This window comes from Allobosea sp., from assembly GCF_017308075.1.
In the GTDB taxonomy this organism is placed as follows: domain Bacteria; phylum Pseudomonadota; class Alphaproteobacteria; order Rhizobiales; family Beijerinckiaceae; genus Allobosea.
This window is the reverse complement of record NZ_JAFKFX010000051.1, coordinates 1-50095: the sequence shown is the minus strand read 5'-3', so window position 1 is coordinate 50095 and position 50095 is coordinate 1. Positions and strand designations below refer to the sequence as shown.

46 protein-coding genes and 10 pseudogenes are annotated in these 50095 nt (G+C 64.2%); 35 read left to right on the top strand and 21 right to left on the bottom strand.

All coding sequences use genetic code 11. From position 1 onward, the window contains the following. Positions 1–360 precede the first annotated feature (360 nt). From J0J10_RS24875 to mgtE, 3 genes are all read right to left on the bottom strand, one after another. Positions 361–1245 (bottom strand): universal stress protein, encoded by an 885-nt coding sequence (locus tag J0J10_RS24875; protein ID WP_291650065.1) that lies wholly within the window; start codon positions 1243–1245, stop codon positions 361–363. A gap of 55 nt (positions 1246–1300) precedes the next feature. Continuing rightward, entirely contained in the window at positions 1301–2422 is a 1122-nt protein-coding gene (locus J0J10_RS24870; RefSeq protein ID WP_291650063.1) for a baeRF11 domain-containing protein, read from the bottom strand. Positions 2423–2601: 179 nt separating this feature from the next. Continuing rightward, positions 2602–3945 (bottom strand): magnesium transporter, encoded by a 1344-nt coding sequence (gene mgtE, locus J0J10_RS24865; protein WP_291650061.1) that lies wholly within the window; start codon positions 3943–3945, stop codon positions 2602–2604. A 252-nt stretch (positions 3946–4197) separates the two neighbouring features. On the opposite strand from mgtE, the pseudogene J0J10_RS24860 reads away from it, so the two are divergent. After that, positions 4198–4730: pseudogene (locus J0J10_RS24860) on the top strand (IS5 family transposase); the annotation flags it as partial. 165 nt (positions 4731–4895) lie between these two features. On the opposite strand, the gene J0J10_RS24855 reads toward J0J10_RS24860, so the two are convergent. Next, the gene (locus J0J10_RS24855; protein ID WP_291650059.1) at positions 4896–5675 is read right to left on the bottom strand and encodes an acetoin reductase; all 780 of its coding nucleotides are present in this window, start codon (positions 5673–5675) and stop codon (positions 4896–4898) included. Positions 5676–6309: 634 nt separating this feature from the next. Beyond that, positions 6310–7302, bottom strand: coding sequence for an urea transporter (locus tag J0J10_RS24850; protein ID WP_291650057.1), 993 nt, complete (start codon positions 7300–7302; stop codon positions 6310–6312). Positions 7303–7673: 371 nt separating this feature from the next. Here J0J10_RS24850 and J0J10_RS24845 point away from each other — a divergent pair. The 10 genes and pseudogenes from J0J10_RS24845 to J0J10_RS24805 all read left to right on the top strand — a co-directional run. Beyond that, positions 7674–8127 (top strand): annotated as a pseudogene (locus J0J10_RS24845) (transposase); the annotation flags it as partial. Between the two features lie 71 nt (positions 8128–8198). Next, positions 8199–8399 (top strand): annotated as a pseudogene (locus J0J10_RS27075) (transposase); the annotation flags it as partial. Further along, the gene (locus J0J10_RS24840; RefSeq protein ID WP_366826187.1) at positions 8369–9010 is read left to right on the top strand and encodes an IS5 family transposase; all 642 of its coding nucleotides are present in this window, start codon (positions 8369–8371) and stop codon (positions 9008–9010) included. The pseudogene J0J10_RS27075 and the gene J0J10_RS24840, both read left to right, overlap by 31 nt. Continuing rightward, positions 9007–9117: pseudogene (locus J0J10_RS24835) on the top strand (IS5/IS1182 family transposase); the annotation flags it as partial. The gene J0J10_RS24840 and the pseudogene J0J10_RS24835, both read left to right, overlap by 4 nt. A 241-nt stretch (positions 9118–9358) precedes the next feature. Then, a complete protein-coding gene (locus J0J10_RS24830; RefSeq protein WP_291650053.1) occupies positions 9359–10156 on the top strand; it encodes an amino acid ABC transporter ATP-binding protein in 798 nt (265 codons plus the stop codon). A 265-nt stretch (positions 10157–10421) separates the two neighbouring features. Next, complete coding sequence (locus J0J10_RS24825; protein WP_291650050.1) at positions 10422–11093, top strand: HAD-IA family hydrolase; 672 nt, start codon at positions 10422–10424, stop codon at positions 11091–11093. 210 nt (positions 11094–11303) lie between these two features. Beyond that, positions 11304–12185, top strand: coding sequence for a DMT family transporter (locus J0J10_RS24820; RefSeq protein WP_291650048.1), 882 nt, complete (start codon positions 11304–11306; stop codon positions 12183–12185). Between the two features lie 157 nt (positions 12186–12342). Then, positions 12343–12582, top strand: coding sequence for a hypothetical protein (locus J0J10_RS24815; protein ID WP_291650047.1), 240 nt, complete (start codon positions 12343–12345; stop codon positions 12580–12582). Between the two features lie 162 nt (positions 12583–12744). Next, a complete protein-coding gene (locus J0J10_RS24810) occupies positions 12745–12954 on the top strand; it encodes a hypervirulence associated TUDOR domain-containing protein (RefSeq protein WP_291650046.1) in 210 nt (69 codons plus the stop codon). After that, a complete protein-coding gene (locus tag J0J10_RS24805) occupies positions 12954–13523 on the top strand; it encodes a DUF488 domain-containing protein (protein ID WP_291650045.1) in 570 nt (189 codons plus the stop codon). The genes J0J10_RS24810 and J0J10_RS24805 overlap by 1 nt, the downstream gene beginning before the upstream one ends. Positions 13524–13677: 154 nt before the next feature. On the opposite strand, the gene J0J10_RS24800 is transcribed toward J0J10_RS24805, so the two are convergent. Next, a complete protein-coding gene (locus J0J10_RS24800) occupies positions 13678–14571 on the bottom strand; it encodes a LysR family transcriptional regulator (RefSeq protein ID WP_291650043.1) in 894 nt (297 codons plus the stop codon). Positions 14572–14752: 181 nt separating this feature from the next. On the opposite strand from J0J10_RS24800, the gene J0J10_RS24795 reads away from it, so the two are divergent. From J0J10_RS24795 to J0J10_RS24780, 4 genes are read left to right on the top strand one after another with little or no spacing between them, the layout of a single operon-like run. Continuing rightward, on the top strand, positions 14753–15652 hold the full coding sequence (locus tag J0J10_RS24795; protein WP_291650041.1) for an XdhC family protein: 900 nt from the start codon (positions 14753–14755) through the stop codon (positions 15650–15652). Then, positions 15649–17262, top strand: a complete 1614-nt coding sequence (ctaD, locus tag J0J10_RS24790; RefSeq protein ID WP_291650039.1) for a cytochrome c oxidase subunit I — start codon at positions 15649–15651, stop codon at positions 17260–17262. Before J0J10_RS24795 ends, ctaD begins: the two co-directional genes overlap by 4 nt. 43 nt (positions 17263–17305) lie before the next feature. Then, a complete protein-coding gene (locus J0J10_RS24785) occupies positions 17306–17950 on the top strand; it encodes a Tim44/TimA family putative adaptor protein (RefSeq protein WP_291650037.1) in 645 nt (214 codons plus the stop codon). After that, on the top strand, positions 17947–18618 hold the full coding sequence (locus J0J10_RS24780) for a 5-formyltetrahydrofolate cyclo-ligase (protein ID WP_291650035.1): 672 nt from the start codon (positions 17947–17949) through the stop codon (positions 18616–18618). Before J0J10_RS24785 ends, J0J10_RS24780 begins: the two co-directional genes overlap by 4 nt. A gap of 16 nt (positions 18619–18634) precedes the next feature. Here the strand turns inward: J0J10_RS24780 and J0J10_RS24775 are convergent. Continuing rightward, positions 18635–19074, bottom strand: a pseudogene (locus J0J10_RS24775) (peroxiredoxin family protein). A gap of 35 nt (positions 19075–19109) precedes the next feature. Then, positions 19110–19577, bottom strand: a complete 468-nt coding sequence (locus J0J10_RS24770; RefSeq protein ID WP_291650034.1) for a PAS domain-containing protein — start codon at positions 19575–19577, stop codon at positions 19110–19112. Between the two features lie 618 nt (positions 19578–20195). Between J0J10_RS24770 and J0J10_RS27070 the strand changes: the two genes are divergently transcribed. Further along, positions 20196–20477, top strand: a complete 282-nt coding sequence (locus tag J0J10_RS27070) for a PepSY domain-containing protein (RefSeq protein WP_366826182.1) — start codon at positions 20196–20198, stop codon at positions 20475–20477. 59 nt (positions 20478–20536) lie between these two features. On the opposite strand, the gene J0J10_RS24765 is transcribed toward J0J10_RS27070, so the two are convergent. From J0J10_RS24765 to J0J10_RS27105, 3 genes and pseudogenes are all read right to left on the bottom strand, one after another. After that, positions 20537–22606, bottom strand: a complete 2070-nt coding sequence (locus J0J10_RS24765; RefSeq protein ID WP_291650032.1) for a HAMP domain-containing methyl-accepting chemotaxis protein — start codon at positions 22604–22606, stop codon at positions 20537–20539. Positions 22607–22743: 137 nt separating this feature from the next. Continuing rightward, positions 22744–23403: pseudogene (locus tag J0J10_RS24760) on the bottom strand (sensor histidine kinase); the annotation flags it as partial. Between the two features lie 21 nt (positions 23404–23424). Further along, the gene (locus tag J0J10_RS27105; RefSeq protein WP_465247254.1) at positions 23425–23568 is read right to left on the bottom strand and encodes a hypothetical protein; all 144 of its coding nucleotides are present in this window, start codon (positions 23566–23568) and stop codon (positions 23425–23427) included. A gap of 255 nt (positions 23569–23823) precedes the next feature. Between J0J10_RS27105 and J0J10_RS24750 the strand changes: the two genes are divergently transcribed. Beyond that, complete coding sequence (locus J0J10_RS24750; RefSeq protein ID WP_465247253.1) at positions 23824–24198, top strand: integrase core domain-containing protein; 375 nt, start codon at positions 23824–23826, stop codon at positions 24196–24198. A gap of 27 nt (positions 24199–24225) precedes the next feature. Here the strand turns inward: J0J10_RS24750 and J0J10_RS24745 are convergent, their stop codons facing one another. The 7 genes from J0J10_RS24745 to J0J10_RS24715 are packed head-to-tail and all read right to left on the bottom strand — an operon-like array spanning position 24226 to position 31206. Next, positions 24226–24984 (bottom strand): IclR family transcriptional regulator, encoded by a 759-nt coding sequence (locus J0J10_RS24745; protein ID WP_291650030.1) that lies wholly within the window; start codon positions 24982–24984, stop codon positions 24226–24228. Positions 24985–25012: 28 nt separating this feature from the next. Next, entirely contained in the window at positions 25013–25873 is an 861-nt protein-coding gene (locus J0J10_RS24740; protein ID WP_291650028.1) for an HpcH/HpaI aldolase/citrate lyase family protein, read from the bottom strand. Beyond that, on the bottom strand, positions 25873–26331 hold the full coding sequence (locus tag J0J10_RS24735) for a MaoC family dehydratase (RefSeq protein WP_291650026.1): 459 nt from the start codon (positions 26329–26331) through the stop codon (positions 25873–25875). The genes J0J10_RS24740 and J0J10_RS24735 overlap by 1 nt, the downstream gene beginning before the upstream one ends. A 19-nt stretch (positions 26332–26350) precedes the next feature. After that, positions 26351–27544, bottom strand: a complete 1194-nt coding sequence (locus J0J10_RS24730; RefSeq protein WP_291650025.1) for a CaiB/BaiF CoA transferase family protein — start codon at positions 27542–27544, stop codon at positions 26351–26353. After that, complete coding sequence (locus tag J0J10_RS24725; protein WP_291650023.1) at positions 27541–28794, bottom strand: acetyl-CoA hydrolase/transferase family protein; 1254 nt, start codon at positions 28792–28794, stop codon at positions 27541–27543. The genes J0J10_RS24730 and J0J10_RS24725 overlap by 4 nt, the downstream gene beginning before the upstream one ends. A gap of 6 nt (positions 28795–28800) precedes the next feature. Continuing rightward, complete coding sequence (locus J0J10_RS24720) at positions 28801–29967, bottom strand: acyl-CoA dehydrogenase family protein (RefSeq protein WP_291650021.1); 1167 nt, start codon at positions 29965–29967, stop codon at positions 28801–28803. After that, complete coding sequence (locus J0J10_RS24715) at positions 29968–31206, bottom strand: CaiB/BaiF CoA transferase family protein (protein ID WP_291650020.1); 1239 nt, start codon at positions 31204–31206, stop codon at positions 29968–29970. A 299-nt stretch (positions 31207–31505) separates the two neighbouring features. Here J0J10_RS24715 and J0J10_RS24710 point away from each other — a divergent pair, with 299 nt between their 5' ends. The 13 genes from J0J10_RS24710 (at position 31506) to J0J10_RS24655 (ending at position 43985) form a co-directional block, all read left to right on the top strand. Continuing rightward, positions 31506–33023 (top strand): aldehyde dehydrogenase, encoded by a 1518-nt coding sequence (locus J0J10_RS24710; protein ID WP_291650018.1) that lies wholly within the window; start codon positions 31506–31508, stop codon positions 33021–33023. Between the two features lie 20 nt (positions 33024–33043). After that, positions 33044–33814, top strand: coding sequence for an SDR family NAD(P)-dependent oxidoreductase (locus J0J10_RS24705; RefSeq protein ID WP_291650016.1), 771 nt, complete (start codon positions 33044–33046; stop codon positions 33812–33814). Positions 33815–33835: 21 nt separating this feature from the next. Continuing rightward, positions 33836–34888, top strand: a complete 1053-nt coding sequence (locus J0J10_RS24700; protein WP_291650015.1) for an alcohol dehydrogenase — start codon at positions 33836–33838, stop codon at positions 34886–34888. 69 nt (positions 34889–34957) lie between these two features. Further along, complete coding sequence (locus tag J0J10_RS24695; RefSeq protein ID WP_291650014.1) at positions 34958–36178, top strand: ABC transporter substrate-binding protein; 1221 nt, start codon at positions 34958–34960, stop codon at positions 36176–36178. Between the two features lie 60 nt (positions 36179–36238). Beyond that, on the top strand, positions 36239–37114 hold the full coding sequence (locus tag J0J10_RS24690) for a branched-chain amino acid ABC transporter permease (RefSeq protein WP_291650012.1): 876 nt from the start codon (positions 36239–36241) through the stop codon (positions 37112–37114). Next, a complete protein-coding gene (locus J0J10_RS24685) occupies positions 37114–38124 on the top strand; it encodes a branched-chain amino acid ABC transporter permease (RefSeq protein ID WP_291650011.1) in 1011 nt (336 codons plus the stop codon). The genes J0J10_RS24690 and J0J10_RS24685 overlap by 1 nt, the downstream gene beginning before the upstream one ends. Continuing rightward, positions 38121–38852, top strand: a complete 732-nt coding sequence (locus tag J0J10_RS24680; RefSeq protein ID WP_291650010.1) for an ABC transporter ATP-binding protein — start codon at positions 38121–38123, stop codon at positions 38850–38852. Before J0J10_RS24685 ends, J0J10_RS24680 begins: the two co-directional genes overlap by 4 nt. Then, positions 38849–39559, top strand: coding sequence for an ABC transporter ATP-binding protein (locus J0J10_RS24675; RefSeq protein WP_291650009.1), 711 nt, complete (start codon positions 38849–38851; stop codon positions 39557–39559). The genes J0J10_RS24680 and J0J10_RS24675 overlap by 4 nt, the downstream gene beginning before the upstream one ends. Positions 39560–39562: 3 nt before the next feature. Continuing rightward, on the top strand, positions 39563–41137 hold the full coding sequence (locus J0J10_RS24670; protein ID WP_291650008.1) for an AMP-binding protein: 1575 nt from the start codon (positions 39563–39565) through the stop codon (positions 41135–41137). Further along, on the top strand, positions 41130–41819 hold the full coding sequence (locus J0J10_RS24665) for a nitroreductase (RefSeq protein ID WP_291650007.1): 690 nt from the start codon (positions 41130–41132) through the stop codon (positions 41817–41819). The genes J0J10_RS24670 and J0J10_RS24665 overlap by 8 nt, the downstream gene beginning before the upstream one ends. 42 nt (positions 41820–41861) lie before the next feature. Next, entirely contained in the window at positions 41862–42662 is an 801-nt protein-coding gene (locus J0J10_RS24660; RefSeq protein ID WP_291650006.1) for a crotonase/enoyl-CoA hydratase family protein, read from the top strand. Positions 42663–42768: 106 nt separating this feature from the next. Beyond that, on the top strand, positions 42769–43062 hold the full coding sequence (locus tag J0J10_RS27065; protein ID WP_366826174.1) for a DUF6455 family protein: 294 nt from the start codon (positions 42769–42771) through the stop codon (positions 43060–43062). 548 nt (positions 43063–43610) lie between these two features. Beyond that, positions 43611–43985 (top strand): phasin family protein, encoded by a 375-nt coding sequence (locus J0J10_RS24655; RefSeq protein WP_291650005.1) that lies wholly within the window; start codon positions 43611–43613, stop codon positions 43983–43985. Between the two features lie 441 nt (positions 43986–44426). On the opposite strand, the pseudogene J0J10_RS24650 reads toward J0J10_RS24655, so the two are convergent. Further along, positions 44427–44853: pseudogene (locus J0J10_RS24650) on the bottom strand (transposase domain-containing protein); the annotation flags it as partial. Positions 44854–45278: 425 nt separating this feature from the next. Between J0J10_RS24650 and J0J10_RS24645 the strand changes: the two are divergent. The 3 genes and pseudogenes from J0J10_RS24645 to J0J10_RS27060 all read left to right on the top strand — a co-directional run. Next, complete coding sequence (locus tag J0J10_RS24645) at positions 45279–46478, top strand: AAA family ATPase (RefSeq protein WP_291650004.1); 1200 nt, start codon at positions 45279–45281, stop codon at positions 46476–46478. 1136 nt (positions 46479–47614) lie between these two features. Then, positions 47615–47785: pseudogene (locus J0J10_RS24640) on the top strand (ribbon-helix-helix domain-containing protein); the annotation flags it as partial. 22 nt (positions 47786–47807) lie between these two features. Then, positions 47808–48068, top strand: a pseudogene (locus J0J10_RS27060) (type II toxin-antitoxin system RelE/ParE family toxin); the annotation flags it as partial. 18 nt (positions 48069–48086) lie between these two features. Here J0J10_RS27060 and J0J10_RS24635 read toward each other — a convergent pair. Continuing rightward, positions 48087–48272, bottom strand: a pseudogene (locus tag J0J10_RS24635) (transposase); the annotation flags it as partial. Between the two features lie 903 nt (positions 48273–49175). Between J0J10_RS24635 and J0J10_RS24630 the strand changes: the two are divergent. Beyond that, positions 49176–49382, top strand: coding sequence for a hypothetical protein (locus J0J10_RS24630; RefSeq protein ID WP_291650003.1), 207 nt, complete (start codon positions 49176–49178; stop codon positions 49380–49382). Between the two features lie 10 nt (positions 49383–49392). Here J0J10_RS24630 and J0J10_RS24625 read toward each other — a convergent pair whose 3' ends face one another. Further along, positions 49393–49671 (bottom strand): hypothetical protein, encoded by a 279-nt coding sequence (locus J0J10_RS24625; protein WP_291650001.1) that lies wholly within the window; start codon positions 49669–49671, stop codon positions 49393–49395. 45 nt (positions 49672–49716) lie between these two features. Here J0J10_RS24625 and J0J10_RS24620 point away from each other — a divergent pair. Next, positions 49717–50095 (top strand): FtsX-like permease family protein (locus J0J10_RS24620; protein WP_291649999.1); only part of this gene is annotated, 379 nt, incomplete at its 3' end.

Here is a 50095-nt window from a genome sequence, read left to right as displayed (position 1 = left end):
CAGCGAGCCCGCTACATCACGCTGGAAAGCATCGCACCGATCAGCGATGATCCCATCGTCAGCCTGCCCGCCGTGGCCGCCTGACCCGCCCGGCCAACGCCGGCATCGTGGTGGCTCCGCGAAGCTACACCACCATCAGGGACACGACCAGGACAATCCGACAGGAGCGCTGCGCGGCTTCGGCTAACGTGTGGATATGTTCCCGCCAGAAGGGCCGAACAAGGCGGGTTTGGATCGGATCTTGCCCGACTATGACGCACCATGATGCACCCGGCTGTTTTCCAGGACGGATGGGCGCAGCGAAAGCTCCCGATCATCGGCATCGGCCGACCCTTCTGGCCTGCCCCTCGCGGGACATTATCAAGTCGCCGAAATTGGTTTCTTTGCCAGGAGCAAATCACAAGAGGATGCCGCAAGCACTCGGCGCGCGACGCTACCCAGTATCATCTCGGAAACTGCGGTCCTTCCCTGGACGCCAAGAGCCAAGAGGTCCGTTCTCCCAGATCGTGCGAGCCTCACCAGAGCCGTTGCGGCGTCACCGCGAACGACCCGGATTTTGCCCTGCACCGCGAGGCTCGAGTGGGCCGAAGCCAGCTCCTTCCTGGCAGCCTCCTCTTTGGCTCGCCGATATCGGTCGATCTCGATTTGGGGAGTGCCCGCCTTCAGCATGGCCTGCTCGAAGGTCATCGGGATTTCGAAGGCATGGACGAGTTCAAGTTTTGCCTCAGGGGCAACCTGGGCAGCAGCCTGCGCGGCGGCCAGTGACATCGGCGAGAAATCAATGGCCGCAACCACGTGACGGTACGACTCTGCCGCTTTTTGCTTTACGACCAAAATTGGGCACGGACTGGAGCGTAGAAGCCGATCCGCAGTCGAACCAAACAGTCTCTCGCGCAGGTTTCGTGGCTTTCCGGGACCTATGATGAGCAGGTCGGCGGCGTGGTCACGTACCAGCCGATCGATCACCTGATCGGCCTTGCCGAACTCGACCCTGATTTGTGCCTGAACGTCTGCTGGTATGGTAAGGCGCTCAAAAGCTGCAGTCGCATCGGTTGCAAGCACTCCGGCAATCGTCGCGTTCCCCGCCGGTGGCGGGAGATCGTGATCGGGTGCAGGCAGGCTTTCAATCGCATGACTCAGAATAAGCCGAGCGCGATGCTCCACCGCAAGCTGGATGGCGCGCCGAGCCACCTGCTCATCGCCGTGCTCAAGGGCGATTGCCGCAACTATTGTCTGGATCGCCATGCCGGCCTGCCTCCCGGGGCATGGGGAGTGGCAGATGCCGCCTCCCCACAAATTCTTAGATTGGATAGCGAAGGATCGCCGCCAGCTCGTTGCCGCCTGGAATATCCTCGCGCCGCACGCCCATGACCCGCGCGCCACTTGCAAGGGCCCGTGTTGCGATCTCGTCGACCACACCATAGGCCTTCGCGTCGTCCTGTTCGACGAAAGTGACGGCGCCACTCTGATCATCGACGAAGCCCGGAACGGTGCTGTCGATATCGATCAGCAGGGTATGAACACCACCGAAGGTCGCCGCCCGGGCGGCATCCGATATATCGGTCGTCGTGCGGCTTTCGCCCGTACGCCTGTCAAACAGCGCATGTATGTCCGCGATGTCGGATGCATATGCTTCGTCAAGAATCGGCCGGGCCTTGCTCGCAAGTTCGGCAGCGCTGAACTGGTCCGGACTATCGGCGATCGCATCCTTCATCAGGTGCGGATACGAGCAGGTCTGGGCAAAAAGTGATGCCAGTCTGCCGGTCGCGGCCAATATCAGCGGAATATCGCGGCCGGACAGGACCTGGCGAAGCGCCACGTCGACCTGCCGAACGTATTGTTGGAAACGCACGTTCTGCCCTTCGGACCCATGGATGCGTCCGCTGAAAGAGCGGTCGTTCAAGGTTGATTGTCCAACCGACGAGGCAGCATCCTTGGGCATGCCAGGTACCTTCACCACCTCTGGCGGCAGGTCGGCATGCATCTCGACCAGGCGCACGGCATTTTCGGAAAGAGCAAGGATGAAAGCCGAGTGCGGGAAGGTCGCGGCGCGCAGAAGCGGCTTGAGGTGGAACCGATCGGAAACCTGCACCATCGACGTCAGGTCGTTGGCCAGGCGGTGGGTGCGGATGCGGTCGGGGGTGACGAAGACGGCGAGACTGTTTGCCTGAAATCGCCAGAACTCATCGTCATCAAGCAGGTCATGGAGACCGTCGAGCAGCACCGCAAGGCGTCTCTTGTCGAAATTTGCGTCCTGAAGCTGAGCCTGCGCCTCTCGGATCAGATTCCCGAACTCGATACGCGATCCACCGACCTCCTGGGTTACAGGCGTCGTTTTCAGATAGATCGAAACGCAGGCGTCTGCGCGAATGTTGGAAAGGTTCGCAATTTCGGAGCGTGTGGGCAGGTCAACGTAAAGCATAATCTCTCCACTAATGTTAATCGTGACAGATTGGAATTCCGACAGTAGCGAATCCAATTCGGACAATGGTTGCTGTCAGAAAAATTCAAAATATTTGGCGCAACCTCCAAGTTCAACAAGCCATTTAGTTACCGCGCGCACAATGCATTGCGTTGCGGCCGACTGCCGCACATCTCTGTTCAAGGCAGTGACAGCAGGGCCTTGGCTATTGAAAAGTAGATCAAGACGCCGGTGGCATCAGCGATCGAGGTCACGAGCGGCGTGCTGGCCGTCGCCGGGTCCATCCGGAAGCGACTGAGAATGAAGGGCAGTAACATGCCGATCATGCTGCCGACGGTGACGATCACAATCATCGACAGGGCAATCACGATGGCAATGTCGCGGCCACCGCGAAAGACCCCGATAACGGCGATGGCCGCCGCCATGCTGAGACCGAGAAGAATGGCAACGACCAGCTCGCGGCCTAGGACGCGGCCCCAGTCCGAAATGCGAATATCGCCTGTCGCCAGCGCGCGCACCATCAGCGTGGCGGACTGCGAGCCCGCATTGCCACCTGAGGCGATCAAGATCGGCAGAAAGAACATCAGTGCCAGATGGGCGGCAATCGTGTCCTCGAAATGGGCGATGCCTGCGCCTGAAAAGATGTTGCCGAAGACAAGCAGCATCAGCCAGGCGATCCGGGCACGGTAAAGCATGGGAACGGTCGCGGTCGCCACGCTGGAATCCAGATTGGTGACGGTTCCGATCCGCTGGAAATCCTCGGTCGCCTCGGCTTCCATGACATCCAGCGCATCGTCATGGGTGATGATGCCGACCAGTCGCTCCTGTGCGTCGATCACCGGCAGCGCGATCACGTCATAGCGGGCGATCTTGCGAGCAGCGTCCTCAACGTCGTCATTCACCCGGATTGCATGGGTGTTGCGTTCCATGAGATCGGCGACCCTGACGCTGGCCGGCGCGGTGATAAGGTCCTGCAACCTGACAGAGCCGACAAGCTGGCGTCCGGTATCGAGGACATAGGCGCGGTAGATGGTCTCTTTGTTGGGAGCTTCGCGGCGAAGCACTTCGATCGCTTGCGTCGCATTGAGTTGTGGCGACAGGGACGCATAGTCCGAGGTCATGATGGCGCCAGCCGTGCCTTCTTCATAGGCAGCCAGTTGCCTGATGTCCTCGCGCTCGGCATGTGCGAGTGCGGGCATCAGCGCCTCACGCTGTTGATCCGACAGGTGCTTGTAGAGATCAGTTCGGTCGTCAGCATCCATCTCCACGAAGATCGCGGCCAGATCTGCGCGCGGTATGACGGCGGCAAGCCTTAACTGAAAGCCGGCGTCGAGATAGCCGAATATGTCCGCCTGCCGCAGCCGGGTTGCCTCCTTCAGGATGGACCATGCTGGTGCCGGCTTGATTTCCTGCAGTGCGGCGGCAATATCGGCTGGATGCCCGCTGGCAAGTCTTGTGGAGTTCTCCTGAAGATCATCCTGCAAAAAAAGGCTAGAAAGCTCTGATGCTTTGCTCTCGCCCATGCGATTTCCTTCCATGCAAGACAATTTTAGTAGGTCTTATAGGGCGGGTTTTATGACGACCCCAACGGGCTTTCCGCCAATTACCGCTGAGACCACCTGCCACGAATTGTCGCCGTCGAGAAAGCTGTCGGCGCTCAGCCTGGCAGTAGGCCGGAAAAAGAAGATTCTCTCTTTAGGCTCTACTTCTGGTTAGGGTCAGGACTCATTGATCGGAGAGGCGCGATCTGATCAGGCTCTGCGAGGAGACTGGATGTGAGCGATTTTTACTGGTCGCCGAACGAACAGATGGCGCGGCTCAAGCCGTATTTCTCGAAGAGCCTTGGCAAGCCGCGAGTGGACGATCAGCAGGTGCTGAGCAGGGTCATCTTCGTCAATCGCAGTGGGTGGCGGTGGCGGGATGCGCCGAAGGAGTACGGGCGCCACAAGACGTTGTACAATCGATAAAAGCAGTGGCGCGATATTGGGGTTTTCGCTCGGATGATGGAAGGGCTGACTGCCGTCGGTGCCGAGCGCAAGGCCGTGATGATCGACGCGACCTATCTTAAGACGCATCGCACGGCATCGAGCCCGCGGGTCAAAAAAGGGGATCTCGGTCGACCGACGGGGCGCATCAAGGGTAACATGAACACCAAGCTCCATGCTGTTACCGATGCGAACGTCCGCTCCCTGAGCGTCTTCATGACCGGCGCGTGATTAGCGACTATATCGGTGCAGCGCCACTGTTGGGCGAACTGCCCAAAGCGCAATGGTTGCTCGCCGACCGGGGCTGTGACGCCGACTGGTTCTGATCCGAGATCATCTGCTGGATCGCTGGAAGGTTGGGTTTCCAGCCTCGATCGCTCAATTCTGCCGCAGAGCCTTCTTCGTACAATCCCAATGTGAATAGGAATTTTCGGGTCCTGACCCTAGAAAATATCGCTCACGGCAGCCGTGAGCGATATTCCCTGCCCTTAGCGATAGACGAGCCCGCCGTCGATCAGCGGAGCCTGTCCGGTCATGTAATCCGAGTCCGGCCCCGCGAGGAACGAGACGAACGCGGCGACGTCCTCGGGCGTCTGCGCACGCCCCAAAGCGATACCTTCCACGTATTTTGCATAGGTTGCCCCCACCTTCGCACCGGTGATCTCGGCAAATCGCTTGTCGATTTCAACCCACATGTCGGTACCGACGATGCCAGGACAATAAGCATTGACGGTTACTCCGTCGCTGGCAAACTCCTTGGCCGCTGCCTGTGTGAGGGCCCGGACCGCAAACTTGGTTGCGGAGTAGACACCCAGAAGCTCGAAGCCGTCATGCCCGGCAATGGACGACGCATTGATAATCTTGCCCTTCTGCTTCCGCTCCCGGAATTTTCGGGCGGCTGCCTGTATCCCCCAGAGCACGCCCTCGACATTGACCTTGAGGATCTTCTCAACCTCCTCCGGTGTTACGTCCAAGAGAGCCTGAACCTGTGCGATGCCGGCATTGTTGACGATGATGTCGAAGCCGCCGAGTTCCTTCTCAGCGTGATCGACCGCGGCGTAGACCTGATCGCGCTTGGTGACGTCGGCTACAAATGTCGTTGCTTTCCGGCCCGCCTCCTTGACCTCGTCCGCGACGGCTTTCAGCTTGTCGTTCTTGACGTCAACCAGGGCGATGTCGGCACCATCTTTTGCCAGCCGCAGGGCTATCGCACGTCCGATTCCCTGACCTGCGCCGGTAATCAAAGCAACTTTCCCGTTAATGGCCATGATCAGCTCCTTATGCTGAAGTTCGAAGAATCCGCTTTGGCACCCTGGGTACCAAGCGATCGACGAGATGCAGCTGCGCGTAACCCGATCAGCAGCGAGCCCGGTGTCCCACCGAGACCCGTCGACGTACTTTATCTACCCGCAAGCGGGTCCCCTAGTTCGCGGCCTTTTCCAATCCCGTCCGCAAGGCTCGAAGCCGGGCCATTTTGCTCTCCCGAGCCCGCTGCTCGGAAAGTAAGATTTCACTGGAAATCCTATCGGTGCGCTCTTGGCGGCTTTCTTTGATCCCAGTACTGAATTTATTCAAAGCATATCTCCTCAGTTATCAGATAGTATTTATGTATATTGTTATATTTTTCTAGATCGTGCGGCATTATGTCATGTAAGGAATAAAGAAAATACATTTCTTAAGTTGATCTGAGCGTAAACCTATTGCGACGTGTGCGCCAGATCATCGTTGTATCTTTTCTATCAGTGGAGGCGAATAGCCTTGATCGTGCGCGCGATCGGTATCGTGCGCTCAAGGAGGAAGATCGACATGGCCAATCCAGCCTGCGAGATCCGCTCCTCGGAAGCGCTGCAGCCTGATCGGCGTATCTGGTTCGGCACTGAGAACGGTGGTTGTGCTATCGTGCTATGCGGTTGGCTTGGCTCGGAACTTCGGAAACCTCCGGCTGGCGAGCAGGAAGATCCAGGTGACCAGCACGAACGGCAGCGTCAGCGCAGGCATGCCGAGCGGTTCCAACGCGGCGGCGGCGGCCGCAGCCACGAAGGGGGTGGCGATCGCGCCGAGCAAGGCATAGGCGATTGCAGCCCAGCTTGGCGTGAGGAATGTGCCGGCAAGCGCAATGGCGACCAGTAGACTGTTGAAGCCGAACGCCCCGGCACGGATCGCAGGCTCTGCCGCACCCATGCCCCAGGCGACGAGCAGGCCTGCGAGCGAACCCGCCAATCCCGCCGCAAAGGCCATGCGTGAGGCAACTAGAAGCCCCGCCGCAAACAGCATGCCGGTGGTGGCGCTGCCCTGAAAGAAGACTTGGCTGACGCCGTTGAACAGTCCTTCAGCTATCGTGGACGCGCTCGCCACGCCTTCAACAGCCGCGGCCTTCGGCAGTCCCGCGGTTGGCAGAAAGCCAGTGGTCTCCAGTCGCCCGAAGCGCGCGGTAGCGAGGAAAAAGCACAGCGAGATGAACACGAACGGCGCCGTCAGCGCCGGCAGCTTCCAGATATCGAAGGCGGCAAGCATAGCAGCCATGACGATGGTGCAGCAGGCGGCGGCGAGGATGACACAGGCCCAGGTGAGCGGGACGGGTTGCAGGAAATACAACAGCGCGACGCCGACCAGCCCGCCATTGAATCCGAACATGCCGCTACGCACGAGGATACGATCCGCACCCAGCACAATGGCGGTGAGCGTGCTGGCCACCGTTCCGACGAGGACGGCCACCGCGAACAGCCAGGAGTTATAGGCGATGCCGATCAGGAACAGCAGCCCGGCATAGCTGTTGTTCTGAAACATTACCTGCCCGACACCGCGCAACACGCTGTCGAGGAAGCCTGCCAGACGCGAGAGCGGGTCATCGCAATGAACTTCAAGGCCGGTCGTGGAAAGTCGTAACACGGCCATTGCCCGCCTCTTGGTTGCCGCCGATTGGTCACAGATGCTCGCTGATGAGCTATCGATCAGATCACGCCCAGCATTCGCATCATGTCAACGGCGGTCGGATTCCAGGCCAGTGCGGCGGAGCAAAAGCAGGCCACTGTCGTTGAGGTGAGGCGGATATGGCAGGGGGGCCGATCGGGGCCCCTGCCATATCGCGCTGCCGATGTTGATCAGGCGATGGTCTCGCCGGTGTCGGGCTCGGCCTTCTCATCGGTGGCCTGTTTTTGCTCCGCCCGGCGGTGGCGCGCCGGCGGCTGGCGGATTGCCTGAGAGCCCAACCCAAATAGGGTTGGGTAGTTTCAGCAGGTTGGTTACGAGACGTGATGTAGGCCACAATGGCCTGGACCGAAGCCGCCCGGCATGATCATGCACGGCAAGGGCAGCGCTATTCAAGTGACCTGACCGATCGGGAATGGGTGCTGATCCGCCCATTTCTGCCCGAGCCGAAACCGATCGGTCGACCCCGCGTGACGGACTTGCGCGAGGTCATGAATGCGGTCCTCTATCTGGCGTCGAGCGATTGTCCATGGTCGCTGCTGCCTCAGGATTTTCCGCCTTTCACGACCGTCCAGCGCTATTTCTACGACTGGTGTGACCGCGCCTCCTGAAAACGATCAGCCACCACCTGGTCACGGCGGCTCGCGACCTGGAAGGCCGGGAGGTCGGCCCGACCGCTGGCGTCATCGACGGCCAGAGTGTCAAGACCACGGAAGGCGGCGGCATCTGGGGCTTCGGTGCTGCAAGAAAGTCAAAGGCCGCTAGCGCCGCATCGTCATCGATACGCTTGGCCACCTAGGCGGTGTGGACGGATTGCCGCATGTCGATCGGAGAGGATTCCTCTGACGCGCTTTGTCTGATTCATGGAGAGCCGACTGATTTGGAGGTCGGCGATGTCCACGAAGATGGCGGATGCGGATTGGTTTGTGGCGCTGGAGGTGTTCCGGGCCTCGCTGCCGCGCCGGGGCGACAAGGGTCGTGACGATCGGCTGTTCCTGGAAGCGATGCACTATTTCTCGGTTCACAACATCACGTGGCGGACTCTGCCGGAACGGTTCGGCAAGTGGAACAGCGTCTGGAAGCGCTTCTACCGGTTGAGCAAGGCTGGCGTGTTCGAGACCTTTTTCGATCACCTGGCCTCGCTATCGTCCTCAGCGCACCTCGTGCAGATGTTCGACTCGACCATCGTGCGCGCCCATGTCTCTGCGGCAGGCGCCAAAGGGGGCAGGAGGGACAGGCGCTCGGCCGTTCCCGTGGCGGTTTCTCGACCAAAATCCACCTGAAGACCGATTTCGACGGCCATCCCATCGCCTTCGACCTGACCGGGGGCGAGAAGGGCGATGCACCACATTTCCCGGTTCTGCTCGGGCTCGGCCCCGATATCGATCCGCGCGCCGCTGTCGGCGACAAGGGCTACGCCAGCAAGGCTAACCGGCAGGCAGCGCGCTCGGGCGGCATCATCCCGATCATTCCACACAAGACCAACGAGAAGGACAACTCAGCCTTCTTCGCGAAGGCCCTTTATCGAGGGCGAGCCCGCATCGAGCAGGCTGTCGGAAAGCTCAAGCGCTTCAAGCGGGTCGCCCTACGCTGCGAAAAGACAAAGCGGAACTTCGCGGCCATCGTCGCGCTCGCCGCAGCATTCGTCCTAATCAAATCCGTCCACACCGCCTAGTCGGGCTCGTAGCTCATGGTGCTGATATCCAGGACCACGGCGGGGCCGTTGCCGTGCTGAACGACATTCGTCATCGCTATCCCTGGCTGCGCCATATCGAGGCCGATCTGTGGGATCGTGGCTATCTCGACCTGGTCGCGCCCGCCGCCGCCGTCATCGGCGCTGACAAGCGTGGTGAGATCACCGAGATCGAGAAGAACGGCGAGCTCTCGGCGATCAACAAGCGCTGGTTCGGCGTCGAGCTGACCAAACTGCCGCCGATGCCGTAGTTCTGATCCAGGACGACGACGCTGCGCCCGGTCAAGCGCCGGGCGCAGCGCCACAAGACGCAAGCGACGAGAAAAAGTGATGGCGAGCGAAGCGACCGCGACCAAGCCCGCGGCAAGGTCGGACGAAGCCCCGATCATCCAGATGCGCAAGGTCGACAAGTTCTACGGCGACTTCCATGTGCTCAGGAACATCGACCTCTCGGTCACCCGCGGCGAGCGCATCGTCATCTGCGGGCCCTCGGGCTCGGGCAAGCCGACCCTGATCCGCTGCCTCAACCAGCTCGAGGAGCACCAGTCCGGCGAGATCGTCATCGACGGCATTACGGTGCATGCGGGCCTGCGCGGCATCGAGGATGTCCGCCGCGAGATCGGCATGGTGTTCCAGAGCTTCAACCTGTTCCCCCATCTGACCGCGCTGGAGAACTGCACGCTGGCGCCGATGAAGGTCCGCGGCATCCCGAGGGCGGAGGCCGAGGCTGCGGCACGCATCATGCTCGAGCGGGTGCACATCCCCGAGCAGGCGATGAAGTTTCCGATCCAGCTTTCCGGCGGCCAGCAGCAGCGCGTCGCGATCGCCCGCTCGCTCTGCATGAACCCGAAGATCATGCTGTTCGACGAGCCGACGTCGGCGCTCGATCCGGAGATGGTCAGCGAGGTGCTCGACGTCATGGTCGAACTCGCCGAGAGCGGCATGACCATGCTGGTCGTGACCCATGAGATGGGCTTTGCCCGCAAGGTCGCCGACCGGGTGATCTTCATGGATGCCGGCGAGATCGTCGAGGTCGCGCCGCCCGAGCAGTTCTTCCGGGCACCGGAGAACGAGCGCACCCGCAAATTCCTCGGCCAGATCCTGCACGCGAAGGCACAGGCCCATTGAGGGGAGTTCGCACGATGCTCGGCGTCCGTCGGCTGAGCGCCTCTTCAACTTGGAAGGGATAGAATGCCGATGGCTCTTGACGCATCGAGAAAGAAGGAGCCTGTTGCCCGAGCCCCGCGCTGCCCCAACCGCGGGGGGGCGAGCCGGAGTGCGCTAGCCAGCCCCCGGTAGGCCATTCCGGCTCGCATTCGAGGGGGCACTATAGTCTCCATGCGGCCTCCTGATCCAAAGCGTCGACTTGGAACTTCTTTGCCGAAAGAGCGCTATGGACCTCGTGATTTTTGATCTGGACGGCACGCTGGTTGACTCTGGCGCGACCCTTCTTGCGGCTCAAGCAGAAACCTTCCGGCGATGCGGGCGTCTTCATCCGGGGCGGCAAGCCGGTCTCGCAGTCGTCGGGCTTTCGCTGGGCACTGCGATGGCAAAGCTCGCCGGCCTGGCCGAGCCCGATGATCTCTTGACGCGGACCTATCGCGAAGTCATTGGCGCCATGCACGAACGCGCCCTGGCCGATCCCGCGCTTCGCGCGCCGCTTTTTCCCAAGGTGGCAGAAACGCTGTCGCTTCTGAAGCAACGCTCAGGGTTGAAACTCGGCATCGCCACCGGCAAGTCCCGCAAGGGGACCGAGTTTGTTCTCGCACAGCACGATTGGCAGGGTTTTTTCGACACCGTGCAGACGGCTGATGACGCGCCCTCCAAACCTCATCCGGGCATGGTCCTCCGCGCGATGGCGGAAGTCGGCACGATGGCCGAGCGTACCGCGATGGTTGGAGACAGCTCTTACGATATCGACATGGCAGTGGCGGCTGGGGTAACGCCGATCGCTGTTTCCTGGGGTTTTCAATCAGTTTCGCACCTGGTGTGTCTGGGCGCTCAGCATGCGCTGACAGATTTTGGCGATCTGCCGAGTGTTCTGGGCTTTGCCGATGCAGCGTGAAGCCTGAGCTTCGCCGCCACGAGAACTGGATTATTGCAGTTCTTTCTCTCACTTCTATTTCGATCATGTAGCGCAATGGCGGGGGCTAATCCGTCATGCTTCGGAATCGACCGTAGCGATTGCGGGAGATATAGCGCCGCCCTGAGTCTATCGAACTGTCTTCTACAAACGCCACGCAGTTCCTTGATCTGGTAGAGAGCGCGACTGAGAATGACTGAGCCTTCATCCAGCCGCCACGCGACTGGCATGTCTCTAGCTTTGGTCGGAGTTGTCATATTCAGCGGCACCGTGCCAGCAACTCGGCTCGCGGTCGCCGGCCTCGACGCCTACTTCGTTACGGCTGCTCGTGCCGCTGTCGCAGGGTTGATTGCGGCGCTGTTATTGATTGGCCTACGCCGGAATCGGCCGCAGAACGCTCAACTGTGCTTGATGGGGGTCTGCGCCTTCTGCTTCGTTATTGGCTTCTCCGGCTTCGTCGCATTGGGTTTGCGTACGGTGCCAGCAGCGCATGGCGGTGTGGTGCTGGGGATCATGCCGCTCACCACTGCCGCCGCTGCCGCTCTTATACTGGGCGAGCGCCCGCCGGTGCGGTTCTGGCTGTTTGCTATTCTAGGCACCGCGATCGTGGCTGGGTTTGTGTTGCGCGATGGAGGCGAGGCTTTTGGTGTCGGCGATCTCTATCTGATCGCGGGCGCCCTGACCGGGTCGATAGGACACGTATATTCCGGAAAGCTCTCGCGCCAGTTGCCCGGATGGGAGGTGATTTCATGGGTACTGGTGATTTCGCTGCCTGTGACCGTGCCGGCCACGTTTTGGCTGATGCCCGCAAATCTGAGCGTCGTGCCGACGTCTGCCTGGGCGGGGCTTGGCTATGTCACGCTGTTCAGCATGTTCATCGGCTTCTTCGCCTGGAATGCCGGCCTCGCCTTGGCGGGTGTCGCCAATGCCAGTCAGACTCAGTTGCTGCAGACATTCATGACGCTTGGCCTGGCGGCTTTGATTAATGGTGAAGGTATCGACCTGTCGACCATTGCTGCGGCGGTCGCCGTCGTCGTCGTGGTGGCGCTAGGGCAGAGAGCAAAATCCAAATGACGAAACAGAGGCCCCGAGAGACGTGTAGTCCTATCGCGGTGCCGCATGCTTGACGACTGGTGGGCCGGAGAACACGATCCTCTTGTCGTATGGATGAAGGGCGCTTCCACGTTCGGCATTCCGTGCGGCCAACAAAACCGTCTGAACGAGGCGCCTCATGATCTCGTATCTGCAAGCGGCCCACGAACTTGACCAGCGCTGGTCGTTTTCGCTGCAGTTCCTGCCTCCGGCGCCTGCTCTGCGCAGCAACAGCGAATGCGCCGAGGCGCGCGGGATCGCCAGGACGGAGGTCGATCTTTTCATGCGCTATGCCAGGGAGATTGCGGCAGACAATGAGCTACACTTCAATCTTTTGGTCGATTTCTATGATCTAATGTTGGTCCACGGCCTCAGTTAGGGCGATGGTTCCTGTGAGGCTGCGAGCGATCGTTCCCGTGTCGGTTGAATGCAGGGCACGCCTCAGATCGTTCATGCCGTTCCATGCAGGTCAGGGCCCGGTTCTCGCATGCACCCGGAACAAGTTCGTTGATTGCGTATTCTACCCCGAAGGCAGAACGTCATGGACAAGTTCAAGGTTGGCGATCACGTCCGCTGGAATTCCGAGGCCGGCATGGTGAGCGGCAGGATCATCAGGGTCCATCACGCCGATTTCGACTACAAGGGCTACCGACATCGCGCTTCGCCGGCGGAGCCGCAATATGAGATCAGGAGCGACAGGAGCGAGCATGTCGCCGCCCACAAGGACGCTGCCCTGACGAAGATCGACTGATGGTGGCCCAATTCTCCACGATCGGTCATTCCAACCGCTCCCTCCCCGAATTCGTGACGATGCTGCAGGAGGCCGGCGTCGATCTCCTGATCGATGTCCGCAGCTTTCCGCGATCGCGAGCCAATCCAGAGTTCAATATCGACCGATTGCCCGATGATCTAGAGCGCTTCCAGATTGGCTACTGCCACATCCCCGAGCTTGGCGGACGCCGCGCGAAGCAAGACGGAGTGGACGATCGGCTCAACGCGCTGTGGCGGAATCAAAGCTTTCACAACTACGCCGATTACGCGCTGAGCAACGCGTTCGGTGATGCCCTCCGACAGGTGCTGGATCTCGGCGCCAATCGCCGCGTGGCGTTGATGTGCGCGGAGGCCGTCTGGTGGCGATGCCACCGCCGCATCATCACCGACTATCTTGTCCTGAACGGCCATCCGGTCGATCACCTGATGGGGCCAGGACAGATCGAGCATGCCACGCCGACGCCGGGAGCCGTGAGGACGAGCGACGGGAAGGTGACCTATCCGACAGAGCCCGCCGAAGCGCAGCTAGGCTCGAGCGCTTATCCGTAAGCGATGCCGAAACGGCGGTTTGCCGGATGTCTTCCGGCCGCCAGGTCAGCCCGGTGACTGTTGCGTTAGCGCGTCCCTGATGTCTTAATCTGGGTAGCTACTCCGTCTTCGGCACCCCAGATATCCTGCTTGGGGAGATCGAAGGAACCCCGTTCTAACTCGACGCATCGCTGTCGGGGGCCTGGAAGCACGCCGTCTTGACCGCATCTGCCACGGCGATGTTGCGCAATCCGGCAAGGGCGAGGCTGACTAGCTCGTCATCGGCCTGGGCCGAACAGACGGCATAAATCGGGTAGAGGAAACTCGGCGCGTCCGCGACGAGATGAAGCCGGCCGGCGGCGATGTGTGGCGCGACCACCCGCTGGCGGAAATAGCCCGAGCCGCCAGCTTCGAGAATATAGCTCAGGGCGAGCGGTCCTAGGCTGACAAACAGGCCGGGGTTGTTCTCCTCAGGGAAGCTGAGTTCGTGATGCTGGGCGAAGTCCGGGCCCCAGTCGACATAAACGTAGTTGTCCGCCCCTGCGGTTTCGGTGTCGGCGGTAGTCGAGACTAGCACCAGCTTTTCTTCGAGCAGCAATTCGACGCGCGCGCCCGGCCGGTGCTGCGGTTGATACATCACGGCGATGTCGAGCGCCCCGGTCGAAACCTGATGGGTCAGGCTTTCGGGCAGGCCGACCTCGACGCGCAGCGCGATGTCGGGCGCGGCCTGGCGCATCCAGCGTAGCCAGTCCATGAGCCAGGGATGCCAGAGGCTGAGCTCGCCGCCGACGCTGAGCACGGCCCGTCGTCCCGGAGGAACGGCAACCTGATGCCGTGCTCGCTGCCAGAGCTGCATGAACATGGGCGCATAGCGCAGGAACTGTTCCCCGGCCGGCGTCAGTGACGCGCCATTCTTGTTGCGGATGAAGAGCGGCCTCCCCAGCTGCGCTTCGAGCGCTTTGACGCGTGCGCTGACGGCAGTCTGGCTGACATTGAGCTGTTCGGCGGCGCGCACGAAGCTGCGCATCCGCACGATCTCCAGGAAGGTTCGGGCCAGCTCGATATCCATGCACAGCGCCTCCGAGGCCTTTGTAGCATTATTCCTGCATTCAACGTGCCATTAAATTCGTTTGTTCGCTTTTTCTAAAGGCGCAAGATGGCGGAGCTGGGCAACGCCATCGTCCATGCGGAACAGCTGACCGGCACGATCCCCTGAACATGGCGTTCCCAGTCTTCTGGGATGGGATGCCATGGGCGTGCGCCCTGTCGATTTTACCGGGACGGATGTCCTCCAACTGGCCGCCGAACTGTCTGCCGCGGGCCGCGCTTTCGCGCTCGGTGTCGTCGTCGAAGCGCGCGGCTCCGGCGCAGGGCGCGCCGGTGCGAAGGCGCTGTTCGATACCGAAGGGGAAGTCATTGCGAGCTGGGTTGGCGGCGGCTGTGCCGAATCCACGATTGCGAATGCTGCTGTCGAGACCTCTGCCAGCGGCACACCGCAGTTCGTTGAGGTCGATCTCGACAGCGAGGTACTCGGCGCCTGCATGCCCTGCGGCGGCCGGATGCGGGCCTATGTTGAGCCAGTCCTGCCGCGATCTTCGCTCTGGGTTCTGGGGCATGGCCGCGTGGCTGAACGCCTGCGCCACTTCGGCGCCCTGCTTGGGTTCGCGGCCATCGTCGATGACGCCATGGCCGGTGCGGAAGGGTTGCTCGAAGCTTCCCGCATCATCCCCGACGATCCTGACTACGCGGTGGTGGCGCCGGCGGCCGAGGACTTTGCGGCCGTCGCGACGCAGCATCGTGGCGACCACGCATCGCTTGGCCGTCTGCTTTCGAGCGAGGGCGGCCATTTCGCGTTGATCGCCAGCCGCAAGCGTGCCGGGCTGGTGCTGGCCCATCTGCGCAAGGCCGGCTTCCGACGCCAGGTGCTCGATCGAATCCTTGCCCGGGCTGGGCTCGCTCGCGGCGCGCGCACGCCGGAGGAAATCGCGTTGTCGGCCATTGCAGAGATTTTGCTCGTCCGCCGCAGTCGCGCCGACCGGAAAGCCAAGGCGCAGACGGAGGACGCGTTGATGACCGCGTTTGGCGAGACGCGGTCACCGGTCATGCTGGCACGTGCCGAGCCACTGCGCCTCGTCGGGAGAATGAGATGACAGCTCACGTCGAAACCGCCGGCCACAGGCTCGGCTTCTGGACCCGCTGGTTCCTGTCGACCAACCACAAGGATATTGGCACGCTCTACCTGATCTTCTCGTGCTGCGCCGGGGTGCTGGGCACCGCCCTGTCGGTCGCCATGCGGATGGAGCTGCAGCAGCCCGGCATGCAGATCTTCTCCAGTGCCGCGGTGTTCAACGTGTTCGTCAGCGCTCACGGCCTGATCATGATCTTCTTCGTGATCATGCCGGCGCTGATCGGCGGCTTCGGCAACTGGTTCGTGCCGCTGATGATCGGCGCGCCGGACATGGCCTTCCCACGCATGAACAACATCTCGTTCTGGCTGCTGGCCGCGTCCTTCGTGCTCTTCCTCTGTTCGCTCTTCGTCGAGGGCGCGCCGGGCACCTCCGGTCATGGCGGCGGCTGGACGCTCTATCCGCCCTTCTCGGCCGCGACCGGTCAGCCCGGCCCGGCGGTCGATTTCGTCATCCTGTCGATCCATCTCTCCGGCGCGGCTTCGATCCTGGGCGCGATCAACTTCATCACCACGATTCTGAACATGCGCGCGCCCGGCATGACCATGCACAAGATGCCGCTCTTCGCCTGGGCCATGCTGGTGACCGCCTTCATGTTGCTCTTTGCGCTACCCGTGCTGGCGGGTGCGATCACCATGCTGCTGACCGACCGCAACTTCGCCACGACCTTCTTCGACCCCGCTGGCGGCGGCGACCCGATCCTCTACCAGCACCTGTTCTGGTTCTTCGGGCACCCCGAAGTTTACATCATGATCTTGCCGGCCTTCGGCATCGTCAGCCATGTCGTCTCGACATTCTCGAAGAAGCCGATTTTTGGCTATCTCGGCATGGCCTATGCCATCGTCGCGATCGGCCTGATCGGTTTCATCGTCTGGGCGCACCACATGTACACCGCCGGCCTGTCGCTCAACACACAGCGCTACTTCGCCTTCGCCTCGATGGTGATCGCGGTCCCAACTGGCGTCAAGATCTTCTCCTGGCTTGCGACGATGTGGGGCGGCTCAATCCGCTTCGGCGTCCCGATGCTCTGGGCGATGGGCTTTATTATTCTGTTCACCATTGGTGGCGTGACCGGCGTGGTGCTGGCCAATGTCGGCATCGACCGCGTCCTGCACAACACTTACTATGTCATCGCTCATTTCCACTACGTGCTGTCGCTCGGCGCCGTGTTCGGCATCTTTGCGGGCTTCTACTATTGGTTCCCGAAGATGAGCGGTTATCTAACCAATGAATGGCTCGGGCGGCTCCATTTCGTCATGATGTTCGTCGGCGTGAACCTGGTGTTCTTTCCGCAGCATTTCCTCGGGCTCGCCGGTATGCCGCGCCACTACGCTGACTATCCCGACGCCTACGCGGGCTGGAATCTGATCTCGTCGGTCGGCTCTTACATCTCGGCAGCAAGCCTGCTGGTCTTCTTCGCGGTAGTCGGCGAGGCGTTCTGGCGCAAGCGCCCGGCGGGCAACAATCCATGGGGCGAAGGTGCGACGACACTGGAGTGGACGTTGTCCTCTCCGCCGCCCTTCCATCAGTTCGAGACGCTGCCGCGCATCTTTGGCACCGATCATGAAGCCTGAAGCGCGTTCGGAAGCGGAGCGGAACCAGGATAGGGAGGTCGTCATGCCCCATGAAGCCGACAGCATCGGACTGGCCACCCTCTTCTGGTTACTCTGGGGCTATTGGAGTTTTGTCTGGTTCACACGGCAACTGACCTCGCTCGGACAGGCCGGGAACCCAGAGCCGACTGAGCTAGCAGTGGGCGATCAGGCGATGCAGAAACCCAACCTGCTTGCCCGGTCCGCGACCGCGTCGCGGTCAGCCGCCGCGATGCGCGAGATCTTGCAGCGCGACGGCACGATCTCGGTCGAAGCTTTTGTTGGAAAGGCGCTCGCGACTTATGAGGCGATCGTTTCGGCCTTCGACGCCGGGGATCGGGATACGTTGAGCCGCTGGCTCTCGCCCGAGGTCTACGATGCCTTCAACAAGACGATCAACGAGCGCGAGGAAGCAGGGGAAGAAGTGGTTGAGACCTTATTCTCGCGCATCGAGCCCGAGATTGTCGAAGCCCGGGTCGAAAAGGAGCTGATGGAGGTGTCGATCCGCTTCACCAGTGAATCTTTCAAGCTGCCGGGGCGCCCGGTGAGCCTGTTCTTCCGCAATGTTTCGAGCCCGTTACGCAGCGCCGGCATCTGGACGTTCGCCCGTAACGCGGCGGTGCCAGGCGACCTCTGGCGGGTTGTGGCAACGCAGATGGAGGGGAGATGACTGGCGATGACGATGAGGAGCCGCGCGGCTACGCCTCGCCGCCCTGCTTTATGCGAGAGGTCGATCCTGCGTATTTCGGCTTCGCTCCGCCGTCCCCGCCAACGCAAAGCGTCGTCGCCTGGCGCAAGGTCCAGCGGGAACGACTGATCGCGGATCGCCTTGTGCTGTCGGCCGCATTCAGGAGCGATGCAGCGGCAAAGATCGCGCGAGCCCTCGACACGCTGAGCGGCGACCTCGGTGGGCGAGTTGTCAGCGCCTATTGGCCGTTCCGCGGCGAGCCGGATCTGCGGCCATGGCTGGCGTCACTCCAGGTCCGCGGCGCACACACGGCGCTGCCCGTGGTGGTCGCGAGCCGGACGCCGCTCATCTTCCGAAGCTGGCGACAGGGAGATCGCCTGGCGCGCGGTGTCTGGAACATCCCGATTCCTGCGGGTGGCGAAGTCGTCATCCCGGATATCGTGATTGCGCCTCTCGTCGGCTTCGATCGAGACTTCTATAGGCTCGGCTATGGCGGCGGCTTCTTCGACCGGACGCTGGTGCAGCTGCCTGCAAGCACAGTCGCGATCGGCGTCGGCTATGATCAGGCGGCGATGGCGTCGATCATACCGCAACCGCATGACATCCCCATGCACCACATCGTAACCGAAACCGGCATCAGGAATCGCTAGGCGAGGCTGCGATCTACTAATCGGCCGGCTCGGCCAGGAGTGTCGCGATCTCGGTACCGATCCGCATGTCGTCCTCGGCCCCGAAGCCGTGCTTGCGGATGCGCCCCGCCCGGTCAATCAGGATCAGGCTCGGCGTTCCGCACATGCCATAAGCGGCCATGATCTGCGGAATCGGCCCGTCCTCCGTAGGGCGGTCGATGCCGATCGGAAAGGTCAGGCGGTATTCGTGGATGAAGGCCTCGAGCGAGACCGGCGTCATCGCCGCATGGTGTTCGAAGACCGTGTGGAGCCCGATGACTGCGACCTCTTCTGCGGGGAAGAGTCGGGAGTCCGCTGCGCTTGCGGCAGGCCGCCCTGCACGCAGCCAGGATAGAGCATCTGGAATGCGTGGAGAACCACGACCCGCCCGCGCAGGTCCGCGAGAGCGCGTGGCCGCGGCGTATTGAACCAACGCATCACATCGAGGGTCGGGGCCAGGTCGGCGGTGGCGATCACGGCCTCGTTCCTCTCGTTTGCCCTGTCCCGCTCCGCTCTGCCAGCTCGCGTCGCAGCCGGCGTAGTTCCTCGAAGCGGGGCGTGACATCGCGCAGGATGGCCGCCATGCCGGTGATCCCGCCATCGAGCCCGCGCAGCAAGGTGATTGTGAATTCGACCGAGACCTGCCGGCCACCCGCCGCGAGAGCCGGGACGGAGAGCAGATCTCCGGCGCCATAGCGCGTGGTGCCCGTCGCAATGACCTGTTCCCAGCCGGTCCAGTGCCGTTGCCGCAGCCGTTCGGGAATGATCAGGTTGAGCGGCGCGCCGAGAGCCTGTTCCGGTGTGAAGCCGAAAAGCCGGACCGCGCCGGGATTCCAGAACCGGATGGTCCCGTTCCGATCGGTTGCCAGAATGGCCTCCGCTTCGCTAGCGAGAAGCGCTAAACCGAGTTCCGCTGCAACCTGTCCCGAACCATCGGCCATCTCGTCAACCTCTCCGCTCAGCAATATCGCTCCAGAGCGGACCGTGCGTCGGAGGATCAGGAGAACGGCTTCGGCTTTGAGCCTGACCGAGCCGCATCGGGCTGCCGTTGATGTCGTTGTCGAACCGGGTCGCTTTTTGCGTCAAGGTCGACATCGGTCACCGTTCCGCATCCGTTGCGAGACTATCCATCCCTTCGAGCCATTCCGCCACGACGAAAACCATGCCGCTGTCGAAATCTGCGACCACGCGGCGCCAGTCCGCTCGTCCGAAGCCGATCTCTCTTGCGCTTGATCCAGTCGGCATCGGGGCTCGAAGCGGCCTAATCCGTTCTTGTAAAACAAGTTTACACTCTCAGAGGTCTCGATGCGCCTCCACCCCACGAGAGGTGCAAGATAGGCGGCATGGCTTGGGCTCTGTCGACTGTCGACCATGGCTTCATGCGCCGGGTGCATGCGCTACGCAGATTTTCATGCGCAGCCTACTGCGCGCGCCTTATGCAGAACCCAAGTATTCCGGCTTCTGACGCATTGCTGACGTCAAACGCTGGAAGGCTTCAGCAACGCGTCAGCTTCGCAGCATAGGCTTTTGCATCGACAACCTGAACCGAGGAGCAGGAGATGCAAAAGATGTTGGCTATGATCGCCCTTCTTGTGGCGACACCGACAGCAGCAGCCTTGGCTGACGATGGATGCCGGAATCCGGCAGAGCCAAGGCAATCCTTGGCGGCCGTGTCGAAACTCGCAGACGAATTCGGCTGGACCATCTCCAGGGTGAGGATTGGAGACGGATGCTATCGGCTCAAGGTGACGGATGTGAACGGGAACATCTTGCGGGTCAGAATTCACCCGGTGACGCTGGACGTCGTCGGAGGAACGGTCAAGAAGTGGGGGGCGAGTTAACCCCCCGCCTCGTTCGCAACGGCGCGAGAATACGCCGGCAGCCACCAAGCGGGAGCTTCCTAGAATTCCGCCCAGCCGGCGACATGGTGCCTGCCGGCATTGGCGACCCTTCTGGGCGCTGCGGTGAAAGCCTGCTCGGCAAGCTGCTGAAGGAGCTCCGGCCCGCCGGCTGGTCTCAGAGTGGCTGAGCGTTGATGGGGCGTGACGGCCGGCGTCGGGACCCGGCGCATGGCTGGGTCTGCGTCGCTGCCGGTCCTGAAAGCCGCGACAAGGTCGTTGAGCTGGCCGATGCGCTGGTCGAGCGCATTGGCGGAAGCGGCGCTTTGCTCGGACAAGGCCGCGTTCTGCTGGGTCATCTCGTCCATGTGGGCGACGGTTTGGCTCATTTCTTCGATGCCGTTGGCCTGCTCGGACGCGGCAGCGGAAATATCGGCGATGGTTGCTGCGACCTTCTGGGATGCGGTCATGATGCGGGTCAGGGCATCGCCGGCTTGGCGTACGAGCTCGACGCCACCGGCGACCTCGGCATTGGACGAGGTGATCAGCGTCGAGATGTCCCTGGCGGCTTCGCCCGAGCGCTGTGCCAGGGTGCGTACTTCGCTTGCCACCACGGCGAAACCCTTGCCGGCATCGCCAGCGCGAGCGGCTTCCACCGCCGCATTGAGAGCCAGTAGGTTGGTTTGGAAGGCGATGTCGTCGATCACTCGGGTGATGTCGGATATCTTCTTCGAAGCCTCCTCTATACGGACCATGGCGGCGATCGCGCGGCCTGCGATCTCGCCACCGCCCTCGGCCTCGCGCGTCGCTTCCTCCGCGGTCGTTGCCGCCTGGCGTGAGGCCTGGGCCGATGCCTTGACCGATGCGGCGAGCTCTTCCGTGGTCGCTGCACTCTCTTCGAGTGAGGACGCCTGCTCTTCGGTGCGCCTGGAGAGATCGTCGGCTCCGGTCGCGATCTCATGGGCGGAGAGGCTCACATCCGCCGCCGTCGCCTGGATCGTCCTGACAGTCGAGGCGAGGCGCTTGATGGTCTCGTTCACGGCCGTCTTCAGCTCGCCAAAGCGGCCCTGGTAGTGGGTCGGGATGTCCTGTGTCAGGTCGCCTTCGGCGACCCGTTGCAACGTCGCGACGAATTCGAGCGTGGCGCCGTCGACGACGGTGTTGATCTGGTTGATGCCGGCGACGAGCCTCTGCATCTGCTCATCGGCATCGTCAATCTGCAGGCGAGCTGAGAAATCGCCGGCGGCTGCGGCGGCGACAACCTCGCCGACATCCGAAACGATCGCCTCCATGGCTTGGCTGCGCGCCAGACGGCGGGCTTGTTCCGCGCGTTCGCTCTGCTCAAGATCGCGCATATGCTGCAGGTTGCGACGGAAGAGGTCGAGTGCCCTAGCCAACGTTCCGATTTCATCGGCGCGCTCCTGAAACGCGACATCACATTGCAAGTCGCCAGCGGCGAGATGCCCGGTCGTGGCCGTCGTTGCCAACAACGGACGGATGACCCGCCCGGTCACGAACCAGATTGCCGCTGTAGCGACCAGCCCGGCCAGGAGACCGATCAAGGCCAGCGTCAGAAGGTTCTGTCGATAGTTTGTTTCGGCCGTGATTGCGATAACGGTGGCGCGGTTGTTGGCGCGCTCGATGATGCCCGCAACCGTTTGCTCCATTTCGCTGACGAGAGGGCGCATCTCGCGCAGGGCTTGCGTCGCCGCGGGCTTGTCTCCGCTGTTGGACGGGGCCAGGATGTTCTGCAGGCGAGAGAGATACACGCTGGTCATTCGCTCGAACCGGTGCAGCGCCTCGATATTCGAGGGCAGTATCATCAACCGGTACAGATCCGCCGTGGCCGCTTCGATCCCGCGGGTCTGTTCCTCGATGCTCTTCTCGATCTGCGAGCGCGTCGCGGCGTCGAGGCTGTTGACGTGCATGTTGAGCAGGAGATGCCTGCGATCGACCCGGCCTCCCACCTCGCCGCTCAGACGGACGATCGGGACGATCTGCTGCGTCAGCGCATGCTCGTCACGCGACATCGCGGTGATCGCGAACACGGCGTAAGCGAGGCCGGCGACGAGCGCCAATGTCAGCACGCCGAGGCTGCCGACGAGCGCGGTGCGAATGGAGAAGGAACGCATGAGTCTGCTTGCCTGAGAAAACGTCCGGCCAACGCCGGCTTCGGTTCATCTGCAGAGGCAATTCATAAACATTCATTAAAAATATATGTTTTAACGACGCTGCTGGCCGAGTAAGTGGTCGCGCCCTCCCGACTGGATCAATCCAGCCGGCCGATCCGGAGGCGGACCTCGAAGCCGTCTTGGTGTCCCTCTCTCGAGGAGATCAGCTCGAGGCTGCTGCCGGTACCGGCGGCGATCGCCTTCGCGATGGCCAGCCCGAGCCCGGCGCCTTTCGCCTGCGAGCGGCCGCGCTCGAACGGGTCGAGCAAGCGGGCGAGCAGATCCTGCGGTACGGCCGGCCCGGCATTGGCGATGCGCAGGAGGCCGTCCATCGACAGCGTCACGCAGACCGGTTCGGCCTGCGAGCCGTGCTTCAGCGCATTCTCGATCAGGTTCCGCATCAGGATCGCGAAGGCATCGGGATCGATGCGGGAGAGCACTGGGGCATCGGGCAGGGCCAGCTTGATCGGCCCGGCTGCGCCGGCGTTGGCGGTCAGTTCATCCACGATCAACCGGAGTAGGGCGCCGATGTCGACCGGCGCGGCGCCATGCAAACTGCCGCCTTCCGCCCTGGCCAGCTGCATCAGTTTTTCCGAGAGAGCCGAGAGCCGGCGCAATGCGGATTCAATGTCGCGAGCCTGGTTGCGCGCGGCAGCGTCGGTCGTTTCAACGATCAGTCTCTGCGTCTGCGCGAGCGCGGCGGCCACCGGCGTGCGTAGCTCATGCGCGGAGTTGGCGGTAAAGCTGCGCTCGGCTTCGGACCAGCGCGACCGAGGAGATCAGCTGCAGCTCGAGCCTGCCGTCAGAAGCCGGTAAGCGAGCGTGCGATGGTAGTTGCCGGTCGCCTCGAAGCCCACGAGGATCGGTCGTCCGATCGCGGAAAGCGCAGCAGCCAGGCGATCGTAATCCGGCTTGGTCGCCAACACGGTCATCCGCCGGCGTCGACCGCCTTCCGGCCGTTCTATCAGCACCTCCTTGACGGTGCTTGGACATGTCGATCGCTACCAGCACGGCTCCGGTGGGAGTAGAAAAGCGCTTGGTCATGGTCGGCCTCTCTCCAAAGTGTTGTCTCGACAACCTCACTTTAGAGACCGGCTGGCCGGCCATGACCGCCGTGACGGCGCGCTGCGCTACACAAGGCTTCGCGCGCCGTCAACCAACGGTTGAGCCTCTTTCCAATGTGCTACGGCGTTCAGTTCGTCCAGCACGATAAACGAGCCGAGGCTGGCTCCGTCGTCCATATCTTCGGCGGGGTCTGCGCCGAACGTGGCGTCGAGCGCAGGCTCAGCAAGCCGTATCATCCGTGGATCAACGGCCAGGCCGAGCGGATGGTCCGCACCATCAAGGACGCAACCGTCCGCGCCGTCCACTACGGCACCATCAACGAGCTGAGACGCTACGTCCGGGACTGGCTGCTCGCCTACAACTACGCCAAACAGCTCAGGGCGCTTCGGTTCAGAACACCGCTAGGCGCTCTCAAAGCCGTCAACATCGAAAAGTCGAAGCTGTTCCTTCGACAGCCAAACCATGACACGCCGGGACTATACACCTAGCCCGAGGCGACGAAGCAGACCTGTGTGCTAGGCTCCACCGGATGGCGCAGGATTTATCTCCCCCCGGAAGCGCTCGATGGCTGCTCTGAGCGTCGCGGCAATTTCCTCCGCTCTCGGCAGGCAGCGGAACTGCGGACCGGCGACGACGATGGAAAGCCGTCTTTCCGGAAGTGGCAGAGGGCAGGCAATGCCGACCAGATCGCGGCTGTAGTCGCCATCACTGAAATGATAGCCGCGCACCGAAGAGCGCCGCAGCTCCGCTTCGACAGCGTCGATATTACTCGGCGTCGTCGGCGCGTAGCGCTCGAAGGTGATTTTGCGATAAAGCGCATCGCGCTCCGCGACCGAGTATTGCGCCAGGATCGCGCGCCCGGTCGAGCTTGCCTGGATCGGCAGGCGGTGCCCTTCCTGCGCGAAATAGCGGATCGGCGCCTCGGATTCGATGACGTAGATGAAGACTGCATGCGTGCCGGACGGGGCGCCGATCGCCGTCGTCTCTCCGGTTTCCCGCGCGACTTCGGCGACGAGCTGCAGCACAGCCTCGGGCAGCGGCTCGGCGCTCGCGACGGCCTGCGCCATGGCGAGCCAGCGCGGGCTCGGATAGTAGCCGCCCCGCGCGCGCGGCTCGTAGAGATAGCCTTTATCCGCCAGCGTACCGATCAGGTTGAAGGTGCTGGAACGCGGCCAGCCGAGCTCGTCTGAGAGCTCGGCGAGGGTCGCCGGCTTCTGCCGGCGGGCGAAGAACTCGAGCAGTTCGAGAACGTTGGCGGCCTGCTTGACCTGCATGCGCTTCCTTGTCGAATCCCTGTGCCGATCAGCCGGTGCCCAGCGAGGCGAGAATACGCTCGGCCGCCGTGAGATGCGGTTTATCGATCATCTGACCGTCGATTTTCATTACGCCGAGATTGGCGCCACTGCCAAACGCCTGCGCGATGCGCTGTGCCCAGGCGATCTCGTCCTCGCTGGGCCGGAAGGCGGCGTTGACCAGTTCGGCGTGTTTGGGATGGATGATCCCCTTCGCCAGGAAGCCGTCGCGGCGCGCGGCGCGCGCCTCCTGCGCCACGGCGTCGAGGTCGTCGATCGTGGTTGCGACCGTGTCCACCGCGACCACCCCGGCCGCCGCCGCCCCGGCGAGGCAGAGATCACGTGCCAGGCGGTAGGGTGACAACAGCGCCCCGCCCTCACGGTTTGTCGTGGCGCCCAAGGAGGCGGCCAGATCTTCCGCTCCCCACATCATGCCCCAGAGCCGCGGGCTGCAGTCGCGATAGGAGCCGAGACCGAAGAGCGAGCCGGCCGTCTCCGTGACGATGGCGAGGATCTGCGTGCTCCCGGCCGCCAGGCCATGGGCGGCTTCGAAAGCGTCGAGCATATGCCCGAGCCTCCTGACCTGGTCGGGACCGTCGCATTTCGGCAGGGCGATGCCATCCGGCGCATGCGGCATCACCGCCGCGAGGTCGGCCGCCGCGAGCCCGGTGTCGAAGGCGTTGGCGCGGACGAAGAGCTTCTGGCGCCCGCGTGGCGCCTGCAGCATCGTGCCGGTCTCGCGGCGCGCTGTTTCCTTGGCCTCGGCGGCGACGGAATCCTCGAGGTCGAGGATCAGCGCATCGGCTGCACTTTCGCAGGCGCGGGTGAATTTGCGCGCGCTGTCGCCGGGTACGAACAGGAGGCTGCGCATCAGGCGGCCTCCTTGCTGCGGTGGATCATCGCCATACGCCGGCAGATCGCCACCACCTCGCCGTGCTGGTTGAGGCATTCATGCTCGAACTCGACGAGCCCGACCGAGGGACGCGACTTGCTGATGCGCTTGCCGACGACCTTGGTGCGCGAGCGCAGGGTGTCGCCATGGAAGACCGGCTTCGGGAAGCGCACATCGCTCATGCCGAGATTGCCGACGGTGGTGCCGAGCGTGGTATCGTAGACGCTCATGCCGATCATGATCCCGAGCGTGTAGAGGCTGTTGAACAGCGGCTGGCCCCATTCGGTCTTGGCCGAGAAATCCGCGTCGACATGGAGTGGTTGCGGGTTCAGCGTCATCAGGCTGAAACCGATATTGTCCTGCTCGGTGACGGTGCGCGAGAAGGCATGCTCGAAGAGCTGACCCTCCTCGAATTCCTCATAATAGCGTCCGGCCATGGGCGTTTTTCCTTTGGATTCAGGGAACGGGTGTCGGGATATTTGCGGCGGCGCGGATCACGCCCGCGCCTTCCAGCTGGCTGATCTCGTCGGGGCTGACGCCCCAATCGGCGAGCGCGGCGCGGCCGCTCGCGCCGGGTTCCTCCGCCGGAGTGGGAATCGCCGCTGGCGTGCGGCTGAAGCGCGGTGCGGGCGCCGGCTGTACTACGCCCGCGAGCGTGACGAACATGCCGCGCGCCTGCGCATGCGGATGAAGCGGCGCCTCGGCCAATGACAGCACAGGCGCGAAACACGCGTCGCTCCCTTCCAGCCGGGCTCGCCATTCCTCCCGGCTGCGTTCGGCGAAACGTTCGGCGAGCAGTTTTCGGGCCGCCGGCCAGGCGGCAGTGTCCGCCATGTCAGGGAAGTCCTCCGGCGCGAAGCCGATCCGCTGGAGAAGCACCTGGCGGAATTTCGGCTCGATCGGGGCGATGGTGATCCATTCGCCATCGGCACAGCGATAGGTCTCGTAATGCGGGGCACCGGAATCGAGTAGGTTGGTGCCGCGCTCGGGCTGGTGCAGCCCGGCCGCTGCAAGCCCGTAAAGGCTCGCCATCAGCGTCGCCGTGCCCTCGACCATGGCAGCGTCGACAATCTGGCCGCGGCCCGAGCCGCGCGCCTCGAGCAGCGCGCAGACCAGGCCGAAGGCGAGCAGCATCGCCCCGCCTCCATAATCGCCGATCAGGTTAAGCGGGATCGTCGGCGCTTCGCCTTGGCGGCCGATCGCCGAAAGGGCGCCGGCGAGCGCGATATAGTTGAGATCGTGCCCGGCCGCCTTCGCCAGCGGGCCGTCCTGCCCCCAGCCGGTGACGCGGCCATAGACGAGCTTCGGATTGCCGGCGAGGCAGGTCTCCGGGCCGAGGCCGAGCCGTTCCATCGTGCCCGGGCGAAAACCCTCGATCAGGGCATCGGCTCGCGTGACAAGGTCGAGCGCCAGTGCCACGCCATCGGGACGCTTGAGGTCGAGCGCGAGCGAGCGCCGGCCGCGACGCGTGACGTCGAAGCGCGGCGCGCGGGCGATGCCGAGGCCACTCGGTTCCAACCGGTCGATGATCACGATCTCGGCGCCGAGATCGGCGAGCAGCATGCCCGCCATCGGTGTCGGGCCGATGCCGGCGAATTCGACGATCCTGATGCCGGCGAGCGGCCCGCGAGGACTAGCAACTGGCGTCACGACGCCCCTCCCTCGCGCAGGGCGCGCTCGAGCATTTCGCGGTGCTGCGGCGCGGCGATCGCGATCAGCGCCCGCACGCGCTCCGCTGCGCCCAGATGCGCGAGTTCGGCGACGCCGTATTCGGTCACGACCGTATCGACATCGGCCCGGCCGATCGTCACCGCCTGGACCCGCGGCACGATCCGCGAGCGTTCGCCGCTGCGATCGGTGGCGCGAAGGACGAGAATGGCGCGCCCGTTCGGCGCAAGCTGCGCACCGCGGGTGAAATCGACGAGGCCGCCGGTGCCGCCGACGGGCTGGCCGTCGGCGCGCTCGGCATTGACCTGCCCGAGCAGGTCGACCTCGATCCCCGAATTGATCGTGACGAGGCGCTCCTGACGGGCGAGCGTGCCGATGGCGTGGGTATGCGCGGCCGGCCGGAGCGCGAAGGCCGGATTGCCGTCGATCATGTTGAAGAGCCGCTGCGTGGCGATGACGAGATTGCCGACGCTGATGCCCGGCTCCAGCGTCTTGCGGGCGTTGGTGACGACGCCGCGCGCGATCAGCCCGGCCATCCGGTCGGCGAGAACGCCGGAATGGATACCGAGATCGCGATGGCCTTCGAGCGCGTCGAGCACCGCGTCGGGCAGCGCGCCGACACCGATCTGGATCGTGGCGCCGTCCGGGACGAGCCCGGCGACATAGCGGGCGATCGCCGCCTCGGTTTCGCCCGAGGGCGCCGAGGCAGCCTCTACTAGGTCGGTTTCCGTTTCCACTGCGGCATCGATGCGCAGCTCCGGATCCAGCTCGGCGCCTACACACCAGGGCGCGCGCGCATTGACCTGCGCGATCACGCAGCGGGCATGGCGCGCCGCCGCCAGCACGTAATCATTGGCGAGCGTCGCGCAGTAGCCACCCGGTCCCTGGGCCAGTTGGAGCAGCACGACGTCGGCGCGGATCGCACCGGAGGCGAAGCCCGCCTCGAGCGCGCTGTAATGCAGCGGCCAGACATCGAGTTGGCCCCGGCGCGCCAGGCGGGCCGCGCGCCCCATGGCGCCATAGCCGGCGAACGCCATCGTCTCCGGCGCATGGTCGAAGCTGGTCGAGACGACCGTGCCGACGAAGGTTTCGAACGGTCCGACAGCGGCATGGGCAGCCGGCAGCGCCGCTGCCAGCAAGGACGGTTCGGCGCAGGTCTGCGCGCACAGCACCCGATCTCCCGGCCGGATGAAGGCCGAAAGGTCGGGTGCCGCTGGATCGAGAGTCCGCATGATCACTCAGTAGGATTTGGGCAGGCCGAGCACCTTCTCCGCGATGAAGCAGAGCACGAGCTGCGGGCTGATCGGGGCGATCCGCGGAATCATCACCTCGCGCAGATAGCGCTCGACATGGAATTCCTTGGCATAGCCATAGCCGCCATGGGTCATGACCGCCTGCTGGCAGGCATTGAAGCCGGCTTCGCCCGCAAGGTACTTCGCGGCATTGGCGCTGGCGCCGCAGGGCAGGCCGCTGTCATATTCCCAGGCGGCGCGCATGATCATCAGCCAGGCCGCCTCAAGCTCCATCCAATTCTGCGCTAGCGGATGCTGGATCGCCTGGTTCTGCCCGATCGGCCGGTTGAAGACGATGCGCTCCTTGGCATAGGCGGTGGCGCGGGCGAGCGCGAGCCGGCCGAGCCCGACGGCTTCGGCCGCGATCAGCACACGCTCCGGGTTCATGCCATGCAGGATGTACTCGAAGCCGCGGCCTTCCTCGCCGATCCGGTCCTCGACCGGGATTTCCAGCCCTTCGATGAAGAGCTCGTTCGAGTCGACGATCTTGCGCCCCATCTTCTCGATCTCGTGGACCTTGATCCGCGAGCGATCGAAATCGGTGTAGAACAGGCTGAGCCCATGGGTCGGCTTGGTCACCTCCTCCAGCGGCGTCGTGCGTGCCAAGAGCAGGATCTTGTCGGCGACCTGGGCCGTCGAGATCCAGACCTTCTGGCCGTCGACGACATAGCCGTCGCCCTTCCTGACAGCGCGCGTCTTGAGCTGCGTCGTGTTGAGCCCGGTGTTCGGCTCCGTGACGGCGAAGCAGGCCTTTTCGCGCCCCTGAACCATCGGCGGCAGCATCCGCTGCTTCTGCTCCTCGGTGCCGTGGACCAGAACGGGATTGAGGCCGAAGATATTGATGTGCAGGCACGAGGCGCCGGACATTCCGGCCCCGGATTCGGCGATGGTGCGCATCATGATCGCCGCCTCGGTGATCCCAAGCCCCGAGCCGCCATAGGCTTCGGGGATGCAGATGCCGAGCCAGCCGGCATCGGCGAAGGCGGCGTAGAAATCGTTCGGGAAACCGCCCTCGCGATCGCGCTTCAGCCAGTAGTCATCCCCGAAGCGCTTGCAGATGCCGGAGATCGCATCGCGGATCGCCTCCTGCTCGTCGGTCAGTCTGAAGTCCATCTAGGCGCTCCGTCGCTTGTCTGCGGATGAGGTGGCAGGCGGCTCCGGCACCAGCATGATGCCGCGCACCCGGAGGTCGGCGACCGCTTCTTCGCTGAAACCGGCCTCCCGAAGGATTTCGACCCCGTCCTCGCCCTGGCGCGGCGGCAGCCGCTGAATCTCGGCCGGCGTCCGCGACCAGGAGACGGCCAGCGGCAAAAGGCGCAGCGTCCCCTCGGTCGGGTGCTCGACCGTCCGGAAGAAACCGGTCTGGGTCAGATGCGGGTCGTTCAGCACGCTTTCGAAGTCGTGCATCGGCATCGAGGGGATGTCGGCGCGCTCGAGCAGGGCGAGCCACTCCTCGGTCGTGCGCTCCAGGAAGATGCGCGCGAGCTCGCCATAGACATGGTCGATATTGCGGCTGCGCTCGGTGAAGGTCGCGAAGCGCGGGTCGCGCTGTGGCAGGTCCGCCTGGCCGATCGCGCCCAGAAAGCTGGTCCACTGCTTGTCGGTATAGACCAGCGCGCAGACATGGCCGTTCTTGGTCTGGTAGGGACGCCGCTGCGGTGAGAGCTGGCGCGGATAGCCGCCACGGTCGAGGGCAGGTTCGAAGCTCAGCCCGGCGAGATGATCGCCGAGCACGAAGCCGACCATCGTCTCGAACATCGGGATGTCGACCTGCTGCCCGAGGCCCGTGCGGTCGCGATTGACCAGGGTCGCGCAAATGGCGCCGACAGCCGCGAGCCCGACGACGCGATCGGCGATGGCGGAAGGAACATAGCGCGGCGTGCCGTCGCCGGCCTTCGCGATCAGATGCGACATCACCGAGCCGCCCTGAATGAGGTCGTCATAGGCGGGCTTGGCGGCATAGGGGCCGGTTTGGCCGAAGCCGAACATGCCGGCATAGACCAGACGCGGATTGAGCTCGGCCAGCGTCTCATAGCCGAGCCCGAGCCGGCGCATCGCCTGCGGACGTATATTGTAGACCAGCACGTCCGCATCCGAGGCGAGGCGGAGCAGCGCCGCATGTCCGTCGGGCTGTTTCAGGTCGAGGCAGATGCTGCGCTTGTTGCGGTTGGCGTTGAGGTAGATCGCGCCCATTCCGGCATGGCGATAGGGCGGGATCTGGCGCGTGACATCGCCATCGGGCGCCTCGACCTTGATCACGTCGGCGCCCATGTCGCCCAGCATCTGTGTTGCTGAGGGTCCCATGAGCACGGAGGTCATGTCGATGATCTTGATGCCTGCAAGCGGCCCCATCTCGGCTCCCGTCCCATTTCGCGCGCCGGGTTCATGTGGCGCGTTGAATGTTCATATACAGGAATTATTTGTCTCGGAAATAGCCAATCTTGGCCAGAGCGAGACAATTATGCGCGGCAGTGCAGCAAGAATTTTGTGCGATGCGACAGAGTTTGACTAGCCGTGATTTGATAATAAGTGCTGATATTACATAGGCTTGTCGATTTTCGATTTCTGCACCGCTGGTTGGTTTCGGGCTTGACGAAAAAATTCATGTGCGTGTACAAGTTGTCCATCCAAGAAGCAGGTTGGAGCGGATGATGGCGACAGCGTTCAGGCAGCCCACCCCGGAATCCGGGTCGGAGCTGCGCCGATACGAGCGTCTCTTCATCGGCGGCGAATGGGTCGCTCCCCTCGATGGCGGCATCGTCGACAGCATTGACCCGTCCAACGGAAAGCCCTGGGCGCGCGTCGCCTTCGGTGGGCCGCGTGACATCGACCGGGCGGTCGTCGCAGCGCGCGCCGCATTCGAAGGGCCGTGGCGGCGGATGCCGGGCTGGGAGCGCGCCGCCCTGCTGCGACGCCTGGCGGATCTCTATCGCGAGGCGGCGCCCGAGATGGCGATCCTCGAGACGCGCGATTCCGGCCGTGCGATTCGTGAATCGCGCAACGATCTCGGCGCGCATCATCACTGGTTCCAGTGGTTCGCGTCGCTGGCCGACAAGATCTCCGGGCGGACGATCCCGATCGACGACTCCGTCCACTGCTTCACGACACGCCTGCCGGTCGGTGTCGTCGGTGCGATCACGCCGTGGAACGCGCCGATGCTGACGACGGTCTGGAAAGTCGCTCCGGCACTCGCCGCGGGCTGCACTGTCGTGCTCAAGCCGGCCGAGCAGACGCCGGTGACGGCGCTCGAGCTGGCCCGCCTGATCGAGAAGGCGGGTTTTCCGCCAGGCGTGTTCAATGTCGTGCCCGGCTATGGCCATGACACCGGCGCCCATCTCGTCGCCCATCCCGGTGTCGACAAGATCGCCTTCACCGGCGAGGGCCGCACCGCCAAAGCGATCCTGCGCGCCGGTGCCGACAATCTGAAGCGCTTCTCCTTCGAGCTCGGCGGCAAGGCACCGCACATCATCTTCGCCGACGCCGATATCGACCAGGCGATCAACGCCGCGACCTCTTCGGCCTGGGCGGTCTGCGGCCAGAGCTGCGCGCTCGGCTCACGCGTGCTGGTCGAGCGGCCGATCTACGACCGCGTCGTCGAGGCCTTCTCGGAGCGTGCGCGCAAGGTTCGTGTCGGCCGCCCGCTCGACGAGGCGACGCATATGGGCCCGCAGGCCCATGCCGAGCAACTCGCCAAGACCCTGTCCTATATCGACATCGGTCGCTCCGAAGGGGCCGCGCTGGTCGCCGGCGGGCGCCGGCTGGAGGATGGCGCGCTGGCCGAGGGCTTCTACGTGGAACCGACCGTCTTCGCCAATGTCGCCAACGACATGCGGATCGCCCGCGAGGAGATCTTCGGGCCGGTCGCCTCGCTGATCCCCTTCTCCGGCGAGGATGAGGCGATCGCGATCGCCAATGATACGACCTATGGCCTGACGGCCGGCCTCTGGACCCGCGACATCGGCCGCGCCCACCGCGTCTCCGCCCGGATCCAGGCCGGCATCGTCTGGGTCAATACCTACCGCTATATCCGCTGGTCGACGCCCTATGGCGGCTTCAAGGCGAGCGGCTGGGGGCGCGAGAACGGGCTCGAAGCGCTCGACAACTACCTGGAAACGCGGACGACCGTCGTCAGCACAACCGGGCAGTTTCCCGACGCCTACGCTCAATAAGATCTGCGGAGGAAACGAACATGCGTCTGGCTGGGAAGCTCGCCGTCGTCACGGCGGCGGCGTCGGGAATGGGGAAGGCGGGCGTCGAGCTCTTCCTGCGCGAAGGCGCGAAGGTGCTCGCCATCGACGTCAACGCGGCGGCTTTGGCAAAGCTCGCCGAAGAGGCGAGGGGGCGAGGGCAGAGCGTCGAGACGCTGCAGGCCGATCTTTCGCGCCAGGAAGTCATGCGCAGTTCCGTCCACGAAGCGGCGGCGCGCCTGGGCGGCATCGACGTGATGTGGGCCCATGCCGGCATTCCCGGGCCGGCCGGCATCGAGGATCTCGACCTTGCCGCCTATGGCCGCGCAATGGCGCTGAATGTCGACTCGGCCGCCCTGGCCGCGGGCGAGGTCATCAAGCATATGCGCAAGCGCGGCGGCGGCTCGCTGATCTTCACAGCCTCGGTCTCGGGGCTGGTTGGCTCGATGTTCAGTCCGGTTTATTCAGCCGGCAAATTCGCGGTGGTCGGTCTGACCAAATCGCTCGCCCAGACCTTCGCGCCCGACAAGGTCCGCGTGAACGTGATCTGTCCCGGGCTGACCGATACGCCGATGGCGACCAATTTCACCAGCCGCTCCGGCGATCTCGCGGAAGCCGCAGCTAACGAGAAGAAGCTGCTCGCAGCCGTGCCGCTCGGACGGCTCTGTCGTCCCGAAGAGATCGCCCATGCGGCGCTCTGGCTCGCCTCTGACGATGCCTCCTTCGTCACCGGCGTCGCTCTGCCGGTCGATGGCGGCTTCACGGCGCGCTGAAAGAAGGGAACGGAGCCGGCCATGCGCTTTTTCTGCATCGAGGAATTCGGCGCGCCGCTGGCGGCGGCGGAGAAGCCGCAGCCGGTCCCGGTCGGTCGCGAGGTGGTGATCAAGGTCAAGGCGGCCGGCGTCTGCCATAGCGACATTCATCTCTGGGAAGGCGGTTACGACCTCGGCGCCGGCCGCAAGCTTTCGCTCAAGGATCGCGGCGTCGCCCTGCCGATCACGATGGGGCACGAGACCGTCGGCGAGGTGGTTGCGCTCGGGCCAGAGGTCGAGGGGGTCGGCATCGGCGAGCGCTGCCTCGCCTATCCCTGGATCGGTTGCGGCCAATGCCAGACCTGCCGGGACGGGTTCGAGAACTATTGCGCCAAGGCGGGCTATCTCGGCGTCCATCGCGACGGCGGCTATGCCGAATATCTGCGCGTGCCGGATGCGCGCTATCTCCTGCCGATCGGCGATCTCGATCCGGCACAGGTCGCCCCTCTCGCCTGCTCGGGCGTGACGACCTATAGCGCCCTGAAGAAGCTCGGCGATCAGATCACGCGCCAGCCGGTCCTGGTCATCGGCGCCGGCGGGCTGGGGCTGATGTGCATCCAGATCCTGCGCGCGCTTGGCGGCGTGGGCGCCGTGCTCGTCGATCTCGATCCGGCCAAGCGGGCCTCGGCCCTGGAGGCCGGGGCTCTCGCCGCGATCGACGGCGCCGCTCCCGATGCGCTCGCGCAGATCGCAGCGGCGATCGGCGGTCCCGCTCAATCGGCCGTGGACCTCGTCGGCAACGAGAAGTCGGCCGCGCTCGGCTTCGATGCCCTGGCCAAGGGCGGCACGCTCGTCATCGTCGGGCTCTTCGGCGGAACCGCGCCCTGGTCGCTGCCGCTGATCCCGATGAAGGCAGCCCGTATCCAGGGCAGCCTGGTCGGCAACCTCGCCGAACTGCGCGAGCTCGTCGCGCTTGCACGCGAGGGCAAGATCGCGCCGATCCCGGTCACCCGGCTGCCGCTCGAAGCCGCCAATGACGCGCTGCTCGGACTGCGCGAGGGCCGCTTCGTCGGTCGCGCCGTGCTGTGTCCATGAGCTGAAGATCCGAACCGAGCGGCGGGCAGCAGAACCCGCCGCCGCATTCACGAGAGAGGGAACGCAATCATGACGAAGTTCACGATCGATCGCCGGCAGACCCTTCTGATGGGAGCTGCGATCGCGATGCCCGCCATCATCCCCTCGCGCGGGCGCGCCGCGACGGAGGCGCTGAAGATCGGCGTGCTCGTGCCGACGACCGGTGTCCATGCCTCGGACGGTATCCGCATGCTCAAGGCGCATCAGCTCGCGGCCAAGATGATCAATGAGTCGGGCGGCATCAAATCGCTCGGCGGCGCCAAGCTCGAGCTCATCGTCACCGATATCCAGTCGAAGCCCGAGGTTTCGCGCGCCGAGGCGGAACGCCTGATCAGCCGCGAGCGGGTGAGCGCCCTGACCGGAGCCTGGGCCTCCGCGACGACGATCCCCGCGGCGCAGATCGCCGATCGCAACCGCACGCCCTTCATGATCACCAGCGCCGTCAACGACGCGCTGACCGAGCAAGGCATGAAATACGTTTTCCGCACGGCGGTGAAGGCGAAGTGGTTCGGTGGCTATATCGCCGACTTCCTCGACTATCAGAAGTCGAAGGGCGTTCCCGTCGCCAAGCTCGCGCTCGCGACCGAGGACGGGCCGGCCGGCCAGGCAGTGCGCACCAACTACACCTCCGTCATGCCGGGGCGCGGCTATCCGATCGTGGCGGACGAGACCTTCCGCACCGGCACGCCGGACTTCAGCACCATCGCGACCAAGCTGCGCACCAGCGGCGCCGACGGGCTGCTGACCTGCGCCTATGCCGAGGATTCGACGGTGCTGCTGCGCGCGCTCGCCGCGCAGAACTTCCGGCCGCTCTATGTCGGCTTTGGCGGCGCGCATGTGAACCAGACGGTGCTCGCCGCCGGCAAGCCGAGCGACCGCACCTTCGGCGTCGTCGAATGGTCGCCGGACCTCAACAAGCCCGCCAGCCTGGCCTTCGTGAAGGCCTTCGCCGAGGCGCATCCCGGCGAGACGCCGCTCAGCAACCAGGCCCAGGCCTTCGTCGCGACCTATGCGCTGGCGCTCGCGGCGGACGCCGCCAAGTCGACCGACCGCAACGCGATCCGCGAGGCGCTGACCTCGCTGAAGATCACCGATGGTCCAGCGGCGGTGTTGCCGGCCCCCGTGCTCTCCTTCGACGAGCAGGGCCAGTCGCCCGCGACCTGCGTGATCGTCCAGGCGATCGACGGCAAGTTCGTCACGGTCTGGCCGGAGGCAGTCGCCGTTCGTCCGCCGGCGCCCGTCCAGGGCTGATCATTACGCCCAGCCGCGCCTTCGCCGGCAATGGCGGAGGCGCGCCGCGCGAGGAGTCGCATGTCGAGCACAATCTTCCTCCAGGCCCTGCTCAGCGGGCTGACCAACGGGGCGATCTACGCGCTCGTCGCCGTGGGGCTGACGCTGGTCTTCGGCGTCATGCGCATCGTCAACTTCGCCCATGGCGAATTCCTGATGCTCGCCATGTATGGCGGCTATCTCGCCTTCACCTTCCTCGGCGTCGACCCGATCCTCGCGGTCTTCCTGGTCGCTCCGGTGCTTATGCTGATGGGCTATCTGCTCTTCGACGGCTTGATCCGCCCGGCGCTCAAGGTGCCGGAGATCAACCAGATGGCGGTGACGCTCGGCCTGTCGCTCCTGTTGCAATATCTCGCGCTCGTCGTTTTCAAGGCCGATAACCTGCTGGTGACGCAGGAGCGCTCCACCGCCAGCATCTGGCTCGGCCCCGTGCTGATCCAGATGCCGCAGGCGATCGCCGCGCTTGCCTCGGTGATCCTGCTCGGCCTGTTCTACCTGACCCTGCGCAAGACCGATCTCGGCCTCATCATGCGCGTCGTCTCGCAGTCGCGCGACGGGGCGGCGCTGTCCGGCATCGACATCAGCGGCACTTATCGCTGGGCGATGGCGATCGGGCTCGGCACGCTCGGCATCGCTGGGCCGCTGATGGTCTCGGCGCTCTATGTCAACCCGCATGTCGGCCAGCTCTTCACGCTGAAGGCCTTCGTGATCGTCATCGTCGGCGGCATGGGCTCCTTCGGCGGCGTGCTGATCGGCGCGCTGCTGGTCGGCGTCGCCGAAAGCCTCGCCGCCTCCTGGCTGACCGCCTCGGTTGCCGCCGCGGTGCCGTTCGCGCTGTTGATCCTGGTCATGCTGCTGCGGCCGGAAGGTCTCGTCCCCGCGGGAGGATCGCGCTGATGCTTCGTCGCTTCCTTCCCGCTCTGGTGCCGACCCTGCTCGCCATCGCGGCGTTCTGCGCCAGCCTCAGCGATCCGTATTTCATGGAGATCTTCATCATGGTTGGGCTGATCGGCACCGTTGCCGTCGCCTGGAACCTGATGGCGGGCTTTACCGGCCTGGTCTCGCTCGGCCACTCGCTGTTCTTCGGCATCGGCGCCTACACCGTCGCCTACGGACAGGTCGGCTTCGGGCTGGGTCCGCTCGCGACCTGGCCGATCGCCGCCCTGCTGGCGCTGGCGAGCGCGCTCTTCATCGGCCTGCTCTGCTTCCGCTATGGCCTGCGCGGCTATTTCTTCTCGATCGCGACCCTCGCCTTCAGCGAGGTCGCCTTCCTGCTCGTCTCGGCGACGCTCTGGCTCGGCCGCTCCGACGGCATGATGCTGCCCTCGTCCCCGGACGCACTGCGTTATCTGCAGTTCGACCATAAATGGCCCTATGGCCTGATCATCGTCGGCTTCCTGGCGCTGACGCTCTTCATTTCGCAGGCCGTGCTCACGGCGCGGCCGGGCTATTACTGGCGTGCGCTGCGCGACAATGAGGGCGCGGCGGAAGCTCTCGGCGTGCCGGCCATGCGCTACAAGCTGCTGGTTTTCGCACTCAGCGCCGTCGTGACCGCGATCGGTGGTGCGATCTTCGCCAATACCTTCGCCTTCGTCGATCCGCGCTCGACGCTGGGCGTGGAACTCTCGATCCAGCTCCTCGTCTTCGGCATCATCGGCGGCCTCGGGCTGCTCTGGGGCCCGCTGCTCGGCGCCGCCTTGCTGATCCCGGCCGGCGAATTGTTGCGGAACTATCTCGGCTCCGGTTTCCACGGCGTCAACATCGTCGCCTATGCGCTGTTGCTGATCGTGCTGGCGCTGCTGCTGCCGCAGGGCCTCGGCGGTGTGCTGGCGGCGCGCCTGCGGCGACGGGCGCCGGAGAAGCCGGCCGCAGATGCCAAGGCTCTCGCCATGGAGGCTGCACAGTGAGCACACAGCAGCCTCTGCTCGCGGTCACCGGGCTCGGCAAGTCGTTCGGCGGCCTCAAGGCGGTATCGGATGTCAGCTTCGAGGTGATGCCGGGCGAGATCTTCGGCATCATCGGGCCGAACGGAGCGGGCAAGACCACGCTGTTCAACTGCCTGTCCGGCCTGCTCCCGCTCTCCTCCGGCGCCGTGCATCTCGACGGCCGGCGGATCGACGGCATGCGCCCGCATGATATTTGCCGGCTCGGCCTCGCCCGGACCTTCCAGATCGTGCGGCCCTTCCAGGGGATGAGCGTTCTGGAGAACGTCAAGGTCGCCGCCTTCGGCCGACATCCGGCCTCCGCTGACGCCGAGCATCACGCGCATCTGGCGTTGAGGCGGATCGGCATGGATCACCTCGCCGATCTCGATGCCGAGCGGCTCAGCGTCGCCGAGATGCGCCGCCTCGAGATCGCGCGCGCCATCGCCACGGAGCCACGGCTTCTGCTGCTCGACGAGATGCTTGCCGGGCTCACGGCGACGGAAGCTGCCGCCCTGTGCGACCAGATCCGGCGCATCAATGCAGAGGGCGTCACCATCCTCATGGTGGAGCATTCCGTACCGATCATCAGCCAGCTCTGCGGCAACGCCATCGTGCTCAATTTCGGCGAGATGCTGGCGAGTGGCACCACCCGCGCGGTGCTGGCCGATGCCCGGGTGCAGGAAGCCTATCTCGGGAGTGCCGTGTCGTGAGCCGCCTCGTCCTGCAAGGCGTCGCCGCCGGTTACGGCAAGGCCAACGTCATCCGCGGCATCGATCTCACCATCGAGCGCGGCCGGCGCGTCGCCCTGGTCGGCTCCAACGGTGCCGGCAAGAGCACGATCGTCAAGACGATCAACGGCCTGCTGCCGACCCGGACCGGCACGGTAGACTGGGATGGAGCGACGCTCGGGGCGATGAAGGCGTCCGACCGCACGCGCGCCGGCATCGGCACCGTCCCGGAGGGGCGCATGCTGTTCCCCGAATGCACGGTGACCGAGAACCTGGTCGCGGCGAGCACCTTCGGTGCGGCACGGGCGCATCGCGAGGAGGGACTCGCGCGCGTCTACGAGCTGTTCCCGCGACTGCGCGAACGCGCCGGCCAGCGTGCCGGCACGCTCTCGGGCGGCGAGCAGCAGATGGTCGCGATCGGCCGGGCACTGATGACGCGCCCGCGCCTGCTCGTCCTCGACGAGCCCTCGATCGGCCTCGCGCCCAAGGTCGTCGCGGAAATCTTCGAGGTGCTGAGCGCCCTGACCCGGGAGGGACTGAGCCTTCTTCTGGTCGAGCAGAACGTACAACTCAGCCTGCGCTCGGTCGACGAAGCCTATGTGCTGCGCCAGGGCGAGATCGTCCTGCGCGGCCCGGCGGCAGCGCTTCTCGACGATCCGCAGGTCCGCGCCGCCTATCTCGGACAATAGCCAATGAACATCGCCTCGCTCCTCATCCGCGCCGCAAAGGTCCGGCCCGACCGGGTCGCCGTCTTCGAGGGCGAGCGGCCGGTCTGGCGCTATCGTGAGCTGGCCTCGCACTCGGCGCGGATCGCCGCCGGCCTGGTCGCGCGCCATGGCCTCGGGCCCGGCGACCGTGTCGCGCTGGTGATGCGCAACTGCCCGGCCTATCTCGCCTTGCTGTTCGCCTGCTGGCGCGCCGGGCTGGTCACCGTACCGGTCAATGCCAAGCTGCATGCCCGCGAGATCGCCCATATCCTCGACGATTCCGGCGCCAGCCTGGTCTTCGTCACGGCCGACCTTTCGGCGACGGTCGCGGACGCGCTCGGCTTCATGCAGCAGCGGGTGCCTCTGGTGCTGCCGGCCGACGAGATCGAGGCGAGCGAACTCGCCGGCTTCGACGAAGCGGCGCAGCGGGAGGTCGAGGCCGGCGACCCAGCCTGGCTATTCTATACCAGCGGCACGACCGGGCGCTCGAAGGGAGCCGTGCTCTCCCATCGCAACCTGATGGCGATGACCAGCGGCTACCTTTCGGAAGTCGATCATGTCGCGCCGGGAGACTGCATCCTGCATCCGGCGCCGCTCTCGCATGGCTCGGGCATCTACGCCATTCCGCATGTCGCGGCGATGGCGGCGCAGGTCGTGCCGGAAAGCGGGCGCTTCGACCCGGTGGAACTCGCCGCGCTGCTGCGGGCCCATCGCGGCTGCGCCTTCTTCGCGGCGCCGACCATCGTGACACGGCTGATGAATGCCGGCGTGATCGGCGATGCCGAACGACGCGGCCTGAAGACGATCATCTATGGCGGCGGCCCGATGTATGTCGAGGACAGCCGGCGGGCGCTGGAGGTCTTCGGCCAGCGCCTCGTCCAGATCTACGGCCAGGGCGAGAGCCCGATGACGATCACCGTCCTGCCACGCAGCCTGCACGCCGACCCCGGCGACGGGCAGCTCGACCACCGGCTCGGCTCGGTCGGCTATGCGCAGGCGATCGTGTCACTGCGCATAGCCGGCGAAGACGGCCAGTCGCTCCCCACCGGCGCGGTCGGCGAGGTGCTGGTGCGTGGCGACAGCGTGATGAGCGGCTACTGGAACAATCCGCAGGCCACGGGGGCGGCGCTGCGCGATGGCTGGCTTCATACCGGCGATCTCGGCTCGCTCGACGAGGGCGGCCTGCTGACGCTCAAGGATCGCTCGAAGGACGTCATCATCTCCGGCGGCGTCAACATCTACCCGCGCGAGGTCGAGGAGGTGCTGCTGCGCCACCCGGATGTCGCCGAGGTCGCTGTGCTCGGCCGCCGGCATGCCGACTGGGGCGAGGAGGTCGTGGCCGCAGTGAGCGTGCGCAATCGCGCGACGATCGATCGGACCGAACTCGACCGGCTCTGCGATGAGCACATCGCCCGCTTCAAGCGGCCGAAGCACTACCTCTTCTTCGAAGCCTTACCAAAGAACTCCTATGGCAAGATCCTCAAGACCGAGCTGCGGACGCTGGTCGCCGACAGGGAAGCGACGGCCGGGGGCGATGCGGGGAAGTCCGGCCATGGCTGAGCCGGCGACCTCCGTGACGGTGTCGGAGGCGATCGAGCGCCGCATGTCCGTGCGGGCCTTCAGCGATCGGCCGGTCGCCGAAGGCAAAGTTCGAGACATCCTCGATCGTGCGCGCCGTTCGCCCTCGACCGGCAATCTCCAGCCCTGGCACGTCTATGCCGTCGGTGGCGAGCGCCTCGTTGCGCTGAAGCGGTTGATCGCCGAGAAGCTCGCGCGCGACCCCGCGGGCGAGCCGCTCGAATTCGCCTCCTACCCATCGCCGCTCTGGGAGCCGCTGCGGGCGCGTCGCGCCGCAGCCGGGCGCCTGCGTTACGAGGCCTTCGGCTTCGCCGACAAGGACGGCAGCGGCCTCTCCGAACTCCTGCGCCGGAATTTCGACTTCTTTGGCGCGCCGGTCGGGCTGTTCTTCTATCTCGACGCCCGGGTCGGGCCGCCGCAATGGGCGGATCTCGGCATGTTCCTGCAATCGCTCATGCTGCTGGCGGTCGAGGAGGGGCTCGACACCTGCCCGCAGCAGGTCTGGGGCAGCTGGAACGCGACGCTGAGGGATTTCCTCGGCGTGCCGGACGGGCGGACGCTCTTCTGCGGCATGTCGCTCGGCTATCGGGATGCCAGCCATCCCTGCATTGCGGCGAGGACCGAACGGGCAGCGATGTCCGAGTTCGCCTCCTTCGCCTGGTAGCCTGTCCCTCGCCCCTCCGTCTCCACGAACCCGGAACCTACGATGTCTGAACCAGTCCTCTACGACGTCGACCCCGAAGGCATCTGCCTGCTGACGCTGAACCGGCCGGAGACGCGTAACGCGATCTCGGATGCGGATGTCGTTGAGGCGCTGCTGGCGGCGCTCCAGCGGCTCGAGCGCGACGACGCGGTGCGCGTCGCGATCCTCACCGGTGCGGGCAGCGCTTTCTCCTCCGGCGGTAATCTGCGGGCGATGGGCTCCGGCAGTGGCCTGCGCGATCCCGACCCGCTGAACACCCGCCGCAATTACCGAAACGGCATCCAGAGGCTACCGCTCGCTTTCGAGGCGCTGGACGTGCCGGTGATCGCTGCGGTGAACGGGCCGGCCATGGGCGCCGGCTGCGACCTGACCTTGATGTGCGACCTGCGCATAGGCTCGACCAATGCCCGCTTCGCCGAGAATTTCGTCAAACTCGGGCTGATCGCCGGTGATGGCGGCAGTTGGCTGCTGCCCCGCATCGTCGGCTTCTCGAAGGCCTGCGAAATGGCCCTGACCGGCGACCCGGTCGAGGCCGCCGAGGCGCTCGCCATCGGCCTGGTCTCGGCCGTCACCGAGCCGGAGGAACTCCTGCCGGCGGCCAAGGCACTTGCCCGCCGCATCGCCACAAATCCGCGCCACGCCGTGCGCATGACCAAGCGCCTGCTCAGGTCGTCCTGCGCCGCGCGGCTCGATACCGTGCTGGACATGGCAGCGCCCATGCAGGCGCTGGCTCACGACACGCAGGATCATCGCGATGCGGTGGAAAGGCTGAGATATAGCGACCGGCGCTGTCGATTTCGTTGATCTCGGACAATCTCGGGATTTTCGGCTCACATCCGCCCATCGCCTTTCTTTGCTCCCGGTCAATGAACCCGGAGGCCGGTCTGCTACGCTCCCCGATCATCGCGGTATGGGGAGGCTCATGTTCATGAGAGTCCTGGGACAAGGCCAGTCACGCTGGTGGCCGATCTTCGAGCGCGTCCAGAGACAGGCGCATCTCTTCGGAGAAATGATGGAGCATACCGGGGCCGCCTCCGGAGCGGCCGCGAGAGACGGACGCGGAGTAGCCTTTGCCGCGGCCGCGCGGCGCTGCTTGGCCTGTCCGCATGCAGGCGAATGCCGCAACTGGCTCGATCACACTGCAGGAAGCGAGGCGCCGCCCTTCTGCCCGAACGCCGACTACCTGTCTCGCGTCAAAGCCTGACTCAGGCAGGGGCGTTGACGGGCAAGCGGGCAGAAGGCCCCTCAAGGCGCACTGGAGCGAGGTCGGCGTCTTCGCGGGGTTTGCCGGCGACGGGCCCGAGGAAGCGAAGCGCGAAGTCCTGAAGCACTGCTCGACCGGTTGCTGGCCAGCGGTCTGCTTTCGAGTTCGCCTGGGGCGCAGGTTGGATCGTTCCTGTTCCAAGCCGGCCAGCAAGTCCAACGGCAGCGGCATCGGACGACCTGAAGGGATGCCTCGCGCTTTCGGGCGCGCCGTTGCCGAGATGGCCGAGGTGCGGGGCTGGTGCCAAGCTCGAGCGCGAATTTCTCGACGGCGAGATCGCGGCGGAGACACGATCATCAACACTTAAACGGTTACGCTCAAAACGGTCTACGTATTTTGCATTGCAGCATATACTTGCTATTCATTCTGCATCGCACGATATGGTTGCAAGGCTCGCCGATAATCTCTTTCTATCAACCTCGAGGCGATACGTCGATCCGTTTCGGCCGATCACCAAAAGCCGCACACAAGGCGCGCAGGAGAAGATGATGATCCAGCAGTTCGAGACTTTTCAGAAGGCTTCCAAAGATAATCTCGACGCAGCTCTCAAGGCTTTTGACGCCACCTCCAAGGGTGTGCAGACCATCGCCGCCGAGACCACCGACTATGCCAAGAAGTCCTTCGAGGCCGGCACCGCCGCCATCGAGAAGCTCGCTGGCGTGAAGTCCTTCGACAAGGTCCTTGAGATCCAGGCCGACTACGTCAAGAGCTCGTTCGAAGACGCGGTCGCCCAGTTCACCAAGATAGGCGAGTTCTATGTGGCTCTCGCCAAAAACACCTATACGCCGTTCAAGGGCGCCATCGCGAAGGCCGCTCCGGTTGCTGCCGCTGCTGTTGCAGCCGCTACCAAGCAGGCAGCCTGATTTCGTCTGGCCGCCGCAAGGCGGCCGGGCTATCCATGGTTTCCGTCTTCCCCGGCGTCGAGATCCAGGTCGTAGGCCTACTCTACGTGCCGGCGAGTTTTCACACTCCCCCGATGGTGTCGCCACCCTGCGGAAGCTTGATCTTCGCTTCATGCCTTGCCTCTTGGAGTGCAGCCGTCTGCTGCGGCCGGCTCCAAGATAGGCTGCAAAACGACACCGCCAGCACCGAGAGCAACGCAAGCGCCGACGCGGGGATGAGCACGGCCTAAGCTGGGCGCTCGATAATACGATGTCCTCTGCCAGGATCAGGCTCCATTCGGCCGCTAACGAGCGCGCGCCGAACCCGAGGAAGCCGAGAGCTGCTAGCGCGAGCGCGATACCCGGCAGGTGCAGCATGGCGTGGCAAGATACGGGCTCGACCACCTCCGGCAGAATATAGCGGCAGGCCGCAGGCGGATCGATGACGACGCGCTCGCGCTCAATATCGTCTGGCCAGAGCCTGCGCACCGGCCGCTTGCGCGTGAAGGCTCGGACGGTCTGGGTCTTCGCCGTCGCGGCGGTCGCAGCAAGCCCGTCCTTGCTCGCCACGGAGACGAACTCCTCGAGTTTCTGCTCCAATTGGTTGGTCGATCAGACGCGCCGGGCGCTCCGGGCGCGGCCCATAGATCTCGCGCTTTAGCTTCTCGATGCGCAGTTCGAGATGCGCGATCAGCGCGCCGCGGTCGGACAGCTGCGCCTGCGCGTTGGCGGCACCCGCGACAGCGATGTCCCGTTCAGCCTCGACCTGAAGCCGGGCTTCACGCTCGGCCAACAGCCCCTGGTAGGCGCTGGCAAGGTCCAGAGGGAGATCATTCGGCTTCGAAGTCACAAAGCCATTCAATCAGATTGGGACAGATGCTTAATCAGATAATGCTATCCAATACGCGTCTGACGTCATGTTTTTTGCGGGCTTCTCCAGTCTATTCCCGACAAGAGATAGCTCAGCTGTGTCGTCAATATCGTAATGCTCCCGTCCGTCGGCGATGACCAGATCATCACCAACCTCAGTTTCTCTGGTTTTGGCGATAAATTCTTAACCACCCATGCACGCTAAGCGTCAGTCATATCTCAATCCATTCTCGTTTCGATGGGCACCAGCGGCCGTGTTGTGCGGCAGCTCGCACGTGCGACTTGCAATGCGCCTCCGCACCTGACCGAAAGCTCACTGGCATCATGACTAACCCTGTTTCTTCCACAGCGCCGATTTTTCCTGCCCCGGAACCTTACCGAGCTCTTGAAGGAGCGCGTTTGCCCATGCGCGAGTTTCTGTTCGGGCCGGCGTACCAGAAGGAACAGGTCACCCTGACTATTGCCGGTGGTGGTACCGGGAAGACCTCGCTCTGCATCGCCGAGGCCGTCGCGATGGCATCCGGAACCGACTTCCTCGAAACACCGACGCGTCCATTACGCGTCTGGATCTACAATGGCGAGGAGCCGCTTGATGAACTCGACCGACGGGTGAGGGCTGCGGCGATCGCCCAGGGGCTCGATCATGCCGAATTGCGCGAGTCGCTCTTCGTGAATTCGGGCCGGGGAGCCAAGCGCATCGACCTTTCCAAGTCGGTGCAGAACAAGGGGATGCAGGTCAACGACGAACTTGTCAGGAGCCTGATCGACAGCATCCGCGGTCGGATCGATGTCGTCATCGTCGATCCGTTCATCTCGACGCATTCGATCTCGGAGAACGACAATTCTGGCATCGACATGATGGCGAAGGCCTGGGCGAGGATCGCGGAGGAGGGCGGGTGTGCCGTCCATCTCGTGCATCACACGTCCAAGGGCGGCAGCAGCGATAGTGCCGATGCCAGTCGCGGCGCGAGTTCGCTTGCCGCGGCGGCGCGGTATGTTCGCAACCTTGCGCAGATGAGCGGGGCGGAGGCCAGAACCTCTGGTGTCGGGGAAGAAGAGCGCCAGAGCCACGTCGCCATCCGCGTGACCAAGCAGAACAACACCGCGGTGGCCGGAACCCGCTGGATCAGGCTCAGCGCGGTCGCGATCGGGAACGACCCCGATTCCGGAAAACCCGGCGACATCGTCGGCGTCGTTCAGCCGTTCAAGCCAAAAGTCGTGGAGGTCGATCTCACCGAATGGGCCTCTGCGGCGCTGGATGCGCTGGGTGATTCCAGACATGTTTACAATTTCGGCTCTGAAAAATGGTTCGGCTTCGCGGTGGCCGATCAGCTCGGCATCGACGGCAAGGCGAACCGCAGGCAGATCGAGAGCCTCATCGACTTCATGCTGAATCTCGCAGCCATCGAAACCTATAACGATCCGGGCAAGAATACTCGGGAGCGGTTGTGCATCAGGGGCGTGGGACCTTACGCCACCATGCGAAAGGAAGTCGCTGCGACGCCAGCTTCCAGGCGCGTCGCGGCTGGCAAGCGTAAAGCCGCTGCGGACGCGCTGTCGACGTCAGATCGTGAAGATGATCCGGTGGCGGTAGAGGAAGCATGAGCACCAGGGGCGATCACGCGACAATGGCGCTGTGATCCAAGCTCCCTGCGGCCGGCCAGCTCGCGGTTGCACAGATCAAGCCGTGTCGAGTGGGAGGGGCGAGGTCGCTCATCGTCGCGAACAGATCGCCCCCATCCCTCGCGCCCCTCTGTCGGGGTCTCTCTGGGACGGCTCGGGCGGCTGCCCGAGCCGTAGACATGATACAAGCTCTAGCGTCCAGGCGAAGACTCCACCACCACCTCCTCCCCTTACCAGGGGAGGAGGTGGTGGTGGAGATGAGCGTCTGGGCGCTGAGACGGCTGTCCGCAGCCAACCTCCTTTGGTTGCCGGCGCGCTTGCATCAAGCCCACCACCACCCGCTCACCCCCTGTCCAGGGGTGAGCGGGTGGTGGTGGGTCGGATGACGAGCGGCAGCATCGGTTTGCGTGCGCGGTTGCCGTGGTGGCTTCGGAAGAAGAGGGGCGCGAGGGAGGGGTGAGGACTGAACGAGAAGTCTCTGCTGCCAATTCTGTTCCGGTTTGCCTGGGAGGCCGTTCTGCCCCTTCAGCAGGCGGACGCGGGCGGTTGACACTGGGCTACCGCCGTGCACGCGCAGGGGGCAGAGGTCGAGCCTCCCTGGACCGGCGTCACCTGCTGGCGAAGGAGTTTCCCCATTTTCCCCTCGCTCTTTCATGCCAAAGGTCGGAAGAAACCCCCTGCCTGGTGAGGTAGGCGCGAGGGGAAGGTGATGGAGGCGGAGTAGCAAGGCCCTTCCATCCTTTCCTCGCGCTCATCGTCGCGGGGAACAAGCCGACCCTCTCGGGCACTCGTCGCCTCGGAGGAGCTGCGGGAATCGCCAGAGCCACCGGCGCGGCTTTCATGATCATGGTCTTGAAAGCCGAGACGGCGCCGCGGTCACGAACATGGACGGGATAAGTCGCAATCAGGGCCTCCGGTGCGCATTCCCTCGCGCTTCCTTCGTGGGAAGGAGCCTGCGCGAAAGCCTCACATGCCCAAATCATCGATACGCTTTTGGCAAAGATTGTCATCTGTGGTAGCGTCCACAGTGAATGGAGGAGCCGATGGCGACGATGAATGTGTCCTTGCCTGAGCTGATGAAGGCCTGGGTCGAACGCTAGGCGACAGGCGGCCGAAACGGCAACGCGAGCGACTATGTCCGGGATCTGATCCGCAAGGATCAGCAGCGGGCGGAAGCGATCGCGGCACTGCAGGCCGCCATCACCGAAGGGGTCGAAAGCGGAGAGCCGCAGCCCCTCGACGTCGACGCATTCAAATTGCGTATGCGCGAGCGTCAAGCCGTTAGGTAGCGGAGCCCGCTATAGGCTCACGCCTCGGACACTGGACGATCTCGACGAAATCTGGCGTTTCTCCGCGGAGAATTGGTCGACCGCGCAGGCCGACCGCTATGTCGACGCCTTGGCCCAGCTGTTCGAAACGATCGCCACCATGCCGACATTGGCGCGGGAGCGCGCCGAGTTCACGCCGCCCGTGCGGGTTCACAGGCATGAAGCCCATGTGATCGTCTACACCGTCGCCGCGGATCACGTTGTCCAGCGACATCCTTGCCGACGGGGCGGCCATACGTTTTAGAATGCTGCGCCCCGCCTAGAGCTTGGCGACCTCACGCCGCAAACGCTCGATCTCAAGCTGCTCCGGCCTCATCTGGCTGTGGCCAGGAAAGGCCTGCCCCGGATCGGCGGCAAACTCCTACACCCTTTTGCGCAGGACGTTCTCATGGAGGTCGAGATCCCGCGCTTCCAGCGCGACGCTCCCCGCGCGACGCTCCCCGCGCACGCCATTAACGCCCCGCTGGGGCCTGCCGGGCTGTAAGGCTGCTGTAAGGCGGGCCGGCATAAGGTCCTCTCACGGAACGAGCCGGCCGCGACGGTCGGATGGATGGAGAGAGGAGAAGCCGGTGACCAAGTAGGACCTGAACAACATCGCCCTGACCGACGACGAACTCGAGGTTGCTGCTGGCGGCGCCGGCCAGTGGGTCGCTCCGACCCGCGGTCAATGGTGGGTCTGGCAGGTGAGCCAGTCCTCTGCCTCTGGAAATCCCGCTGCTCTCAGCGCGTCCGCCGAGCAAAAGAATGGCACCGCGCGCTGCGAGGTAAGCGATGGTAAGAGCCACTACTACAAGTTCGACGGCAGCAAGGAAGTCCTCGTCGGCATCCGCTGATGCTGATGCCAGGTCTATCGCCGCGTGCCTCTCCGTTTCAGTCGACCAGGTCGGCCCAGACGATTCCGATGTCGATCTCCCGCGTCCGAGGTCGCTGGGGTCTCCTCGGCGTCTGGCGGCTCGTTTTCATTGTCGACCAAGGCGGCCCGAAGCACCGTGAGCAGCTGCCTGATCTTGCCGATCGGCTCTCCGCAGTCTTGGCAGCTAAGGACGGCCTGGTCGTCCGTCCATTCCGGAATCTCGATGATGACCGCGCCGCACTGATCGCAGGCAAATACTGGAGGTAGGGGCTCGGTAGCCAAGACACACCCTCATTTTGGCGCCGCGCCCGAAAACATACCCGCTCAATGCAGATTTGTACCCCCCATTTGGGGTAGGCCTAAAGGCTAAGAGAGCAGTCTGGCCGCCTGCCAGCCCGTCTCCTTCATCGGCCGTTCTCGCTCACACGGACTTGGCCTTCTTGCGTTTGCGGCCGCCCGCGCTACATCTGCCGCCGACTATGCCTACAGGAAGCCCAGATGCCTTTTAGCTCGCTGACCGGCCCGGTCGACCTCGCGCGCGCCCACGCGGCGCTTGAGGCAGCGTGGACTGATATTAAGACCCGGAAGCCTATCATCGACGAGCGCGAGCGCGATCGGCTGGCCGTCATCGTGGCCAGCCTCGCGCCACTGGCAATGGATGAGGAAGACCTTGCCCAGCGGGCGGTCGAGAAGTTCAGGGCCTGAGATAGCCTGATCAGCCGCCGCGATACCCTCGGAGGTGCTCGACAGCTTCCTTCTCCAGCGAAGCGACGAGTTCATGGTACTCGCGAAGCCGTTCGTCTCGTTCCGGCTGCGTCGAGCGGGACCAGTGCGCGATGGCTGCGGAAGCCAGTCCATAGGCCTCGCAGAGCTCCAGAAAGCCGTCATCGGTCGCGGTCGCGATTGCAAGACGGTGTTCCGGCAGCCTCGACTTCAGGCGTTGGCGGCCGTTCTCGCCTAGTTCCGTCCCGGAGGTCGCTGTGAGTCCGTGCATGGTCTCAGAACGCTGACAATGTGCGGGCGTTCCGTCGATTGTACTTTGGGTCAGCCCGCCGACTGCGCCTTGAGCTGCCTGAACCTCGCGCTCCTGCTCGTCGTATCCGCCGTGATCATCGCCCTGATCATCTACACCATGACCATGGAGAAGACGAAGCAGATCGCCACGCTGAAACTGATCGGCGCCCCGGACAGAACTATCATCGGGATGATCGTTCAGCAGGCGCTGGCGCTTGGTCTCATCGGATTTTCCATTGGTGCCACGCTGATCGTCGGCATCAGCGACCATTTTCCGCGCCGCGTGATCCTCGAAGCCGACAACATGTTCGCGCTCGGCCTCGTCGTGGTGGTCGTGTGCCTGATCGCGAGTGGCCTCGGGGTTCGCGCAGCGCTCCGGGTGGACCCCGCGACCGCATTGGGGA

Coding starts and splice junctions, on each gene's coding strand:
- J0J10_RS24875 (WP_291650065.1), bottom strand. CDS start 1,245: ATGGCGATCCAGACAATAGTTGCGGCAATCGCCCTTGAGCACGGCGAT.
- J0J10_RS24870 (WP_291650063.1), bottom strand. CDS start 2,422: ATGCTTTACGTTGACCTGCCCACACGCTCCGAAATTGCGAACCTTTCC.
- mgtE (WP_291650061.1), bottom strand. CDS start 3,945: ATGGGCGAGAGCAAAGCATCAGAGCTTTCTAGCCTTTTTTTGCAGGAT.
- J0J10_RS24855 (WP_291650059.1), bottom strand. CDS start 5,675: ATGGCCATTAACGGGAAAGTTGCTTTGATTACCGGCGCAGGTCAGGGA.
- J0J10_RS24850 (WP_291650057.1), bottom strand. CDS start 7,302: ATGGCCGTGTTACGACTTTCCACGACCGGCCTTGAAGTTCATTGCGAT.
- J0J10_RS24830 (WP_291650053.1), top strand. CDS start 9,359: ATGGCGAGCGAAGCGACCGCGACCAAGCCCGCGGCAAGGTCGGACGAA.
- J0J10_RS24825 (WP_291650050.1), top strand. CDS start 10,422: ATGGACCTCGTGATTTTTGATCTGGACGGCACGCTGGTTGACTCTGGC.
- J0J10_RS24820 (WP_291650048.1), top strand. CDS start 11,304: ATGACTGAGCCTTCATCCAGCCGCCACGCGACTGGCATGTCTCTAGCT.
- J0J10_RS24815 (WP_291650047.1), top strand. CDS start 12,343: ATGATCTCGTATCTGCAAGCGGCCCACGAACTTGACCAGCGCTGGTCG.
- J0J10_RS24810 (WP_291650046.1), top strand. CDS start 12,745: ATGGACAAGTTCAAGGTTGGCGATCACGTCCGCTGGAATTCCGAGGCC.
- J0J10_RS24805 (WP_291650045.1), top strand. CDS start 12,954: ATGGTGGCCCAATTCTCCACGATCGGTCATTCCAACCGCTCCCTCCCC.
- J0J10_RS24800 (WP_291650043.1), bottom strand. CDS start 14,571: ATGGATATCGAGCTGGCCCGAACCTTCCTGGAGATCGTGCGGATGCGC.
- J0J10_RS24795 (WP_291650041.1), top strand. CDS start 14,753: ATGGGCGTGCGCCCTGTCGATTTTACCGGGACGGATGTCCTCCAACTG.
- ctaD (WP_291650039.1), top strand. CDS start 15,649: ATGACAGCTCACGTCGAAACCGCCGGCCACAGGCTCGGCTTCTGGACC.
- J0J10_RS24785 (WP_291650037.1), top strand. CDS start 17,306: ATGCCCCATGAAGCCGACAGCATCGGACTGGCCACCCTCTTCTGGTTA.
- J0J10_RS24780 (WP_291650035.1), top strand. CDS start 17,947: ATGACTGGCGATGACGATGAGGAGCCGCGCGGCTACGCCTCGCCGCCC.
- J0J10_RS24770 (WP_291650034.1), bottom strand. CDS start 19,577: ATGGCCGATGGTTCGGGACAGGTTGCAGCGGAACTCGGTTTAGCGCTT.
- J0J10_RS27070 (WP_366826182.1), top strand. CDS start 20,196: ATGCAAAAGATGTTGGCTATGATCGCCCTTCTTGTGGCGACACCGACA.
- J0J10_RS24765 (WP_291650032.1), bottom strand. CDS start 22,606: ATGCGTTCCTTCTCCATTCGCACCGCGCTCGTCGGCAGCCTCGGCGTG.
- J0J10_RS24750 (WP_465247253.1), top strand. CDS start 23,824: ATGTGCTACGGCGTTCAGTTCGTCCAGCACGATAAACGAGCCGAGGCT.
- J0J10_RS24745 (WP_291650030.1), bottom strand. CDS start 24,984: ATGCAGGTCAAGCAGGCCGCCAACGTTCTCGAACTGCTCGAGTTCTTC.
- J0J10_RS24740 (WP_291650028.1), bottom strand. CDS start 25,873: ATGCGCAGCCTCCTGTTCGTACCCGGCGACAGCGCGCGCAAATTCACC.
- J0J10_RS24735 (WP_291650026.1), bottom strand. CDS start 26,331: ATGGCCGGACGCTATTATGAGGAATTCGAGGAGGGTCAGCTCTTCGAG.
- J0J10_RS24725 (WP_291650023.1), bottom strand. CDS start 28,794: ATGCGGACTCTCGATCCAGCGGCACCCGACCTTTCGGCCTTCATCCGG.
- J0J10_RS24720 (WP_291650021.1), bottom strand. CDS start 29,967: ATGGACTTCAGACTGACCGACGAGCAGGAGGCGATCCGCGATGCGATC.
- J0J10_RS24715 (WP_291650020.1), bottom strand. CDS start 31,206: ATGGGGCCGCTTGCAGGCATCAAGATCATCGACATGACCTCCGTGCTC.
- J0J10_RS24710 (WP_291650018.1), top strand. CDS start 31,506: ATGGCGACAGCGTTCAGGCAGCCCACCCCGGAATCCGGGTCGGAGCTG.
- J0J10_RS24705 (WP_291650016.1), top strand. CDS start 33,044: ATGCGTCTGGCTGGGAAGCTCGCCGTCGTCACGGCGGCGGCGTCGGGA.
- J0J10_RS24700 (WP_291650015.1), top strand. CDS start 33,836: ATGCGCTTTTTCTGCATCGAGGAATTCGGCGCGCCGCTGGCGGCGGCG.
- J0J10_RS24695 (WP_291650014.1), top strand. CDS start 34,958: ATGACGAAGTTCACGATCGATCGCCGGCAGACCCTTCTGATGGGAGCT.
- J0J10_RS24690 (WP_291650012.1), top strand. CDS start 36,239: ATGTCGAGCACAATCTTCCTCCAGGCCCTGCTCAGCGGGCTGACCAAC.
- J0J10_RS24685 (WP_291650011.1), top strand. CDS start 37,114: ATGCTTCGTCGCTTCCTTCCCGCTCTGGTGCCGACCCTGCTCGCCATC.
- J0J10_RS24670 (WP_291650008.1), top strand. CDS start 39,563: ATGAACATCGCCTCGCTCCTCATCCGCGCCGCAAAGGTCCGGCCCGAC.
- J0J10_RS24665 (WP_291650007.1), top strand. CDS start 41,130: ATGGCTGAGCCGGCGACCTCCGTGACGGTGTCGGAGGCGATCGAGCGC.
- J0J10_RS24660 (WP_291650006.1), top strand. CDS start 41,862: ATGTCTGAACCAGTCCTCTACGACGTCGACCCCGAAGGCATCTGCCTG.
- J0J10_RS27065 (WP_366826174.1), top strand. CDS start 42,769: ATGGGGAGGCTCATGTTCATGAGAGTCCTGGGACAAGGCCAGTCACGC.
- J0J10_RS24655 (WP_291650005.1), top strand. CDS start 43,611: ATGATCCAGCAGTTCGAGACTTTTCAGAAGGCTTCCAAAGATAATCTC.
- J0J10_RS24645 (WP_291650004.1), top strand. CDS start 45,279: ATGCGCGAGTTTCTGTTCGGGCCGGCGTACCAGAAGGAACAGGTCACC.
- J0J10_RS24630 (WP_291650003.1), top strand. CDS start 49,176: ATGCCTTTTAGCTCGCTGACCGGCCCGGTCGACCTCGCGCGCGCCCAC.
- J0J10_RS24625 (WP_291650001.1), bottom strand. CDS start 49,671: ATGCACGGACTCACAGCGACCTCCGGGACGGAACTAGGCGAGAACGGC.